The sequence below is a fragment of the Sphingomonas sp. Root710 genome, from assembly GCF_001429065.1.
Lineage (GTDB): Bacteria > Pseudomonadota > Alphaproteobacteria > Sphingomonadales > Sphingomonadaceae > Rhizorhabdus.
Genome location: NZ_LMIB01000020.1, coordinates 1 through 57,671, shown reverse-complemented (window position 1 = coordinate 57,671; position 57,671 = coordinate 1). Strand labels below are relative to the sequence as shown.

The 57,671-nt window shown below is 61.6% G+C and carries 47 protein-coding genes and 6 pseudogenes (1 of these 53 running past the window's edge); 34 read left to right on the top strand and 19 right to left on the bottom strand.

The genetic code is table 11. The features are described from left to right. The 9 genes and pseudogenes from ASE00_RS22440 to ASE00_RS23200 form a co-directional block, all read left to right on the top strand. Positions 1-200, top strand: partial view of a catechol 2,3-dioxygenase gene (locus ASE00_RS22440; protein WP_235538796.1) — the final stretch only. The gene continues 811 nt to the left of window position 1, outside the view; 200 of the gene's 1,011 nt are visible here — the last part of the coding sequence; the start codon falls outside the window, past its left edge; the stop codon is at positions 198-200. 139 nt (positions 201-339) lie between these two features. Continuing rightward, positions 340-807, top strand: a complete 468-nt coding sequence (locus ASE00_RS23205) for a nuclear transport factor 2 family protein (protein WP_162256514.1) — start codon at positions 340-342, stop codon at positions 805-807. Positions 808-827: 20 nt separating this feature from the next. Then, the gene (locus ASE00_RS22425) at positions 828-1,691 is read left to right on the top strand and encodes an NmrA family NAD(P)-binding protein (protein WP_056384054.1); all 864 of its coding nucleotides are present in this window, start codon (positions 828-830) and stop codon (positions 1,689-1,691) included. A gap of 629 nt (positions 1,692-2,320) precedes the next feature. Then, entirely contained in the window at positions 2,321-4,969 is a 2,649-nt protein-coding gene (locus tag ASE00_RS22415; protein ID WP_056384051.1) for a TonB-dependent receptor, read from the top strand. Between the two features lie 213 nt (positions 4,970-5,182). Further along, positions 5,183-5,953: an SDR family NAD(P)-dependent oxidoreductase gene (locus ASE00_RS22410; RefSeq protein ID WP_082594907.1), complete on the top strand. Its 771-nt coding sequence runs from the start codon at positions 5,183-5,185 to the stop codon at positions 5,951-5,953. Between the two features lie 97 nt (positions 5,954-6,050). Next, positions 6,051-6,755, top strand: a pseudogene (locus ASE00_RS22405) (SDR family NAD(P)-dependent oxidoreductase); the annotation flags it as partial. A gap of 449 nt (positions 6,756-7,204) precedes the next feature. After that, positions 7,205-7,387, top strand: a complete 183-nt coding sequence (locus ASE00_RS22400) for a hypothetical protein (RefSeq protein WP_056384045.1) — start codon at positions 7,205-7,207, stop codon at positions 7,385-7,387. Then, positions 7,374-9,440 (top strand): recombinase family protein, encoded by a 2,067-nt coding sequence (locus ASE00_RS22395; RefSeq protein ID WP_056384043.1) that lies wholly within the window; start codon positions 7,374-7,376, stop codon positions 9,438-9,440. The genes ASE00_RS22400 and ASE00_RS22395 overlap by 14 nt, the downstream gene beginning before the upstream one ends. Before the next feature lie 25 nt (positions 9,441-9,465). Further along, positions 9,466-9,696 (top strand): annotated as a pseudogene (locus tag ASE00_RS23200) (transposase domain-containing protein); the annotation flags it as partial. 105 nt (positions 9,697-9,801) lie between these two features. Here the strand turns inward: ASE00_RS23200 and ASE00_RS24185 are convergent. The 9 genes and pseudogenes from ASE00_RS24185 to ASE00_RS22355 form a co-directional block, all read right to left on the bottom strand. After that, positions 9,802-10,341: pseudogene (locus ASE00_RS24185) on the bottom strand (plasmid pRiA4b ORF-3 family protein). Between the two features lie 2 nt (positions 10,342-10,343). Continuing rightward, positions 10,344-10,574: pseudogene (locus ASE00_RS23195) on the bottom strand (transposase domain-containing protein); the annotation flags it as partial. 26 nt (positions 10,575-10,600) lie between these two features. Then, the gene (locus ASE00_RS22385; RefSeq protein WP_056384041.1) at positions 10,601-11,542 is read right to left on the bottom strand and encodes a Gfo/Idh/MocA family oxidoreductase; all 942 of its coding nucleotides are present in this window, start codon (positions 11,540-11,542) and stop codon (positions 10,601-10,603) included. 9 nt (positions 11,543-11,551) lie between these two features. Beyond that, the gene (locus ASE00_RS22380) at positions 11,552-12,391 is read right to left on the bottom strand and encodes a class III extradiol dioxygenase subunit beta (RefSeq protein WP_056384039.1); all 840 of its coding nucleotides are present in this window, start codon (positions 12,389-12,391) and stop codon (positions 11,552-11,554) included. Beyond that, positions 12,391-12,795: a protocatechuate 4,5-dioxygenase subunit alpha gene (ligA, locus tag ASE00_RS22375; RefSeq protein ID WP_056384036.1), complete on the bottom strand. Its 405-nt coding sequence runs from the start codon at positions 12,793-12,795 to the stop codon at positions 12,391-12,393. The genes ASE00_RS22380 and ligA overlap by 1 nt, the downstream gene beginning before the upstream one ends. Then, positions 12,792-13,820, bottom strand: a complete 1,029-nt coding sequence (locus ASE00_RS22370; RefSeq protein WP_056384034.1) for an aromatic ring-hydroxylating dioxygenase subunit alpha — start codon at positions 13,818-13,820, stop codon at positions 12,792-12,794. Before ASE00_RS22370 ends, ligA begins: the two co-directional genes overlap by 4 nt. Then, complete coding sequence (locus tag ASE00_RS22365) at positions 13,817-14,839, bottom strand: amidohydrolase family protein (RefSeq protein WP_056384032.1); 1,023 nt, start codon at positions 14,837-14,839, stop codon at positions 13,817-13,819. Before ASE00_RS22365 ends, ASE00_RS22370 begins: the two co-directional genes overlap by 4 nt. After that, the gene (locus ASE00_RS22360; RefSeq protein ID WP_056384030.1) at positions 14,836-15,711 is read right to left on the bottom strand and encodes an NAD(P)-dependent oxidoreductase; all 876 of its coding nucleotides are present in this window, start codon (positions 15,709-15,711) and stop codon (positions 14,836-14,838) included. The genes ASE00_RS22365 and ASE00_RS22360 overlap by 4 nt, the downstream gene beginning before the upstream one ends. A gap of 66 nt (positions 15,712-15,777) precedes the next feature. Beyond that, positions 15,778-16,945: pseudogene (locus tag ASE00_RS22355) on the bottom strand (LysR family transcriptional regulator). Between the two features lie 101 nt (positions 16,946-17,046). Here ASE00_RS22355 and ligK point away from each other — a divergent pair. From ligK to ASE00_RS22340, 3 genes are read left to right on the top strand one after another with little or no spacing between them, the layout of a single operon-like run. Then, the gene (gene ligK / locus ASE00_RS22350) at positions 17,047-17,721 is read left to right on the top strand and encodes a 4-carboxy-4-hydroxy-2-oxoadipate aldolase/oxaloacetate decarboxylase (RefSeq protein ID WP_056384029.1); all 675 of its coding nucleotides are present in this window, start codon (positions 17,047-17,049) and stop codon (positions 17,719-17,721) included. Then, a complete protein-coding gene (locus ASE00_RS22345; protein WP_056384027.1) occupies positions 17,714-18,781 on the top strand; it encodes a 4-oxalomesaconate tautomerase in 1,068 nt (355 codons plus the stop codon). Before ligK ends, ASE00_RS22345 begins: the two co-directional genes overlap by 8 nt. Then, on the top strand, positions 18,778-19,668 hold the full coding sequence (locus ASE00_RS22340) for an amidohydrolase family protein (protein ID WP_056384024.1): 891 nt from the start codon (positions 18,778-18,780) through the stop codon (positions 19,666-19,668). The genes ASE00_RS22345 and ASE00_RS22340 overlap by 4 nt, the downstream gene beginning before the upstream one ends. A gap of 207 nt (positions 19,669-19,875) precedes the next feature. Here ASE00_RS22340 and ASE00_RS22335 read toward each other — a convergent pair whose 3' ends face one another. The 6 genes from ASE00_RS22335 to ASE00_RS22310 form a co-directional block, all read right to left on the bottom strand. Further along, positions 19,876-20,646, bottom strand: coding sequence for an aldolase/citrate lyase family protein (locus ASE00_RS22335; RefSeq protein ID WP_056384022.1), 771 nt, complete (start codon positions 20,644-20,646; stop codon positions 19,876-19,878). Next, positions 20,643-21,425, bottom strand: coding sequence for a 2-oxo-hept-4-ene-1,7-dioate hydratase (gene hpaH, locus ASE00_RS22330; protein ID WP_056384021.1), 783 nt, complete (start codon positions 21,423-21,425; stop codon positions 20,643-20,645). The genes ASE00_RS22335 and hpaH (ASE00_RS22330) overlap by 4 nt, the downstream gene beginning before the upstream one ends. Positions 21,426-21,447: 22 nt before the next feature. Beyond that, a complete protein-coding gene (locus ASE00_RS22325; protein WP_056384019.1) occupies positions 21,448-22,338 on the bottom strand; it encodes a dioxygenase in 891 nt (296 codons plus the stop codon). 59 nt (positions 22,339-22,397) lie between these two features. Next, positions 22,398-23,891 (bottom strand): aldehyde dehydrogenase family protein, encoded by a 1,494-nt coding sequence (locus tag ASE00_RS22320; RefSeq protein ID WP_056384017.1) that lies wholly within the window; start codon positions 23,889-23,891, stop codon positions 22,398-22,400. A 189-nt stretch (positions 23,892-24,080) separates the two neighbouring features. Then, the gene (locus ASE00_RS22315) at positions 24,081-24,896 is read right to left on the bottom strand and encodes an NAD-dependent epimerase/dehydratase family protein (RefSeq protein WP_056384015.1); all 816 of its coding nucleotides are present in this window, start codon (positions 24,894-24,896) and stop codon (positions 24,081-24,083) included. Continuing rightward, the gene (locus ASE00_RS22310) at positions 24,893-25,279 is read right to left on the bottom strand and encodes a MarR family winged helix-turn-helix transcriptional regulator (protein WP_082594906.1); all 387 of its coding nucleotides are present in this window, start codon (positions 25,277-25,279) and stop codon (positions 24,893-24,895) included. The genes ASE00_RS22315 and ASE00_RS22310 overlap by 4 nt, the downstream gene beginning before the upstream one ends. A gap of 347 nt (positions 25,280-25,626) precedes the next feature. On the opposite strand from ASE00_RS22310, the gene ASE00_RS22305 reads away from it, so the two are divergent. From ASE00_RS22305 to ASE00_RS22265, 9 genes are all read left to right on the top strand, one after another. Then, positions 25,627-26,151, top strand: coding sequence for a hypothetical protein (locus ASE00_RS22305; RefSeq protein WP_235538795.1), 525 nt, complete (start codon positions 25,627-25,629; stop codon positions 26,149-26,151). Continuing rightward, on the top strand, positions 26,148-27,140 hold the full coding sequence (locus ASE00_RS22300) for an ornithine cyclodeaminase family protein (RefSeq protein WP_056384009.1): 993 nt from the start codon (positions 26,148-26,150) through the stop codon (positions 27,138-27,140). Before ASE00_RS22305 ends, ASE00_RS22300 begins: the two co-directional genes overlap by 4 nt. A gap of 15 nt (positions 27,141-27,155) precedes the next feature. After that, positions 27,156-28,250, top strand: a complete 1,095-nt coding sequence (locus ASE00_RS22295) for a cupin domain-containing protein (RefSeq protein WP_056384007.1) — start codon at positions 27,156-27,158, stop codon at positions 28,248-28,250. A gap of 4 nt (positions 28,251-28,254) precedes the next feature. Continuing rightward, positions 28,255-29,103 carry a 2-oxo-hept-4-ene-1,7-dioate hydratase gene (hpaH, locus tag ASE00_RS22290; protein WP_056384005.1) on the top strand — a complete coding sequence of 283 codons (849 nt, stop codon included), beginning with the start codon at positions 28,255-28,257 and terminating at the stop codon, positions 29,101-29,103. Between the two features lie 23 nt (positions 29,104-29,126). Further along, positions 29,127-29,921 (top strand): 4-hydroxy-2-oxoheptanedioate aldolase, encoded by a 795-nt coding sequence (hpaI, locus tag ASE00_RS22285; protein ID WP_082594905.1) that lies wholly within the window; start codon positions 29,127-29,129, stop codon positions 29,919-29,921. 1 nt (position 29,922) lies between these two features. Further along, positions 29,923-31,314 carry an aldehyde dehydrogenase family protein gene (locus tag ASE00_RS22280; RefSeq protein ID WP_156405545.1) on the top strand — a complete coding sequence of 464 codons (1,392 nt, stop codon included), beginning with the start codon at positions 29,923-29,925 and terminating at the stop codon, positions 31,312-31,314. A gap of 143 nt (positions 31,315-31,457) precedes the next feature. Next, positions 31,458-32,123, top strand: a complete 666-nt coding sequence (locus ASE00_RS22275; RefSeq protein ID WP_056384001.1) for an ester cyclase — start codon at positions 31,458-31,460, stop codon at positions 32,121-32,123. Beyond that, on the top strand, positions 32,123-32,818 hold the full coding sequence (locus tag ASE00_RS22270) for a cytochrome b (RefSeq protein WP_156405544.1): 696 nt from the start codon (positions 32,123-32,125) through the stop codon (positions 32,816-32,818). Before ASE00_RS22275 ends, ASE00_RS22270 begins: the two co-directional genes overlap by 1 nt. A 56-nt stretch (positions 32,819-32,874) precedes the next feature. Then, on the top strand, positions 32,875-33,819 hold the full coding sequence (locus ASE00_RS22265) for a LysR substrate-binding domain-containing protein (protein ID WP_056383997.1): 945 nt from the start codon (positions 32,875-32,877) through the stop codon (positions 33,817-33,819). A 12-nt stretch (positions 33,820-33,831) separates the two neighbouring features. Here ASE00_RS22265 and ASE00_RS22260 read toward each other — a convergent pair whose 3' ends face one another. Beyond that, positions 33,832-34,872 carry a LysR family transcriptional regulator gene (locus tag ASE00_RS22260; protein ID WP_056383995.1) on the bottom strand — a complete coding sequence of 347 codons (1,041 nt, stop codon included), beginning with the start codon at positions 34,870-34,872 and terminating at the stop codon, positions 33,832-33,834. A 142-nt stretch (positions 34,873-35,014) separates the two neighbouring features. Here ASE00_RS22260 and ASE00_RS22255 point away from each other — a divergent pair, with 142 nt between their 5' ends. The 13 genes from ASE00_RS22255 (at position 35,015) to ASE00_RS22200 (ending at position 55,280) form a co-directional block, all read left to right on the top strand. Further along, entirely contained in the window at positions 35,015-37,120 is a 2,106-nt protein-coding gene (locus tag ASE00_RS22255) for a hydantoinase/oxoprolinase family protein (RefSeq protein WP_056383994.1), read from the top strand. Next, complete coding sequence (locus tag ASE00_RS22250) at positions 37,120-39,291, top strand: hydantoinase B/oxoprolinase family protein (RefSeq protein ID WP_056383991.1); 2,172 nt, start codon at positions 37,120-37,122, stop codon at positions 39,289-39,291. Before ASE00_RS22255 ends, ASE00_RS22250 begins: the two co-directional genes overlap by 1 nt. 26 nt (positions 39,292-39,317) lie before the next feature. Then, entirely contained in the window at positions 39,318-40,064 is a 747-nt protein-coding gene (locus tag ASE00_RS22245) for an SDR family NAD(P)-dependent oxidoreductase (RefSeq protein WP_056383989.1), read from the top strand. A 68-nt stretch (positions 40,065-40,132) separates the two neighbouring features. Beyond that, positions 40,133-41,557, top strand: coding sequence for an aldehyde dehydrogenase family protein (locus ASE00_RS22240; protein ID WP_056384073.1), 1,425 nt, complete (start codon positions 40,133-40,135; stop codon positions 41,555-41,557). A gap of 140 nt (positions 41,558-41,697) precedes the next feature. After that, positions 41,698-43,878 carry a TonB-dependent receptor gene (locus tag ASE00_RS22235; RefSeq protein WP_162256513.1) on the top strand — a complete coding sequence of 727 codons (2,181 nt, stop codon included), beginning with the start codon at positions 41,698-41,700 and terminating at the stop codon, positions 43,876-43,878. Between the two features lie 95 nt (positions 43,879-43,973). Next, positions 43,974-45,311, top strand: coding sequence for an MFS transporter (locus tag ASE00_RS22230; RefSeq protein ID WP_056383985.1), 1,338 nt, complete (start codon positions 43,974-43,976; stop codon positions 45,309-45,311). Between the two features lie 289 nt (positions 45,312-45,600). After that, complete coding sequence (locus ASE00_RS22225; protein WP_082594901.1) at positions 45,601-48,048, top strand: TonB-dependent receptor; 2,448 nt, start codon at positions 45,601-45,603, stop codon at positions 48,046-48,048. A 48-nt stretch (positions 48,049-48,096) separates the two neighbouring features. Further along, positions 48,097-49,158 carry an aromatic ring-hydroxylating dioxygenase subunit alpha gene (locus tag ASE00_RS22220; RefSeq protein ID WP_056383981.1) on the top strand — a complete coding sequence of 354 codons (1,062 nt, stop codon included), beginning with the start codon at positions 48,097-48,099 and terminating at the stop codon, positions 49,156-49,158. A gap of 30 nt (positions 49,159-49,188) precedes the next feature. Next, positions 49,189-50,451, top strand: coding sequence for a M24 family metallopeptidase (locus tag ASE00_RS22215; protein WP_056383979.1), 1,263 nt, complete (start codon positions 49,189-49,191; stop codon positions 50,449-50,451). A gap of 65 nt (positions 50,452-50,516) precedes the next feature. Next, positions 50,517-51,578 (top strand): gentisate 1,2-dioxygenase, encoded by a 1,062-nt coding sequence (gene gtdA, locus ASE00_RS22210; protein ID WP_056383977.1) that lies wholly within the window; start codon positions 50,517-50,519, stop codon positions 51,576-51,578. Continuing rightward, positions 51,571-52,269 (top strand): fumarylacetoacetate hydrolase family protein, encoded by a 699-nt coding sequence (locus ASE00_RS22205; RefSeq protein WP_056383975.1) that lies wholly within the window; start codon positions 51,571-51,573, stop codon positions 52,267-52,269. Before gtdA ends, ASE00_RS22205 begins: the two co-directional genes overlap by 8 nt. 1,114 nt (positions 52,270-53,383) lie before the next feature. Then, complete coding sequence (locus ASE00_RS23190; protein WP_082594900.1) at positions 53,384-54,325, top strand: LysR family transcriptional regulator; 942 nt, start codon at positions 53,384-53,386, stop codon at positions 54,323-54,325. Between the two features lie 142 nt (positions 54,326-54,467). Then, positions 54,468-55,280: an IS5 family transposase gene (locus ASE00_RS22200; RefSeq protein ID WP_056383973.1), complete on the top strand. Its 813-nt coding sequence runs from the start codon at positions 54,468-54,470 to the stop codon at positions 55,278-55,280. A gap of 15 nt (positions 55,281-55,295) precedes the next feature. On the opposite strand, the gene ASE00_RS22195 is transcribed toward ASE00_RS22200, so the two are convergent. From ASE00_RS22195 to ASE00_RS22185, 3 genes and pseudogenes are all read right to left on the bottom strand, one after another. Next, entirely contained in the window at positions 55,296-55,535 is a 240-nt protein-coding gene (locus ASE00_RS22195; protein ID WP_235538794.1) for a helix-turn-helix transcriptional regulator, read from the bottom strand. Positions 55,536-55,823: 288 nt separating this feature from the next. Beyond that, positions 55,824-56,855 carry an IS110 family transposase gene (locus tag ASE00_RS22190; protein ID WP_056383971.1) on the bottom strand — a complete coding sequence of 344 codons (1,032 nt, stop codon included), beginning with the start codon at positions 56,853-56,855 and terminating at the stop codon, positions 55,824-55,826. Between the two features lie 411 nt (positions 56,856-57,266). Next, a pseudogene (locus ASE00_RS22185) lies at positions 57,267-57,578 on the bottom strand (integrase core domain-containing protein); the annotation flags it as partial. Between the last annotated feature and the right edge of the window lie 93 nt (positions 57,579-57,671).

The window sequence follows — 57,671 nt, the reverse complement described above, 5'->3', positions numbered from 1 at the left end:
CGCCCAACCGTCACGGGGTGACCCGCGGCGCAACCGTATATTTTTTCGATCCCTCTGGGAATCGCAACGAAGTGTTCGCCGAAGGCTATGTTCATTATCCTGACACGCCGACCCTGATCTGGGATACGGACGAGATCGACCATCTTGGCTTCACCCATGACAATCACATGCGACAAAGCTTCTTCGACGTTCTTACTTAAGTTGTTGAGACAAGACTCAGCACCTTTGATTTTACGTTGAAGCCTCGGCGCGCCATATGTCGCTGATAATGCTTAGTCGCATGCCAGGTGTGCGTTATGCCAAGTCATCGACATGTTCCAAATTGTAAGGTATCGAGATATGGAAGATTTCCAAGAATCTATTCGGCAATTGCTTGATCGCCAAGAAATCACCAGCATATTGTATCAATATTGTCGTGGCATGGATCTTCTTGACATGGACTTGCTCGCCGGCGCGTTTACGGAAGACGGCTTCCTCGACATCGGTCCGGAGGAGCGCCTGCAGACCCGAGGGGCGAGCGCCATTCATGAAGGTATGAAACGCATGAAGCGTTTCTCGCGTAGTTCTCATCATCTTTCTAATATTCAGATCGATTTCGAGGGTACCGATCGGGCAAATTCTGTCAGCTATATCTGGGCGTGGCATGAATTGCCCGATGGACACACCGGGACGATGACCGGTCAATATCACGACGAGCTTGTGCGTACGGCTTCGGGCTGGCGGATATCCAAGCGCCAACTTCGCATGAGTGGCAATGACGCAGGCTTCACCGTTCCGGTCCATCGCGCCGAGCGAAATCAACTTTAGCCCACACTCGGAGTAGAGACGTGAAAAAGGTTCTTATTCTTGGGGCCAGCGGTACTGTCGGAAGTCATCTGCTTAGACAAATCGCACGTCAAGAGCCGGACCAGAACCTGGCCTTCATTTGCGCTTGCCGCTCTTTTACGGCGAAACAAAAAGTGGAGGCGCAAGGTTTTGCTCCTATATCCTTTGATCTTGACGATGTGCAAAGCGTGCGCGCCGGATTGGAAGGCGTCAGAACGATATTCCTACTGAAGCCCTATGGTCTTAAGATGCTGAATTATGCCAAGACCGTCATCGACTCGGCGGCGTCTGCAGGTGTTAAGTCGATCGTCAATTTAAGCGCCTTCGGACCTGACAACAGCGAGATCGATTTGCTGACGTGGCACCGGTTGGTTGACAGCTATGGCGATCACTCGAGTCTTTCCATAACCCATTTGCGGCCAGGGTTCTTTATGGAAAGCTTGGCGTCCCGTATTAATCTCGAGGCCGGCGTAGTCTACGATCTTTCGGACGGCCTTCCTGTGCCTTGGGTCGCCGCTACGGACATCGCCCGGGCTGCGGCTATGGTTATCAGCGATCCTGAAGCTCATGCCGGTCGTGCTTATTCGTTGGTCGCTGAGTTCGCTTCCGCACATGGTATTGCTGCGATATTGGAGGAAATGACCGAGCAGAAGTTCGAGGTCACGGCTATGGACGAAGGCGCAATGATTGAGACTCTGATTGCCCGTGGGCGTGAAGCGGTGTTCGCGCGCGCGATTGTCGAGTATGGCAAAGCTGCGCCTAGGTTCCCAACGTTCAATGTGACGGGATCAGTCGAGGCGATCACGCGCGCGCCCGCCGTCACGTTGCGGCATTTTCTCGCCAACAACGTAGTCCGCCGGGACTGAATTCCGCGCTCGGTTATAGACGACGCAATCGGCGGAAAATGGTCGATCGAACGGCTGGGGATGTGGAAAATCGTTCATTAGAATCGAGTCTTTCATGAGGGAGCTAGCGCGATTGGGGCTGGAGTCGACGCAATTCTTTTTGGGGGGAGGCGTCGCGGCGAGACGATCTGCCATCATGCAGCCAGGTTGCTTTGACCAAGCGCGGTTCATTTTTTTGAAGCAGGGTTTCGAGATTGCGAAGACTTACGATCGGGCTAAGCCGGGCGACCCCGACCATGTGAGCCGCCCATACCGTCGAAGGCTATGCGGCACGATCGCTCGATTGTGATGTCGCCCAATCTGCGACGGTTATGGTCACTATGATGATTGCGCGCCGTACAATTTTGTCAAACTTACTCTGGCGAAGACAAATTTGTCCGTTAGCCCCGCTACATCCTAAACAGAAGGCGGCGGCTGGGCAGCCTACCCGGACTTGGCACGAGTCTTGCTAAGCAGAATGAGATTCGAGAAGTCACATTTAAATATTCAGAGACAACGATTTCGAGACCTCGTTACAAGACGAGTAGCCGGTCTAATACTCGAATAAAAAGATAATGATTTGTGGAATAACATAGGAGAGAGGGGTATTTATGAGACATAGTGAAGTCTTGCTCGCTACTGCAGCAAGCGCAGCGATAGTTTTCTCCTGCGGGCCGGCTTGGGCTCAAGCAGAGGCCGCCGAAGGGAACGAAATCGTCGTCACAGCCAACAAGCGTACCGAGAGCATCAACAAAGTCGGCCTATCAGTTACCGCAGTCTCAGGAGGTGTGCTCACCGAGCGCAGAGCGACGTCGCTTGAAGATATTGGTTCGATTGCGCCGGGCCTCGTCTACACCCCATCCACTAGCAATACGCCGATCTTCACTCTGCGCGGCGTCGGCTTCAACGAAAGCTCGCTCGGTGTTTATCCGGCGGTCAGCGTATATGTCGATCAGACTCCACTTCCGTTCCCTGTAATGGCTAGCCATGCGGCATTCGACCTGGAGCGGGTCGAGGTCCTGAAAGGCCCGCAGGGAACATTATTTGGTCAGAATTCAACGGGCGGCGCAATCAACTATATCGCGGCTAAGCCTACCGGTACGTGGCAGGCGGGCGGCGATATCAGCTACGGGCGGTTTAATCAAATCGACGGAAATGCATTCATAAGCGGCCCGATCTCGGACTATGCCGGGCTACGGTTGGCGGTGACAGGGCTTCACTCCGACGATTGGCAGAAAAGCTACACGCGCGACGACACGAATGGTAAGCAATCCTATATCGCAGGGCGACTGACACTGGAACTCAGGCCAAGCGATCCAATCAGTCTTCTGTTCACCTTCAACGGCTGGCGTGACACGTCGCAGCCGCAAGCCCAGCAGTTGATCGCGACGCATGAGCAGGATGGACAAGGTGGCAGCAAGGCGTTGGACGCCCAGGTCCTCAACGACCCGCTGCGTAACAGCTATTCACCGCCATTTGGTGGGGGCTCGTCGGCCGAGATGACCTATCCGTTCCCAACCATCTATAATTCGCGAGTTGCTGACTGGACCAACGTGGCTTTGGATCCGAATACGTCGCCCTCCGTGCAACCCGGGTCACCCTTTTCCCCACCGAACGGTGTAACGGGTTCGTCGGATCCGGCGCTGGCCAGCATGACGAGTTTTGATCCATTCAGCGATCGAAAATTCTGGCAGGCGGCCCTGCGGGCGGATATCAAGGTGGGAGGAGGTATCGTACTGACGTCGCTGTCGTCCTACGCACGGTATAAGCAAGATCAGAGAACCGATGGCGACGGCATGGCGATTGTAGGATTTGATCTTCAGTCAGACATCGGCCGGATCAATTCGTTCAATCAGGAGCTGAGGCTGGCGAATGATCCGGCTCGCAGATGGCGTTGGGTACTTGGGGCAAATTATGAAAGAAGTAATACGTTCGAAGATCAGCTGTTAAGATATTTCGCAAATCCGCAATTCGCAGCGGCCAAGGATTATATCAACGCAAGTGGAGATAGATTGTCCCAGCACATTGATAACGTGGCTATTTTCGTTAGTTCAGAGTTTAACTTAACAGATCGGCTGACCTTCAAGGCGTCTGGGCGTTACACAAAATCGAAAATCCATGCGATCAATGCGGCGTATACCCTAGCGAACGGGAATGTAGATAAATTATTCAACTTCCTGGGGGGGCCTCTTTTAGGCGGTAACAGTTTTGCCCCTATCGGACCGGCCGATAGCTACACTTTGAATGGGGATCCGGCCAATGTCGCGACCTTGCCGAAGGGTCTGACTATCAACAGTCCGGTTACCACTAGCGGTTTTCTCAATCTCGGCATTCCCGGCGTTCCGCTTGACGCCACTCTTAGGCAGGACAATGTGTCTTGGCGGTTCGGGATGGATTACAGGGCGAATGACGATATCCTGCTATATGCGAATGTGTCGCGTGGATACAAAGCAGGGAGCTTTCCGACCCTGGCAGCCGCATCTTACGTTTCTGGCCTGCCCGTCACCCAGGAGCAGGTGACCAGCTACGAAGCGGGCGTAAAGGCGACTTTGTTTGACCGTAAGGTCCAGGCAAATGCAGCGGCCTTTTATATGGACTATCGCAACAAGCAGGTTCGCGGCAAGTTATATGATATTGTCTTCGGGACGCTTGATACTTTGACCAATGTACCAAGGTCACGCATCTGGGGCATCGAAGGCGATATTACGATTCGTCCGATCAATGGTCTGACCGTCAGCACCGCGGTGACTTATCTCAATAGCAAGGTTCAGGATTTTGTAAGCTTTGACATTTTCGGAGGGGTGGACAATTCCAACTTCAATCCGGCAGGTGTTAACACCGAAAACCTCAAGGGCAACGTCTTGCCTTACACGCCAAAATGGTCCGGTTCGATTAATGTCGATTACCGTCGCGAACTCGGCAATGGCGGTGCCTCGTTTGTCGGGTTCACCGTGAATGCAAAATCTGGTCAGGATGCGGCCATCGGCGGAGGCACCGCCACCCTGCCTCTCATGCCTGGCAATCGTTTCCGTATCGCGCCCGGCATTGGCCTTCATCCCTATACCATTGACCCCTATGCTACGGTCGACGCGAGGTTGGGATATGAGTTCCCCAATAGCCAATGGAAAATGATGGTCTGGGGCAAGAATATCTTCAACAAATATTACTGGACGGCTGTCATTCCGTCGAATGACTCCTCGGCACGCCTCGCAGGTCGTCCGGCGACCTATGGGGTCATGATCAGCTTCAAGTTCCAATGATGCTTATCAAATAGGCGTCCAGGCGAAATGGGTGATGTTCCAGTATTCCGCGGATATTTTCAAAAGTAAGTTTTAACAAGATCATGTAGTGCTGCGTTAGATTTGACGACTCTATTGTATAAGCTGTCGCGCTCCTCGAGCGAGCACGGACAATTTGGCATTGGCGCAGTAGCGCCAAGCGGCCGTTCTGATTTCGAATGAAAGGAGAGCGACGTGGTTGATCTGGAAGGGCGCATCGCACTGGTGACGGGCAGTTCGCGGGGCATCGGTGCAGCGGCATCTCGAGCCCTTGCGGGTGCCGGTGCCTTGGTCATCGCAACCGCTGTCGTTCCGCCGGACGCGCTAGCCAACGAAATCTGCGGCTTCGCGCGGGCGCTGGACGTGACGCAAGAACGTGCATGGGCCGACGCAATGGCTTTCGCCCACGAGGAAGCTGGGGGACTGGATATCCTAGTCAACAACGCAGGGATCTTTGCTATAGGCGCGATTGGCAGCATAAGCCTTCAAGAATGGCGGCGTATCCAGGCTGTCAACGTCGAGGGAGTCTTCCTTGGGTGCAAGCACGCTGTGCCGCTCATGTCCCAACGCGCAACGCAATGGGTCGGGGGTTGCTCAATCATCAATATGTCATCGGTAGCGGCGCTGCGTGGCTCGCCGGAGTTCACCGCTTATGCAGCTTCTAAAGGTGCAGTGCGGATTATGACGAAATGCCTGGCATTGGAGATCGCCGAGCATAAGATCAGGGTCAATTCCATACATCCTGGCTTGATCGAAACTGAGATGGGCCGTCAACTTGTGCAAGACATTGCGCGACGGCACGGTAGCGAGGACATCTCTCCGGGTGCGAGAACCAACTCCGATGAGCCACTGGCCGGTGCGGGAAAGCCTGAAAATATCGCCGATGCGATACTGTTTCTGGCGTCCGACAGCGCCGCTTTCATGACGGGCGCAGAACTCGTCGTCGACGGCGGCGCAACTGGCTGATTTGATCACGTCGACTTGTAAAGGCGAGCGAGATCATGGCGCGAGCTTAGACGATAGTTACTCAGAACTGCGAGGCTATTCGACGCTGGGGTACACGATGACATTGGTGAATGATATATTTTCGTTGAAGGGTCGGACGGCGGTAGTGACAGGCGCGGCGAGTGGCTTAGGCCGTGAATTTGCCTATGCTTTGGCAAGCGCTGGCGCTGATGTCGCGCTGATCGACATCAACGCGGACGGCTTGAACGAAACGGCTCAGCGCATCAGGGGGGTGGGGCGGCTTGCCTTTCCATACACCGCAGACGTTTCAGATGAGGCGCAGGTCGCGGCCACGTTCCAAGACCTCCTCATGACGGTGGGCCGTCTCGATATTTTGATAAACAATGCAGGTGTTGCAGATTTATCTCAACGCAAGATACATGAGTATTCAGCCACTGATTGGCGAAGAATGATCGACATAAACTTAAATAGTGTATTTTACTGCTCGCGCGAGGCTCTTAAGTTGATGAATTCGCAAAAGTCTGGTAAGATTATAAATATCGCTTCCATATGGGGGTTGGTGGGCGGTGGCTTTATCACTGCCGCAGCGTATACCACAACGAAGGGGGCGGTCGTAAACTTAACTCGTGAGATGGCACTCGAGTACGCGCCGCACGGCATTCAGATTAATGCCATCTGCCCGGGGTTTCACAGAACTGCGCTAGGTGATTTTGACGATCCCGATTTAGCGAAGCTCATCATTAGTCACACTCCCGCCAGCCGGATCGCCTGCGCCGAAGAGTTGCGGGGAACCATAATTTACCTTGCCTCATCAGCATCGGATTTCATGTGCGGTTCGATAATCGTCGTCGACGGGGGGTTTTTGGCCCAGTAAAGATCGGCGGCGCGTTGTCGGCCACGATCTGAGCCGACGAAGAGCCAAGACTTGCGACCCAGGGCCATCTCGCAGACATTCTGCCCATGTCGGGCGCGACGTCGTTATCTGGTATCGGTGGCATCCGTATTTCGAGCGCACGGTTCGATGCGAGTATACGGAGGATCGGGCAACCGGCAGAGTCGCTCATATCGTCGTGCGCCACGGCGAGGTGATTGTCGTTCCGGCGTGGATGCTGGATCGCGGCGTTTGCGAGGCGTTCAGCCTGGGCAGCCCTCGTGTCACCGTGGGTGCGCTCACCGATCTCCATAATCTCTTGATCAAAGCCGGTCTTCGACATGCGCTGCTGAGCGGATCGAACGCTCAGGAGGACATCGATGAAGCTCTTGCACCCACCGACGCGGCTGCCGGTGCCACGCCAACTGATCATGCCACTCGACTCCAGAAGCCTGGACGGTCTGACGAGGGCCCAGCGCGACGTTGCGGTGGCAAGCCTCGCCAAGCTGCTGATGGCGGCCGCAGGCGTCTCGGACGAGGAGATGACCGATGACCGCCGGTAATCTTCTTCCCATGGCCCTGCTGCGGCGCAAAGCCGTCGTCTACGTCCGACAGTCGACACCCCAACAAGTGAACGCCAACCTTGAGAGCCAGCGCCGGCAGTACGAGCTTATCGATGTCGCTCGCCGTTGGGGATTCCGTGATGTCGAGGTCATCGACGAAGATCTTGGCCGCAGCGCCAGCGGTGCAGTCGAGCGTCCCGGGTTTGAGCGTCTCGTCGAAGATCTGTGCACCGGTCATGTCGGCGCCGTCCTGTGCCTGGAGGCCTCGCGCCTCTCCCGCAACGGACCAGACTGGCACCGGCTTCTGGAGCTGTGCGGCCAGGTTGACGCCCGCGTCATCGATATCGATGGCATCTATGATCCAGCCAAGCCGAACGACCGGCTCTTGCTCGGCATGAAGGGCAACATCAGCGAGTTCGAGCTTTCGGTCATTCGCGCGCGCATGTACGAAGCTGCGCGGCAGAAAGCCCAGCGCGGCGAGCTGCGCATCAGCGTCCCGATCGGCTACATCTGGCATCGCGATTACGGCCTCAGCTTCGATCCGGATATTCGGGTGCAGGAGGCCATTAGGCACATCTTTGCCCGCTTCCGCGAGATTGGCAGCGCCCGGCAGGTGCTGATCGCGCTCACTGCGGAAGGGATGCATTTCCCGCGTCCGTCCGACGGCAAGATGATGATCTCTTTTGACTGGGTGCCGATACGCTACCGCAACGTCATCAGCGTACTCAAGAACCCGTTTTACGCCGGCGTCTATGTATACGGGAAGACCGAGAAGCGCACCGAGATCATCGCTGGCCGGGTCCGCAAGAGCTATGGCCACCGCAAGTCTTATGACGACTGGGGCGTCATGCTCAGGGACCATCATGCCGGCTATGTCGGCTGGGACGAGTTCGAGCGGAACCAGAAGATCCTCGCGACCAACGCCTATGGCAAGGCCGGCGGCGTAAAATCCGGCCGCGGCGGCAAGGCGCTCCTTGCTGGCATGCTTACCTGCGGTCATTGTGGTCGCCGCCTTTGCGTCGTTTATGTCGGTCGGCGCAGAGGCTATCATGTCTACCGCTGCGACCGTTCGAACCTCATGCTGGCCCGGCCACGATGCATGACCACCAATGGCGATCGAACCGATGCAGCGATTTCGGAGGAACTGCTTCGCGCTGTGGCCCCCATGGCGATCGAAGCGGCTTTGGAGGCGGAGCGCATGCATCTCGAGGGCGAAGCGCAAAGGCGACAGATGGTCGAACTGGACCTCCAGCAGGCCCGCTACGAAGCCTCGCTGGCCGAACGGCGCTATGCTGCCTGTGATCCAGATAACAGATTGATTGCCGCGCAGCTCGAGAAGAGCTGGGAAGCGACGCTTCGCCGCGTCGAGGCCTGCGAGGCGCGGCTCAACGATCGACAAGCCGATCAGGGCGATGTGCCTGACTTCGCGGGCCTGGCCAATGATCTCAAGGCAGCGTGGGCCGATCCCGATGTCGACATGCGCTTCCGGCAACGGCTTTTGCGCGCGCTGGTCAAAGATATCGTCGCAACCACCGACAAAGATGCGCAGGAAGTTGAGCTCACCATCCATTGGCAGGGCGGGCAGCATTCGCAGGTCCGCATCCGCAAGCCTAAGTCTGGAGAGCACACCAAGAGCACGCCGGAAGAGGCAATGGCCATCATCCGCTCGATGGCCACACGCTGGTCCGACGCTGACGTCGCTGCCACCCTCAACCGCATGGGCATGCGCACTGGCCAAGGCAAGAGCTGGACCGGCCACCGCGTCAGCTCGCTGCGCCGTGTCCACAAAATCGAGGGCTATAAATCGGCCGGTACAACCCGCGGCGAATGGCTCACCATGTTGGAAGCCGCTACGAAGTTGGGCGTTACCAGCCACAAAATTCGCCGTGCTGTCGAAGCTGGTTTGCTTCCGACCGAGCAGATCATGCCCGGAGCACCTCATCAAATCCGCGCTGTTGACCTCGAAAAGCCCGAGATCCGCGCCGCGATCTCGCGAAAAGGTCCGTGTCACGCTCACGACCAAAACCAGGAATCCCTGTTTTCCGCCATTTGAAAAGGAGCAGCACAATGAATCAGGCATCGCCCTGGGCCGGAAAAACTGGCTGTTTGCAGGATCAAAGGCGGGCGGTGATCGGGCCGCCGCCATCTACTCCATCATCGAGACTGCCAAGCTCAATGGCCTCGAACCGCAGGCCTACATCGCCGATGTCATCGCCAAGATCGCTGGCAACTGGCCTGCCGCGCGCTGGGATGAACTCATGCCCTGGAACTGGCAGCTAGATCAGCAACCGATCGCCGAAGCTGCCTGATCTGCGGCCTCCAGCCCACGCTTACCGAAGGCCGCGCATGCTATGACTTTGTCTTAGGACTGGCTTTGCGGCGTGATTTGGGCTCCCAGGCCATGGCGAGATCCATCAAGCCATCAAGCGAATAGCGATCTTGGTGATATCGATGTTGTTGGGATCGAAATCCGCTGTTCCCCGTTCGAGCATGTGCTTCTGTTCGGGGTGGTCAGGATTAGCGAGTGCTGCGAGATATCCTTCATAGCCGGAAGGGCCACCGACATCCTCGGGCGGGCATCGGCCGTTGGCGGCCAGGAGCGATGGATAAGGGAATCCCGGTACGCCGGCTTCGATCCGCTCGACGGTTACGGTAGGATCCCAATAATCGCTAAAATCATAGATATAGTGGAATGTCTTGCCGCCTCAGTCCTCGAGCGCGGCCCGAAGGCTGATCTTGCGGGCATCGCTCACATCGGACGGATAATCGGCGTCGGGAATGCCGAACGCCGCCTCGCCTGCAAACCGGAACTGGTAGAGATGGCTGTCGGTCCCGCCCATGGCGACCTGTAATGCGGTGTGGAGGCGATGCAGCTTTATCGAGAGCGGCACCTCGATGCGGCGCATGATCTTCGGCTCGACATCCTTCAGGACGATTTTGAGACGAGCAATCAAGGTTACGCTGCAGCTTGAAGCGGGGGCTGGCGGTCACGCCACTCCCAGGGAAGCAGCTCATGGAGACTATGCTGCGGAATGCCAGCGATGCGGGCGAGGACGTCGGCGAGCCAGGCCTGTGGATCGACATCGTTGAGCTTGGCGGTGATGACGAGCGAATAGAGATCGGCGGCACGTTCTCCGCCGCGGTCGGATCCTGCGAACAGCCACGACTTGCGCCCGAGAGCGATACCCTAATTAAGTCGAGCACGAACAGTCGCTATCTCAACAGTTGCTGTTCGAGTTCGCCGAGCACGCGGTAGCAATCGAACACCTGCGCGACCGAGCTGTTGGGCTCGCGGCCTTCGCGGATCGCGGCGATGAACTCGCGGTCCTGCAGCTCGATGCCGTTCATCGACACGTCGACCTTGGACACGTCGATCGGCTCTTCCTTGCCATTCACCAGATCGTCGTAGCGCGCGATATAGGTGCCGTCGTCGCAGATATAGCGGAAGAAAGTGCCGAGCGGCCCGTCATTGTTGAAGCTCAGCGACAGGGTGCAGATCGCGCCGCTCTCGCTCTTCAGCTGGATCGACATGTCCATCGCGATGCCCAGCTCGGGATGGATCGGCCCTTCGATCGCATTGGCCTTGACGATCTTGCCCGCCTGATAGGCGAACAGGTCGACGGTGTGCGCGGCATGATGCCACAGCAGATGATCGGTCCAGCTGCGCGGCTGGCCCTTGGCGTTCATGTTCTTGCGGCGGAAGAAATAGGTCTGCACATCCATCTGCTGGATGTTGACCTCGCCCGCGACGATCTTGTTGTGGATGAACTGGTGGCTCGGATTGAAGCGGCGGGTGTGGCCGACCATGCCGACGAGCCCGGTCTCCTTCTGGACGCGCAGCACTTCCTCGGCATCGGCCAGGCTGTCAGCGAGCGGAATCTCGACCTGGACATGCTTGCCCGCCTTCATGCAGGCGATCGCCTGGGCCGCGTGCATCTGGGTCGGGGTGCACAGGATCACCGCGTCGACATCGTCGCGCGCCAGCGCCTCGTCGAGTTCGGTGGTCGCATGGATCGCACCATAATTGTCGGCGACTTCCTGCGCCTGTTCGAGCCCGCGACTGATGATCGAGGTGACCGTCACGCCTTCGATATTCTTCAGGCCGTCGAGATGCTTTTCGCCGAAGGCGCCGGCGCCTGCCAATGCTATACGCATGAGAAATTCCTATTCGGGTTGAAGGACGATGTGCCCGACCGCGGTGTTGCTCGCGGGCACGTGATAATGGCGGTGGAGGGTGCGGGTGGTCTTGCCGAGCGCGCCGCGCATGATCAGCCACATGACCAGCTCGATCCCCTCCGATCCCACCTCGCGCAGATATTCGATGTGCGGCATGTGGCGCAGTTCCTGGGTGTCGCCTTCGAGCAGGTCGAGGAAGCGATTGTCCCAGGGCTGGTTGATCAGTCCCGCGCGCGGACCCTGCAACTGGTGGCTCATCCCCCCGGTGCCCCAGACCTGGACATCGAGATTCTCGGGGAAGCTCGCGACCGCCTTGGCGATCGCCTCGCCCAGCGACCAACAGCGATTGCCCGAGGGCGGCGGATAGGTGACGACGTTGACCGCGAGCGGGATCACCCGGCACGGCCACTCCTGCGGCTTGCCGAAGACCATCGACAGCGGGACGGTCAGGCCGTGATCGACCTCCATCTCGTTGATCATCGTCATGTCGAATTCGTCGAGGATGCAGCTCTGCGCGATATGCCAGGCGAGGTCGGGATGCCCCTTCACCACCGGCACCTGCCGCGGCCCCCAGCCTTCGTCGGCGGGCGCATATTCCTCGCCGCACCCGATCGCGAAGGTCGGGATGATCTTCATGTCGAACGCCGAGGCATGGTCGTTATAGACGAGGATGACGACGTCGGGCTTCTGCTCGGCCTCCCACGCCTTGGTCCATTCATAGCCGGCGAAGGCGGGCGCCCAATAGGGTTCGGCGGTCTTGTCGAAATCCGACGCGAAGCCGAGCGCGGGGATGTGGCTCGTCGCCACGCCTGCGGTGATGCGGGCCATCAATATTTGTCCTTGATCGAGCGCTGGCCTTCGGGCGAGCGGCCTCCGGCAACCATCATCGCCAAATAATCCTCCAGGGTCATGCCGCTCATCGTGCTGACCGCCTGCAGGAAGCTCAGCCCGTCGGTCGAGAAGACCTTCGCCATGAAATAGATATTGCCGCCGAGATCGAGCAGCCGGTTGTAATCGCGGTCGAGCACCGCCTGTTTCTGCGCCTCGGTCATCGGCCACTGGTCGAGATAGGCGCGCTCGTCGGCCTTCCAGCGGTCGCGGTTCTCGGCCTTCATCAGGCTCATCGCGAACTGGTTGAGGTGATAGCCCTGCCGCGCGCGCTTCGCGGTGAAGACGCGGGTGCCCGGAATATCGTCGAACTGGGCGAGATAGTCGTGGATGTCGTTGCTCATGCCGGCTCCATTTGCCTTTCCCGCGCACGATCGATGATCCGGCGAACGCGCACTCCGCCCTCGTCGATCTGATAGGCGCGCAGCTTCAGGTCGGGATTGGCGGCGATCGAACGCTGCTGCGCTTCCAGCACGACGATATCCTCGTTGAACACCACATTCTGCTGCTTGCGGAACCCCGCGGTGAAGCCGGGATCGTCGGCCGCGAAATTGCGCGCCATGCCCCAGAAATAATGCGTCGTCGTCTCGCTTTCGGGCGTCATGAAGTCGATCACGAAGCCGCGCACGCCCTGATCATGATCCTCGATCGTAGCACCCGCACCCACCGGCGCGACCCCGACGTCGATCATCACCACCGACGGCAGCAGGAAATGGCAGATCTGCCAGCGGTCGACCGGCCCCGGCTTCTTCAGCGCCCCGCGCCAGAAGGGCGGGGCGTCGACCCCGGGCATCCAGCGGCTGACGCGAACATGATCGCCGTCCACCTCGGTCTCGATCTCCGCTTCCATCAGCTCGGGCTGGCCGATCGATCCGTTGTGGACATAGGTCTCGTGTGTCAGGTCCATCAGATTGTCGATCAGCAGGCGATAGTCGCAGGCGATCGGGCTGTAGCCGCCATCGAACACCCAGCCCTCGGCCGAACAGGGCCAGAGATCGGGGATCAGCGCGGGATCGGCCTTCGCCTTGTCGCCCACCCACAGCCAGATGAAGCGATGCTTCTCCGCCACCGCGAAAGTCTCGACGCACACCGCCTTTTTCACCGCCGCGGTCTTGAGCGGCATCTCCTCGGCGGCGCCGTCGGGGCCGACCCGAAGGCCATGATAGCGGCAACGCAAGGAGTCATCCTCCTTGATACCCATCGACAGCGGCAGCAGCCGGTGCGGGCAGGCGTCGCGCATCGCCACGACATTGCCGTCGAGCTTGCGGTACATCACCACCGGCACGCCGCAGATCGTCCGCGCGAACGGCGCGCGATCGACCTCGGAGTCCCAGGCCGCGACATACCAGCTGTTCTCGAGCCAGGTCACAGGCCCCGGGCCTTCAGCTCCGCATCGAGCCGCGGGAAGACGCGCCGGGCATTCCCCTCGAAGATCGCGCTGCGCTCGGCGTCGCTGATGTCGAGCGCGTCGATATAGCGCTTGGTGTCGTCGAAGTAGAAACCGGTCTCGGGATCGATCCCGCGCACCGCGCCGACCATCTCGGATCCGAACAGGATATTCTTGTTCTCGATGACGTCGGCCAGCAGGTTGATCCCCGGCTGGTGATAGACGCAGGTGTCGAAATAAACATTGTTCATCAGATGCCCGGTGAGCGCCGGCTTCTTGAGCATGTCGGCGAGCCCGCGATAACGGCCCCAATGATAGGGCACCGCGCCGCCGCCATGCGGGATAATGAAGCGCAGCGACGGGAAGTCGGCGAACAGGTCGCCCTCGATCAGCTGCATGAAGGCGATCGTGTCCGCCGCGATATAATAAGCGCCGGTCGCGTGCAGCCCCGGATTGCAGCTGCCCGAAACATGGATCATTGCCGGCACGTCGAGCTCGACCATCTTCTCGTAGAAAGGGTACCAGAAGCGGTCGGTCAGCGGCGGATGCTTGAAATGGCCGCCGCCGGGATCGGGGTTCAGGTTGCAGCCGATGAAGCCCATGTCGACGCAGCGTTCCAGCTCGGCGATCGATCCGGCCATGTCGGCGGCGGGCGACTGCGGCAGCATGCAGACGGGCGCGAAGATCTCGGGATAGAGATCGACGCAGCGCTTGATCAGGTCGTTGTTCGCGCGCGCCCAGGCGATCGAGACGCTCTCGTCACCAACATGCGGTTCCATCGCGGAGGCGCGGGGGCTGAAGATCGTTATGTCCGCGCCGCGCTCGCGGAGCAGGCGGATCTGGTTCTTCTCCAGGCTCTCGCGGATCTCGCCGTCGGAAATCGACGGATAGGCGGGGGCGGGCTGCCCTTCCTTGAACGCCGCCTTCTGCTGCTGGCGCCAGAGGTTATGCGGCTCGGGCGACGTTGTGTAATGCCCGTGGCAATCGATCACCAAGCTCATGCGGCCTGATTCCTGTTCCTGTGGATTTGTCCGATCTTGGCCGGCAGTCCGGCATCGGGCTGCATGAGGCCGAGGGCGCCGATCGCTCGCTGCCGCTCGACCGTGCTGCGCGTCATCGCGCTGCCGGTGCCGAGCGCGTCGAGCGTCTTGACGACCTCCTCCATCTCGGCGGCGCGGCGCAGCCCGTGCACCATCATCCGGTCGAGATTATAATCCGCTCGCTCGCCCCAGGGCCTCGCCTTCTCGCTGGCGTCGAGCGAGGCGAGGACTTCATCCGAGACCCCGGCGGCTTCGGCGGCGAGGAAGCATTCGGCGGTCAGCGTTTCGATCCCCTTCACCATCACCGAACGGATCATCTTGATCGCGGACGCCCGGCCGATCTCGCTGCCGACGACGCGTCCCTTGGCGAAGCCAAGCGCGGCGAGCGCCGCCAGCGCCTCGTCCGCCCGTGCGCCGCTGATCAGCAGCGGCACCGAAAGCCGCGCGGGCTCGACCGGCGCCATCACCGCCACGTCGACATAGGCCCCGCCCGCGGCTTCGATGATCTTCGCCGCCGCGCGCTTGGTATCGGGTGCGACGCTGTTCATGTCGCAATAGAGCGTGCCCGGCGCGATCGATGCCGCAGCCTCGCGCGCCGCAACCAGCGCCTCGTCGGCGGTAACCAGCGAAAGGATGATGCCCGCACCCCGGATCGCATCCACCATATTGTCGCAACCGTCGATGCCGGCGGCCGTATATTCGGCCCACTTGGCATTGCGGGTGGCGGGATCGTCGGTCAGCCGGTCATAGACGCGCGCGCCGCTCCAGCGCGCCGCCGAAGCGAAGGTGCGTCCGGCTTCGCCGAAGCCGATAAGTCCAAGCATCTTCTCCATTTGATCGGCATGGCGCTATCGGTGCGGCTCATCCAATCGATTTGCCGCTCTGTCTATTAGAATATACTAAGATTTGCGATACTCAGCTGTTTGCGTGCTCGTGCGTAGCATGTCGACAAACCGCGATTGCAACGCTGTCGGACGCCAATCCTCCCTTGTCGTTATGCCGATCGTCCGGCTGATATCGCCCGGAGCATCGCCAACCGCGGTCAGCAATCCCGCCGCCACCTCGACCGCGAGCTGATCGGTCGACAACAAGGTCAGGAAATCGCTGTCGATCAGCATCTGGCGCACCATCAGCGCCGACCCGCATTCGATCGCGACCCTTGGCGCGGGCACGCCGGCGGCTTCGAACATGACGCCCCACTGCGTACGCAGCGGCGTTCCCTGCGCGGGCACGATCCAGGGATAGCGCAGCAGATCCTCCGGACCGAAACTGCCGCCCATCGCCGCGAGCGGATGGCCCGTTCGCGCGAAAATCAGCGGGCGATCCTCGAACAGGGGCCGCTGCGCGATCCCGTCGGGCATCTGCGGCCGAAGCGCGCCCACGAGCAGATCGATCTCGCCATCGCGCAACGGGCCGACAAGTTCGGGGTGCGAGCCTTCGATCACCTTGAGATCGACCCTGGGGATGGCGCGCGTGGAACAGAGCGATCACCTCGGGCAGGAGACGCGCGCGCGACAAGGGCATCGCTCCGATCACGATCCGGCCGACCTCGCGCCCCTGCAGCGCGTGCAACTCGGCCAGACCCGACGCGAGTTCGGCCACCGCCAGCCGCAGATTGCGCGCCACGCTCGCGCCGCGTGCGGTGAGCGCGATGCCGCGGCCGCGCCGTTCGACGAGTTTCTGGCCCAGCCCGATCGAGAGATCGCCGACCGCGCGATGCAATGACGCTTCGCTGAGCCCGGTTTTGGCGCTGGCACCGGCATAGCTGCCGCTACTCGCGAGCGCGAGGAAGGCGCGGATCTGGGCGCTGGTCGCACGGCGGCTGCCGATCAACCGCAGCGCCGCCTCGCAGCGCGGCGCGAAGATCTGCGCGGCATCAGTCGGCACCATCGCCTCGGGCCGCCGATCGAACAGCGGCAGGCCGAGCTGCGCCTCCAGCTTGGCGATCCCCTGGGTAATCGCGGGCTGGGTGAGATTGACCGCGCGCGCCGCGCTGCTGATACGCCCGCTGGCGATGATCGCGGCCATGGCGCGCAGATGGCGGATGTTCAAAGCGAAGGTGTCCATCACCCATTCTTAGCAAAAGCTTATGGACTTGGCATGATTCGCATTTGTGGCGGCGGGCGGGCGCGTCCATCTGCAAAATCGCATAGGTGAGAGGAGCTGACATGTCGGGTATCGTGGTGCGCAATATCGAGCGCGCGGATCTGGCCGTGATCGACGGGCTTGCGCATTGCGGCGTTTCCACCGTCCATGAGGCGCAAGGGCGCACCGGCCTGCTCGCATCCTATATGCGGCCGATCTATCCGGGCGCGCGCATCGCGGGCAGCGCGGTGACGATCTCGGCCCCGCCGGGCGACAACTGGATGGTCCATGTCGCGATCGAACAGCTCCAGCCGGGCGACATCATCCTGCTCGCGCCGACCAGCCCCTGCACCGACGGTTATTTCGGCGACCTCCTCGCCACCTCGGCGATGGCGCGCGGCTGTCGCGGGCTGATCATCGACGCGGGCGTGCGCGATGTCCGCGACCTGACCCAGATGGGCTTCCCCGTCTGGTCGAAGGCGATCCATGCGCAGGGCACGGTCAAGGCGACGCTCGGCTCGGTCAACGTCCCCATCGTCTGCGCCAATGCGCTGGTCAATCCGGGCGACGTGGTGATCGCCGACGATGACGGCGTGTGCGTCGTGCCGCGCGCGAATGCGGCCGAGGTCCTCGCCGCCGCGCAGGCGCGCGAGGCCAATGAGGAAGCCAAGCGCAAGCGCCTCGGCGCGGGCGAACTGGGCCTCGACATCTATGACATGCGCGGCAAGCTCGAGAAGATGGGCCTCAAATATGTCTGACGGCGCACAAAGCGGCATAAGCTGCATGTGGATGCGCGGCGGCACATCGAAGGGCGGCTATTTCCTGAAGGGCGACTTGCCTGCCGACACCGCCGCGCGCGACGCCTTTCTGCTCGGCATGATGGGATCTCCCGACGAGCGCCAGATCGACGGCATGGGCGGCGCCGATCCGCTGACCAGCAAGGTCGCGGTCGTATCGCGCTCGACGCGGGACGGAGTCGATGTCGACTATCTGTTCCTGCAGGTCTTCGTCGATCAGGCGATCGTCACCGACGCGCAGAATTGCGGCAATATCCTCGCCGGGATCGGCCCTTTCGCGATCGAGCGCGGGCTCGTGGCGGCGACCGGCGACGAAACCCGCGTCTCGATCTTCATGGAGAATACCGGGCAGATCGCCGTCGCGACGGTGAGCACCCCCGGCGGGATCGTCTCTTATGCGGGCGATGCGAAGATCGACGGCGTCCCTGGCAGCGCTGCGCCGATCCCGCTCGAATTCCGCGACACCGCCGGGTCGTCCTGCGGCGCGCTGCTGCCGACGGGCAACGCTTTCGACGAGGTCAATGGCGTTCGCGTGACCCTGATCGACAATGGCATGCCCTGCGTCGTCATGAAGGCCGAGGATGTCGGCGTCTCCGGCTATGAAAGCCGCGACGATCTCGATGCCAATGACGACCTCAAGGCGAAGATCGAGGCGATCCGCCTTGCCGTCGGGGAGCGGATGAACCTGGGCGACGTCACGGCGAAGTCGGTTCCCAAGATGATGCTCGTCGCTCCGCCGAAGCATGGCGGCGCGGTGACGGTGCGCAGTTTCATCCCGCATCGCGCGCATGCCTCGATCGGTGTGCTCGGCGCGGTCAGCGTCGCGACCGCCTGCCTGATCGAGGGATCGCCCGCCGCCGAAGTGGCGATTGTCCCCGCCGGCAACCGCAAGACGCTCTCGGTCGAGCATCCGACCGGCGAGACGACCTGCGTGATGGAACTGGACGAGAGCGGCACGGTGACGAGCGCGGCGATGCTGCGCACCGCACGCAAGCTGATGGACGGAGAGGTTTTCGCATGAGCACCACCAGTGACGGCCGGATCCTCAGCTGGCATCCCAACCCCTCCAAACCACATTTCGTACCGCCGCCCGGCGCGGTCGACGCGCATTGCCATGTGTTCGGGCCCATGGCGGAATTCCCGTTCAGCGCGGGGGCCAAATATCTGCCGGGCGATGCCGGGCCCGAGATACTGTTCGCGCTGCGCGACAGACTGGGCTTCGATCGTAATGTCATCGTCCACGCGAGCTGCCATGGCACCGATAACGCCGCGAGGCTGAACGGCATCGCCAGATCGAACGGCAAGGCGCGCGGGGTCGCGGTGGTCGATCCGGCGATCAGCGATGCCGAGCTGGAGGCGCTCCATGCGGGCGGCATCCGCGGAGTTCGCTTCAACTTCCTCAAGCGGCTCGTCGACAATGCGCCGAAGGACAAGTTCATCGAGATCGCAAAGCGGATCGCGCCGCTCGGCTGGCATGTCGTGATCTATTTCGAGGCCGACATCCTCGAGGAGCTGCGCCCCTTCCTCGACGCCATCCCCACCCTGATAGTCGTCGATCATATGGGGCGGCCCGATGTGCGGCAGGGCCCCGACGGGATCGACATGAAGGCGTTCCGCGCGCTGCTCGACAGCCGCGACGATATCTGGACCAAGGTCACCTGCCCGGACCGGCTGGAAGAGCCCGCAGGGCCGCCGTGGAATGATTTCGTCGGCGCGGTTCGCCCGCTGGTCGAGGATTATCCGGATCGCGTGCTGTGGGGCACCGACTGGCCGCACCCAAATATGCAGAATGCGGTGCCCGATGACGGGGCCCTCGTCGACGTCATCCCGCGCATCGCAAGGACGGCGGAGCTTCAGCAGAAGCTGCTCGTGACCAATCCTTTGAGGCTATACTGGTCTAGAGAGTAGTGGGATCGGATGATGGGCATGGCCTGCTCGGGGCCAGATTTGGCCAACTTGTCGTTTGACAGGATACTGACACGGGCGACCGAGCTGTTGATCGGATGCCGCCGCGTTCAAAGCATGTTCAACCCATGATTTTTGGGCAGGCAGGAGCTATCTTTTCCTAGAATGGAGTTGGTCGGCGTGAAGAGGTTCGATCCGTTGCGGCGGCCTTTAGCCCTTGAAACTTCGCAAGAGACCATCTGCCGCTCGCGCGAGCAAGCCGGCATCCACCCCCACGGCAACGAAACGCGCGCCGAGATACTGGCAACGCTTCGCAAAGACAGGATTGCCTGTTAGTATTCCTGCCGGCTTTCCGCAGGCCACGATACGTGTGATCGCGCTCTCGACCGCTTCCACGACCTCAGGGTGATCGAGTTCGCCGATGTGCCCGAGACTGGCAGCCAGATCTCCCGGTCCAACGAAGACACCATCCACGCCATCGACGGCGGCAATCGCCTCCAAGTTATCCAGAGCGGTCCGCGTTTCAACTTGGACAAGAAGACAAATCTGTTCTTGGGCGTTCTTTGAATAATTTTTGATCCGTCCAAATTGTGTGGCCCTTGTCAGGGCAGATACGCCGCGAATACCGCTAGGCGGATAGCGCGAGGCCGCAACGGCGGCTTCGGCCTCCTCTGCAGACTGAACATAAGGAATGAGCAATGTCTGGGCGCCGATATCGAGATAGCGCTTGATCAGGATCGGATCATTGGCTGCAGGCCGCACGACTGCGGAGACGTCTGCAAAGCCGGAAAGCGCCTGCAACTGTGGCAGGACCGTCAGCACATCCGCTGGCGAGTGCTCAGTGTCGAGTAAGAGCCAGTCGAAGCCCGCGCCCGCGACCACATCTACCGCGAAAGCCGTCGACAAGGTCGACCATAGCCCAATTTGCGATGTTCCCGCCGTGAGAGCATGCTTGAAGCGGTTCTGCGGCAGGATGCTCATCGGAAGGAGACGCCAATGGCGCCGAGCGGGCCATAATCGGCCTGCAAAACATCGCCTGCGACAATGTCCACCGGCCGCGTGAACGACCCGCTCAGAACAATTTGACCTCTTTCCAGTCCGGAGCCCACTGCGTGCAGCTTGTCCACGAGCCAAGCGATACCGGCCGCCGGGTGTCCCATGACAGCAGCGGATACACCGCTTTCCTCAATTATGCCATTTTTTGAGAGCGTGGCGCCGATCCAGCGCACGTCGATGTCATATGGCCGAACTGGTCGGCCACCCACTACTATGGCGCCAAAGGCTGCATTGTCCGCGATCGTGTCGACGATCGCGCGCGGAACCTCGGTGCGATAGTCAATGATCTCCAGCGCAGGCACGATGGCTTCGGTCGCCCGCATCACGTCGTAGATGCGCTTGCCCGGCCCGGCGAGATCCTCCCCCATGATGAAGGCGAGCTCGACTTCGAGGCGCGGCTTGATGAAATCCGCGGCGCAGACTGCCGCCCCGTCATTGTAGAAAGCGTCGTCGAGGATGCGGCCATAATCCGGCTCGGTCATCTTCGACGCGAGCTGCATCGCGCGGCTGGTGAGGCCGATCTTGTGGCCCACCAGCCGCGCGCCTTTGGCAAATCGCGCTTCCGCCCAGATATCCTGCACACGGTATGCGTCCTCGATCTCCATTTCGGGGAAGAGGCGCGACAGCTGCGGCGTGGGTCGCTTGCTGGTCTCCGCTTCGATGATTGCGGCGGCGGCTTGCTGAAGTTGGGCGTCGGTCAGCATGGTTTTCGATGGCTCCGGGGGCTCACTTGATAGGCGGTTGGGGCAGGACGGGATCGCCCCGCTCCATTACGAAGTTGTAGGTCAGCGAATACCAGGGGCTGGGGATCGTCGGATTCGCGGGATGCGGCTCGTCGTGGCGCACATATTCCCCCATCGTCCGCTCGGTGACGCCGAACTGCACGTCGCTCGTGAGATAGGGATCGTCCGGATCGTAGATCTGGCTGATCAGCACCTTGTAGCCGGGCCTGGCGATCAGCGCGTGCAGATGGGCCGGGCGATAGGGATGGCGATCCTGCGCGGCGAGAAGCCGGCCGACCACGCCATCGGTCGGTATCGGATAGCCGCTCATCTTGATCGAGCTGAAGGCGAAGCGGCCATCGGCGTCTGTGGTGAACTTGCCGCGCAGGTTCATGTCCGCCTGCGAAGGATCTTGATTCTCGTAAAAGCCTTCGGGCGATGCGTGCCAGATATCGACTTCGGCAGCCGCTATGGGCTGGCCTGCCGCGTCGGTCACGCAGCCTGACACGAACAGCGGCTGCCCCGGCGTTGCGGAGCGGACGATCGAGCCGCCGTTCGGCGTATGCGGCGAGTGCATGCGCCAGAAGGGGCCGAGCAGGTTCTGCGACGTCTCCTCCCGGCCCATGTCGCCATTGTTCAACAGGCAGACGAGCGACGACACACCCAGCGAGCCCGCCATGAGAACGGCTTCGTTATGCGTGTCGCTGCTCTGCTTGCCGATCTGGTTGATCAACGAGGTCGCCATGCGGAATTCCGCCTCGGTGAGCTTCACGTCGCGGACGAAGCCATGGAGATGCTCGACCAGGGACATCATGATCTCGCGCAGGCGCGGGTCGGCGGTATTGCGCATCACCGCGAGCACCGCCGGCGTGACGTCGCTTTCATGCCTGATCATGGCGTCACGCCCGGATGACGCGCCTGCTTCGGGATGCGTTGCCATCTCCGCGCCCCTGCTCAATTGGTGTTGAGGTTGATGACCACCGACTTGGTGACGGTGTAATGGTCCAGCGTCGCGAGGCAGAGTTCCCGGCCGAATCCGCTTTGCTTGTAACCGCCGCTGGGAATGCCCGGCTTGAAGTTGAAGTAGCGGTTGACCCAGATGAGCCCCGTCTCCATCGCGCGCGTCATGCGGTGGGCGCGGGTCAGGTTTTGGGTCCACAGACCCCCGGCCAGGCCATATTCGACGCCGTTGACCAACTTCAGCATCTCGTCCTCGTCGCGCCAGCGGATGACCGAGGTGACGGGTCCGAAAATCTCCTCCTGTGCAATCCGCATGTCGTTGCGGACATCGGTAAAGATCGTCGGCTCGATGAAATAACCGTCGCTCAGCCCTTCAACCTGCGCGGCCTTTCCGCCGAAGAAAGCGCGCGCGCCTTCCTGCGGGCCCAGCTCCAGATAGCCGCTGACCTTGTCGAACTGCGCCTTTGACGCCATCGCGCCGAGCTGGGTTTCGGGATCGACCGGATCGCCCTGGCGCACTGCGGCCAGGCGGCGCGCAAAGGCTTCGAGGAACTGGTCCTCGACCTTCTCATGAACGAACACGCGGCTGCCGGCGACGCACACTTCGCCCTTGTTGAATATGGTGCTTGTGGCGGCCGACTGGGCGGCCGCCTCGATGTCGGCATCGTCACAGACGATATTGGCGGATTTGCCGCCGAGTTCCATCGTCTGCGGAATGATATTCGCCGCAGCATAGCCGATGATCTTCTGCGCGGTCGGGCGTGATCCCGTGAACGCCACCTTGCGCACTAGCGGGTGCGAGACGAGCGGTTGCCCGACCACCGATCCATGGCCCGCCACCACATTGACGACTCCCGGCGGCAACAGATCGGCGATGTCCTCGATGAACGCCATCACCGAAAGACAGGCGACTTCAGCTGGCTTCAGCACGATCGTGCAGCCTGCGGCAAGCGCGGGGGCCAGCTTCGCCGCCGCCATCAGCATCGGCACGTTCCAGGGAATGATCTGCGCGACGACGCCGATCGCCTCGCGATGCACGATGACGGTCGTGTCCTCGAAATCGAGCGTTTGCCCGTAGATATGGAAGGCGGTGCCCGCGAAATAGTCGAATTGCCCTGCCGCACCGGGGATGTCATGGCTGAAGGCGTCGCTGATCGGCTTGCCGTTGTTCAACGTCTCCATCATCGCATAGTCGAACTGCCGCTCGCGGATGCGCTGGGCGATCGCGCGCAGCAAAGCCTGCCGCTGCGGAGCGGACGAGCACGACCATTTCGGCAGCGCCTTGGCCGCCGCCTCGACCGCGCGATTGACGTCGCTTGCGCTTCCCGCCTGGATATGGGCGAGAACCTCGCGCGTGGCAGGGTTTTCCAGCGCGATGGTCGTTCCATCGCTGCCCCCGACCCATTCGCCATCGATGAAATGTCCATAGGTCTTAACCGCGCTCAGCCGGCTGGCGGCTTCACGGGTCTTTTCGAGCGTCAGTTCCATCGTTGCTCTCCTTTGCTGCGGGTCGCATCTGTGCGTGCCACTAAGCGCCGCTCCGCAGCCGCCTCGTGGCTGGCCGCCATCATCGGCGTCTGACGAAATGCGAATTGGTTTGGGGCAGGATTGACCGGTATCATGCCCGGACATCCCAATGCGGCGGCGGACTACCGGCCCGCCGACGCCATGAAGCGACTACAGCGTGCCTTCCCGCGCCGCCTGATGCACAGTCGCGACCTTTGGTAGGAAGCCGAGGGTGCGGGCGAGCGAGCCGTCGAGATGTCCGAACCACGGATTGTCGAGCGGTTCGCCCGAGGGCTCCATCGTGAATCCGACGATCGTCGCGACCTCAAGGATCGAGGTCGGCGCTTCGTCCACGATGTTGACGATGTGATTGTCCATCTTTCCGTCGAGCGCCAGGTTGACCGCCGTTTCGATATCGCGGTGATGGATCAGGCTCATCCGCGTCGCGGGGTGCCATTTGAACATGCCGGCCAGCTTGGGCAGCGCTTCCAGATGGCCGTCCTCTTCGCCATAGACAAAGCCCAGCCGGAGGATCGACCAGTTGAGCCCGCTCTCGCGCAGCGCATTCTCGGCTGCGAGCTTGCTGGCGGGATAGGCGAGCTGCGGCTCGGCCACATTGTCCTCGCGTCCCGGGTAGGGGGTATCGCGATTGTAGATCAGCCCCGTGCTCGCCATGATGAAGCGGCAGGACGGCGCATATTGCTTTGCGGCTTCGATCAGGTTGCGGGTCCCGTCGAGATTGGCGGTCCAGATGTCCTGTGGTTCCGGCGTGCGCAGCACTGCCGCGAGATGGACGATGGCGGTTACGCCCTCGACCGCGCTCTTCAGCGAGGCGGGATCCAGCAGATCGCCTTCGACGGGAACTGCGCCGGCGGGAAGCTCCTTGCCCGCGCGAACCAGGGCGCGGCAATCAATCTCTGCGGCGGCGAAACGCTTGAGCAGACGGGATCCGACAAGCCCGGTTCCTCCGGTGACCAAAATCGTCATTTTGAACTATCCTTGCGTGCATGATGAGTGATCCGTTCGGTAGCGGCGCGGAGCACGGTCTTGATGGTGAGGAGATCGCTCTCGTCGACCCCCTCGAAGGCAATCGTCTGGATGAGGCCGATCGGATCGGGCAGTGTCGTCCACAGAGCCCGGCCCGAAGCCGTCAGCTCGAGGATGCGCTGTCGTTGATCCGCCGGATCGACGAGCCGCCTGACGAGGCCCTTGCGGACAAGGGCGTTCACCACCTCGGTCAGCGTCGGCTTTTCGATCTGCAGCAATGATCCCAGTTCACGCTGACCGGTCGGCCCATGATTGGCCAACTGATACAGGACATACCATTGGGTCGATCCCAGATCATAAGGCCTAAGCGTCGCTTCGATCATTGTCCGGCTGGCGAGATAATAACGCTTTGCCCAAGCTCCGGCTGTGTCATGCTTATCGTCGTCCAGGCCGTTTTCCTTTCGTTCGCCACCGAACGAAAATTAGGCGCGGTGCCGTCGGCAATGGAAATACATAGTTTGATTGATGGTCATATCGTCCGGGTATTGCCGTCCCGGATTCCCATCAGCGGTCGCAGATCGGGCCATCCCGCCGATCCTCATTGATATACTTTCTTGATATTGCCGGTGGTCTGATAAGATATTTCCCCGCGAACGCTGTCTCCGCCACTCTATGCGCAAGGAGGCAGTGAACCGTGTCCAGACAGATATCCCGACTATCTTTCGAAGAGTTGAGCAACGAGGCGCAGGCGCTGCTGTCGGCACGGGTCGAGCGCCTCGGATATTTGGGCGAATTTTTCCGGTGCACGGGCCATCAGCCGGCCATCCTCGTCCCGTTCATGCAGATGACCGAGAATCTGAAGAAGGCGCTGCCCGACAAGATCACCGAACTCGGGGCCCTCACGATCGCGTCGCTGGCGACGAACAATTATGAACGGCATCAGCATGAGCGCTTGTCGGTCCGGCTCGGCTTCGAACCGGAATGGGTGGCCGCTGTCGAGGCGCTCGATCCCGATGCACATCCGCTGCTGTCCGAAACCGAGCAGGCGGTGCAGCGCTTTCTGATAGCAGCTGTTCGCCAACACGGCAGGAACGTCGCGGTCGAATTCGAATCGGTCGTCGATATCATCGGCGCGGACCAGGCGATCGCGCTGCTGTTCCTGATCGGCCGATATCTCACCCATGCGCTGATCGTGAACACATTGGAACTCGCGCCACCGGTGCCGTCGATCTTCGCGGGAGTGGATGGCCAATGAACGATATTCTCTGGATCACCGAGCAGGACGTGGTCTCGTTGCTCTCGCTTCCGGAAGCCATCGCGGCCTTGACGGAGGGGCTGCGCGAGGAGGCGACCGGTCAGGCGTCCAACATGGTCAAGACGCACATCGTCTGGGACGGCCATTCAACGATGCACGCCATCGGCGCGGTGTTCGGGCAGGTGGGGCTGGCCGGCACGAAGATCTGGGCCCACACCGCCGGAGGCGCGATGCCGCTTCTGGTGATGATCGATGCTAATGATGGTTCGGTCCGTGCCATCATAGAGGCGTTCGCGCTTGGTCAGATGCGCACGGGCGGGATCAGTGGCGTCGGCACGGCGCTTATGGCGGAACCGTCGGCGCGGCGCATGGCGATGATCGGCGCCGGAAAGCAGAGCCTGGCGCAGGTCGCCGCGGTCGCGGCAGTACGGCCGCTGGAGCGTGTCGCGATATGGAGCCCGACGCCCGAGAAGCGCGAAAAGCTCGCGGCGGCAGTCGAAAATGTCTTGGGGATCGAGGCGATCGCGGCGACGAACCTCGAAGAGGCCATCGACGCGGCGGAGATCGTGACGCTCGCGACGCGCGCGACATCGCCCTTTTTGATGTCGGCGATGCTGCCGCGCGGCGTCCATATCAATGCCGTTGGCGCGATCACGCCCGAGCGCGCCGAGTTCGATACCGCTCTGCTGGACCGCGCGGGCCTGATCGCGGCGGACAGCGTGCCGCAGGCGCGCAAATTGTCACGCGAATTGATCGAGGGCTTTGGGGATGATGCGGCGGCGTGGGGTCGGGTGCGTCCACTGAATGCGCTCGTTGCCGAGGACGGCGTACGCCCGGCGGACGCGGACCTCACGATCTTCAAGGCCATGGGAATGGGTATTTCGGACTTGTCTCTTGGTTCCGCCGTGCTGAGCCGCGCGCAATCCGCCGGGCTCGGCCGCCTGATATCCCGCCCCGTCCGCGTGGCGCCCCGCCTGACGCGTAACTGATTGAAGGACTGTCCGATGAGCGATTCCGTTTTTGTCGATGCCAGTGGTTCGCTGCCCGAGCGTGACGCCGCATGGGAGCCGATCGTTATTCCCCGGGCGCAGATCGATCGCGAGATCGAGCGTCTTGCAGCCTTGCCGCGTCCTGGCAACGGTCGCAGGCGCTCCTATTTCGTTCATCCGTCGAACAAACGGTCGCGGGGGCTGGCGCCGGGGATCGAAGTGGCGCTCGACGTGCTCCTGCCCGGCGAGGAAACCGCGACCTTCCGCCAGAATTCGACCCAGGTGAACTTCGTGATCCGCGGATCGGGAGAAACCGAAATCAGCGGCGAGCGCCGGCGGACATCCTTGTTCGATGTGTGGAACACGCCGTCGATGCGGATCTACCGCCACAAGAATCTAGGCGACGATCTCTATGTCCGGCTGACCTATTCGAACGGCGCGTTGCTCGACATGATGAACATCCATGTGATCGAGGAAAGCCCGGTGCCGCCTGTCCGTGCGATCGAAAGCGCCACCGGCCATGCCGAGGCCGACGAGCGCAAGGTCAATCCTTTCGGCACCTTCCCGCTCAACGACGAGGGCGCATGGATGATGCCATATGAAACGCTAATCAATCCGCCCTCGGTGCAGAGCCCCGCGCTCTACTGGCCCTGGGGTCAGGTCAAGCAGCACCTCGACAAGCTCGAGGCGCTCGGCAAGGACTATGTCGGCCGCCGGCTGTACCTCCTCTATAATCCGATGACGGGGCGCACCAACGGCACGACGCCCAATTTCTTCGCGACGATGACCCTGCGTCCGCCCAAGATCGTCGATCGGCCGCACCGCCATTCGTCGGCGGCGATAAACTATTATTTCTCGGGATCCGGCCGGTCGACCGTCGAAGGCAAGGTCTATGAATGGGCGGCGGGTGACCTGATGCTCTCCGCGCCGGGCTGGGCGGTGCATAATCACGCGTCTTTCGACGAACCGGTCTATGAGCTCACCATTCAGGATCAGCCGCTCAACATCGCGATGGAATCGTTGCTCTGGCAGGAGAGCCTGAAGGAGCCGCCGGCCCTCCTCGGCACAGAGCAGGGTTTCGCCACCAATCGCACGGCTGCGGTCGCCTGATCCGATGGCGCTCGCTGCCAGCATCGATGGTCTCGCGAAAGGCGTCACGCTGTCGGACGACGCGGTTGTTACCGCGGCTTTGGCGCTCGACGGCGCAGCGCGGACGCACGTCCAGATCCCCTTGCTGAGCGAGGATCATCCGGCGATGACCTTGGACGATGCCTATGCGATACAGTCAGCCTGGGTGAAGCTCCAGCAGGCGAATGGCGATCCGGTCGTCGGCTGGAAGATCGGCCTCACCTCCAAGGCGATGCAGGCTGCGCTGTCGATCGATATCCCGGATTCGGGCGTCCTCCTGCGCAGCATGGTCTTCGAGGACGGCGCGGAGATCCCGCCCGGCCGGTTCATCCAACCGCGGATCGAGGCCGAGATTGCCTTCGTGATGAAGACGCCGCTGGACAACGCCGATCCGTCGCCAGACGAGATATTGGCGGCGACCGAATATATCGCGCCGGCGCTCGAAATCCTCGATACGCGGGTAACGCGTAAAGATCCTCGGACAGGCCAGGCCCGCCGGGTCTTCGATACGATCGCCGACAATGCCGCTAATGGCGGCATTGTCCTCGGAGCTCCGGTGAGGGACATCGGTGCGCATGATCTACGATGGATCGGCGCCATTGTATCGCGGAACGACGAGGTCGAAGAAACGGGGCTGGGGGCAGGGGTTCTCAACGATCCGCTGCTCTCGGTGTCGTGGCTGGTCACACGGCTGGCGGCCTATGGCGCCCGCATCGAGCCGGGCCAGATCATCCTGTCAGGATCCTTCATCCGGCCGGTCGAGGCTCCGCCGGGCAGCCGCATCGTCGGCGATTTCGGCAACTTCGGCCGAGTGTCCTGTCACTTCACCGCTTGATCCATGCACAAGGAATTCCGACGTTGAACGCTTTCAAGCAGGCGATCGCCGCCGGTCGGCCGCAGATCGGCTTTTGGCAGGCACTGGCTTCGCGCTATTCGGCGGAGATCTGCGCGGGCGCGGGCTTCGACTGGTTGCTGATCGATGCCGAACACGCGCCGAACGACATCCCGTCGATCCTCGATCAGCTTCAGGCAGTTGCTGCCTATCCGGTCGAAGCAGTCGTGCGCCCGCCGATCGGCGATCCGGTGATTATCAAGCAGCTGCTCGATCTCGGTGCCCGCTCGCTGCTCGTCCCGATGGTGGAAAACGGGGCGCAGGCCGAACTGCTCGTGCGTTCGACGCGCTATCCCCCGCACGGCATCCGGGGGGTGGGATCGGCGATAGGTCGGGCCAGCCGATGGAACCGTCGAAGCGGCTATCTGCAGGATGCCGCCGACGAGATATGCCTGTTGCTGCAGGTGGAATCACTCGCCGGCCTCTCCACCATCGATGACATTGCCGCGACCGACGGGGTCGATGGTGTTTTCCTGGGGCCGTCGGATCTTGCTGCTGCGCTCGGGCATCTTGGCAACCCCGCGCATGCGGATGTTCAGCAGGCGATAGAGGATGGGATCGCCCGCATTCGGGCGGTAGGCAAGGCGGCGGGGATTCTCATCGCCGATCAGGCGCTGGCCCGCCATTATCTTGAGCTGGGCGCGACGTTCGTCGCGGTCGGCACCGACATCACCGTGCTGGCGCGCGGCGCCGAAGCGCTGGCGCGCGCCTTCAAGCCGAAGAGCGCGGACGAAAGCCCCGCCGCGCGTGGAGTCTACTGACGTGTCGAACGAGAATAGCGGCGCAGGCGCCTTGTCGATCAACCCGGCAACAGGTGCGGTCATCGGCCGCCATCCTTTCCATAGCGCCGAGGATTGCGATCGCATTCTGGCGCGAGCCGCGCAGAGCCAGGCGCGATGGGCGGCATCGCCATCGGCGCAGCGGGCCGCAGCGATCGGAAGGATCGGCGAGACGCTCCGGCAGAAGCGCGAATCGCTGGCGGCGCTGATCACGTCCGAGATGGGCAAACCGATCTCCGCGGCGCGGGCGGAGGTCGAGAAATGCGCGCAGCTATGCCTTTGGTATGCGGCCAATGAGGAGAAGCTTCTCGCCGACGAGCGGATTGACACGGCCGGAGACGGCGAGGCGGTCGTCGCCTTCCTTCCATTGGGCATCGTCCTGGGTGTCATGCCGTGGAATTTCCCTTTCTGGCAGGTGCTGCGGGCGGCAATACCGATCATGCTGGCAGGCAACGGCTTCCTCCTGAAACATGCCGACAATGTTCAGGGCTGCGCCGCGGCGCTCGAAAGGGTCATCGCCGAAGCGGGCGTGCCGGAGGACCTGTTGGCCGTAGTCAACGTCACGCGCGGCGATCTGCCCCGCATCATCGCCGACACACGCATTGCCGCCGCGACGGTGACAGCCGGAACCGCGGCCGGCGCCGCGATCGCCGCCGATGCGGGCCGGAACCTGAAGAAGACCGTACTCGAACTGGGCGGATCGGATCCGTTCATCGTCCTGGCCGATGCCGACGTCGACCACGCGGCCGCGACGGCGGTGCGCGCGCGCTTCCAGAATGCGGGGCAGGTCTGCATCGCGGCCAAGCGGATCATCGTCGAACGCGGCATCGCGGATCGCTTCTTGGCGAGCTTTGTCGCCGGGGTGAAGGCTTTGCGCGTCGGCGATCCCGCGGAAGAGGCGACCGAGATGGGCCCGATGGCGCGCGGGCGTCTCAGGGACGAGCTGCATGGGCAGATCGTCGCCAGCGTCGCCAGGGGCGCGATACTGGTGCTGGGCGGCGAGGTTCCCGACGGGCCCGGTTTCTATTATCCGCCGACGATTCTGTGCGGCGTCACGTCCGACATGCCGGTCTATTGCGAGGAGACCTTCGGCCCCGTCGCCGCGATCATCCTCGTCGACGATGCGGACGATGCGATCCGCATCGCCAATGACAGCGACTTCGGCCTGTCCGGCGCCCTGTGGACGCGCGATATGGCACGCGCATCGGCGCTCGTCCGCCGGATTGAGACGGGGGCGGTCTATGTCAACGGCATGGCGGCGTCCGATCCGCGCGTCCCGATCGGCGGGATCAAGCGGAGCGGCTACGGCCGCGAGCTGTCGCATTTCGGCCTACGCGAATTCTGCAACGCGCAGCTGACATGGCTGCGCGACTGACGGAGTTCGCCGCGCGACGCTCGCCAGCCATATATAACCCGCGGCCTATGGGATAAATTCCAAACGCTATTGGACCGACTTCCGGGGGCCGCTCTACCATTTCTCTGAAAATGACAGGGCCGGAGCCCATGGAGAGAGGTCGCATGAACAACATCCCGTTCAATATGTCCGGTGCGCTAGGCGCATTGGCCCGTCTCTGCTTTGCCTTGTCGGGGCGACTGATGCTTTCCGCCTTGGCGGTCGGTGTTCCGGCGGTGGTTCACGCGGGCGAGGCCACGTCTGCCAGCCGCCAGCCATCCGATCCGGGGCTGCCACGCGACAGGGTGCTCAAATATGAGGTGACGTCATCGCAGGCTCTTCGCAACATCCGTAACTTCGTTGCCTTTCAGCTCGAGGTCGCCGAGAAGCATGACGTCACTCGTCTCGACGATCTGGTCGCGCCTGCCATGATCGTGCATTCGTTCGGGCCGGGCTCGATCATGGCCTGGCTCCAAGGTGCCCCGCAGAAGGAGCGCGTGCTCGATCGCGCCTTTTTCCGCGATACCGATGCGTTCGCAAACCTCCAGGATCACAAGATCGTGATCGAGGAAGTTTATGGCATCGGCGATGTCGTCGTCGCGCGCTGGCGGATTGAGGGGCTCGGCAAGGGGCCGCTCTTCGGCGTTCAGACCGCAGGCAAGAAGGTGCTGACCCACGAAACCGGCTTCATGCGCTATGACGACATGGGTCGAATGGCCGAGGGTACGTTCACGATCGACGGAGCCGAGCTCTTCCTGTCGCTCGGCGTGCCTGCGCCGGTGGTGAAGTGATGGCCAACATCGAGTCTGCCGCCATCGGGCGATATACGCGTGTCGCTATTGCGCTCCACTGGCTGATCGCAGCATTCATCGTCTACAACCTCGTCTCGGGCTGGTACATCGCCGAGCTGCCGTCGATCTTCCGGGATTTCCATGTTTCCGCGGGGCTGACCGTGCTGATCCTAACGTTGGCGCGGATCGGATGGCGCCTCCTGCACCGGCCGCCGCCGCATGACGATGCCCTGAAGCCTTGGGAGAAGGGGCTTGCGAACCTTACGCACATCTGTCTGTACGCCGGAATGCTCGTTCTGCCGTTGACGGGCTGGATAACCATCTCGTTGAATCCGCTGCCGGGTTCGGAAGGGGCGGCCTATCTCGAAGCGATGAAGGCGAGGGTGGCTATCGCCAGTGGGCACGCGCCCGCGCCCCGACATCCGCCGCTCACCTTCTGGCGGATCACCAAGATTCCGCGGATCACGCCATTGCAGCGGCTCGGTGCTCGCCCAGAGGATGTTCCGAGCCAGTTGAAATGGCACGACAATGTCGCCAAATCTCACGAGATCAGCGCTATCATCTTACTGCTGCTGCTGGCGCTCCATCTCGCGGGCGCGTTGAAACATGAATGGTTCGATGGCCGCCCGCAGCTGAGGCGCATGGGACTTCCAGGCAGGCACAAGGCGCGTGGAGAGATCACCGACCCTGCATAATCGGCTTCCGATGATCGCAGCCATGCTTTAGGAATGCGGCCGTGAATTTGCGGCAAATGCAATATTTGGTTGCCGTTGCGGAGGAGCTTAGCTTCAGCCGCGCCGCCTTGCGGTGCAATGTTTCGCAGCCGCCGCTCAGTCGCGCGATTCAGGATCTGGAAAGGGAGATCGACGCCCGGTTGTTCGTTCGCGACAAACATAGCGTAGCGCTGACGCCCGCAGGTCGAAGCCTCGTCGACGATGTGAGCCTGATACTCCGCCAGCTGGGCGAAAGCGTGAACCGCGCCCGCCAGACTGCGCAGGGCTTACGGGGAAGCCTGTCGATCGGCTTCGGCGGATCGGCGGTCTTCGCGCTGCTTCCGGCGCTGGTGCGGGGGTTCCGCGAAAAGGTCTCGGACGTCGAGATCCGCTTCTGCCCCATGCCGGTGCCCTATCAGATCGAGGCGCTGCGCAACCGGGAGATCGATGTCGGTATCCTGCGTCTGCCGGTCCATGACGAGGTCGTTGAGACCAGGCTCGTCCATCGCGAGCCGCTGATCGTCGCGCTGCCGAGCCATCATCCTCAACTGGCCCAATCCGGCGCCCTTTCCGTTGGAGAGCTGGCCTCGTCCCGCTTCGTCACGTATCTGCCGTCGCGCGGCTTCAACTACCATGCCGATCTCCACGCGCTATGCCGCCTCGCGGGGTTCGATCCGGACATCGCGCACGAAGCGCCGACGACCGAGGCAGTGGTAGGCATCGTCGCCTGCGGCGAAGGCGTTGCGATCGTGCCGGCGTCCGCCGAGCGCCTGCGCATGCGCGGCGTGTCCTTCCGCCCCCTCGACGTGCGCGGCATTCCGGAACATCTCGGCTCGGTGTCCTTCGGCCTCGCATGGCATCGGCAATATGCCTCGTCGACCACAAACGAGTTCGTGGCTCAGGCGGCGCTCGCCTCGCTGGAAGAAAAGCAAGTCGGCGTCGATTTCCCGGCGGGCGGCAGCGATCAGACGCCTGCCGACTGACGCTGCCGTTCGTCAGGCGTCGTCCGCCTGCTCGTCGCGCTTCACATATTCCTTCGGTCGCGAGTTGACGATGTGATCCAGCAGGCGCCGCTGCAGCGCCGACAGCAGCTTGCGGCGACGATGGACCAGGAACACCGGCAGCGTGACGTGCTGAAGGTCGGGCGTCTCTATCCTGCGTAGCATCTTCAACGCCAAGTCGTCGCGAATGGTCGTTTCGGGTAGGAAGGTCACGCCGATGCCCGCCCGCGCGGCCCGCTTCAGCGCCTCGGGGTGGCCTAGCTCCAGCGCGATGTTGCGCATGACGACGCCGTTGGCCCGCAGCATCTGGTCCTCCAGATCGCGGGTCACGAGACCGCGGGGCGGCGTCACCCATGTCACATCGGAGAGTTGCGCGTTGCTGAGACTGTCGCTGATCGGCGCGCCTTCGGGCGAGGCGCACAACACCAGCGGTTCCTCCCACAATTTCTGCGCGGTCAGGTCGGCGATGTCCTGCGTGCGGTCCAGCACGACGATCGCGAAATCGCAGCTGCCGTTCCGCACCGCGTCGAGCGCGATCGGCGGGCTGGAGACCTGCACCGCGATATGCGCGCCGGGATTGGCGCGCGAGAATTCGACCACCATGTCGGTGACAAGGTAGGATCCCGCCGCCATCGTGGCGGCGATGACCGCGCTGCCCGCCGCGCCATCGCTCAGGCTTCCCAGTTCGCGTTCGATCTCGAAGCTGCGCGCGATCATCTCGCTGGCCCAGCGATACACCCTGTCACCGGCTTCGGTTAGCACGAGGATGCGCCCGCTCTTGCGCAGCAGCGTCACGCCCAGCTTGTCCTCCAGGCTGCGCAACTGGGCCGTCACCGCGGGCTGCGCCACGCCGAGCTTTTCGGCTGCGCGCGTCACGCCCGACTGGTCGATCACCGCGCAGAATATCTGGAGCTTCTGGAGTGTTACCTGCGATGACCGCAGCCGCCGCATGCTGCCGTTCGCCGCCTGTTCCGGGCTGCTATGTTGAGCGGCACGCGCCTCGATTTCCGCAGGATCATCATAGCGCTTATTCATAAGCAACCTCGTATGGGTTCGTTGATTCTATATATTTGTCTTATCACTACACCGGGCCCAATCTTCCCTCAAGCCGCGAGCGATGTGGTGCGATTTTCATCGCACATCGGAAGGTCTCGTGGCGCAGGAGAGGGCACCCGAAATGTATCTAGGCGTCGATATCGGCGGCACCTTCACCGATCTCGTCCTGCTGGACGAGGAGGGTCAGATCACTGTCACCAAGGCGCTGAGCACGCCCGGCATGCTCCAGGACGGCGTGTTCGACGCGATCGGCCGGGCGGCTGAAACGCGGGGCCTGTCCGCCGACGAGCTCATCGGTCGCGTCACCGCCTTCGGCCATGGCACCACCCAGGCGACCAACGCGCTGATCGAGCGCGATGGCGCGCGCACTGGCCTGATCACCACGCGTGGCTTCGGCGATACGCTCCTGCTCCAGCGCCTCATGGGGTTCACCGCCGGCGTTCCGGTCGATCGGCTGGGCTGGTATAGCCAGCGGCGATATCCGGCGCCGATCGTGCCCCGGCCGCTGATCAAGGAAGTCGTCGAGCGCGTCGATCAGGCGGGCAATATCCTGGTGCCGCTCGACGAGGATGATGTCCGCGCTGCGCTGGCCGATTTCATCGCCGAGGATGTCGAGACGATCGCGGTGTGTCTGCTATGGTCCTTCCGCCATCCGGCGCACGAGCGGCGCATCCGCGAGATCATCGCCGAGATGATGCCGAAGGCCTATGTCAGCCTGTCGTGCGATGTCGCGCCGGTCATCGGCGAATATGAGCGCATGGCGACGACGGCGATGAACTCCTATCTCGCGCCTAAGGTCGTTTCCTATCTCGATCAGATCGAGGGGTTGCTGCGCTCGCGTGGATTTGGCGGCTCCTTCTCCGTGCTCAACTCCGCGGGCGGGGTGATGCCGGTGGCCGAAGCCGCCGAGCGTCCGGTCGTTCTTGTCACGAGCGGGCCGACCGGCGGCGTCATGGGTTCACTCCAGCTCGCCAAGGAACTGGGCCTCGCCAATGTGATCACCACCGATATGGGCGGCACGAGCTTCGACGTCGGCCTGATCGTCGACGGCAAGCCGCTGCTCTCGACCAATCACGAGGCCGGCGGATATCATATCAGCACGCCGATGGTTGAAATCCGCGCGATCGGCGCAGGCGGCGGCTCGATCGCGCATGTCGAGGGCGGGCTGCTTCGCGTTGGGCCGGAAAGCGCCGGTGCGCGTCCCGGCCCCGTCTGCTACGGCCGTGGCGGCACGCGGCCGACGGTCACCGATGCGGACGTCGTGCTGGGGATCATCGATCCGAGCGGATTCCTCGGCGGCAAGATGAAGCTCGATCGCGATGCCGCGCGGAACGCCATCCAGCATCATATCGCCGATCCGCTTGGGATCAGCGTCGAGAGCGCGGCTGCAGGCATCCGCCGGATCGTCGATGCCCATATGGCGGATACGCTGCGGGAGGTCACGATAGGTCGAGGCCATGATCCGCGCGACTTCGCGCTGTTCGCTTATGGCGGCGCGGGCCCGGTTCATTGTGCAGGCTTCGGTGCCGAACTCGGCGTCTCGAAGATCGTTGTGCCGTTCACCAGCATGGCGCATTCGGCTTATGGCGCGCTCGTCTCCGATCTCAACCATTCGGCGGAGATTTCGCTGATCATGCAGGGCGGCGGCGGTGCGGCTCCGCTCCATCACGGGCTGGATGCTCGGGCCGTCGAAGCCGGTTTCGTCGATCTGGAAAAAAACAGCCGCGCGGCGCTTCATCGTGCCGGCGTCCCTGATGGCGACATCATCCTCCAGCGCTCGGTTAGCATGCGCTACCGGCGGCAGACCAACGATCTGGCGATCGAGCTGACGCCGGGCGTGGTCGACGACGAGGTGCTCGTGGCCCTCACGCAGCGCTTCGAAACCACCTACGAGACGATCTATGGCGAAGGCGCGGGCTTCTCCCAGGCTGGGCTGGAAATCACCAACCTGCGCGTCGAGGCCATCGGCCGCACGCACCGGCCTGCGATCCGCCTGAGCATGGCGACCGAGCCGCCCGTGCGGCGTAGCCGCGACGTGTTCGAGCCGATCCTGGGGCGCTGGATGGACGCGGCGGTCTATGCTTGGCGCGCGTTGCCGGTCGATTTCGAAATCCGTGGCCCCGCCATCGTCGAGCATCCGGAGACGGCGCTGTTCATCGCGGCTGGTCAGGTCGCGCGGCTCGATGCCGCGAGCAACATCATCATCACGCCCGAGGGAGAAGCCTGATGGCAACGGCTGTGCATCCGTCGGCGGCGCGCGACGCGAAATTCGATCCTGCGGAGATCGACACGATCACCTTCGAAGTCGTCCGCAACAAGCTTCAGGCGATCACCGAGGAACAGGCGACCACGCTGAAGTCGGCTTCGGGCTCGCCCGTCGTCACCGAGGCGACCGACTTCAACAACGGGCTGTACCTCGCCGATGGATCAATCGTCACGATGGGGCCGCAGGTGCTGTTCCATACGGGCACGATGTCCAGCGTAATCCGCTCGATCATACAGGATTTCGGCGATAATCCGGGGATCGCCGAAGGCGACATGTTCATCCTGAACGATCCCTATAAGGGCGCGATCCACCAGCCGGACGTCTCGATCGTGGCGCCGGTTTTCATCGGCGGCCGGCATGTCGCCTGGGCGGGCTCCTGCGCGCATCAGCTCGACATGGGCGGCATGAACTTCGGCAGCTGGGGCATCGGTGCCACCACGATCCACCAGGAGGCCATGCTCCTGCCAGGGCTGAAGCTGGTCGAGGGCGGCCGGCTTCGCAAGGACATCTGGCAGATGATCATGGGCATGACCCGCCTGCCCGACACGCTTGGTCTCGATCTCAAGGCGATGATCGCCGCGAACATGGTGGCTACCCGCAGGCTGACCGCGCTGATGGAGCGCTACGGCGTCGACGTCGTCGAAGCGGTCATGCGGCGCGAGATCGAGGCATCCGAGCGCCAGATGCGCGAAGCGCTGTCCAACCTTCCCGACGGCATCTTCCGGGCGCGGGATTATCTCGAGCATGATGGGCACGAGGACGTTCTCTATCAGATCAGCCTCGCCGTTCATAAGCGCGGGGACAGTCTCCACTTCGACTTCGCCGGCACGTCGCCGCAGGCCCCCGGCCTGATCAATTGCACCATGTCCGGCCTTCGCGGCGCGGTGTTGACCGGCCTGCTTCCGATCCTCGCGCCCAAGATCCGCTGGAATGAGGGTGTTATGCGCGTCGTGACGATCGATGCGCCGGAGGGATGTCTTTGCAACGCTACGCGTCCTGCGCCGACATCGGGGGGCACTATCTCGGCCGCCTGGATCGTCCAGAACGTCACGGTCGCCGCGCTGTCGCGCCTCGCCACCTGCGCGCCGGAGACGGTGGGCGAAGGCCAGGCCGTGACCAAGGGACATATGACCGTTCTCACGCTCGCTGGTCAGGGGCGTGACGGGGGCCCGTTCGGAACCTTCCTGCTCGACTCCACGGCGGGCGGCGGCGGCGCGTTTATCGATCATGACGGGCTGGACGGTTCGGGCGATTATGTCGTGCCGCGCCCCGCGATCGCCAATGTCGAATCGAACGAGGCGTCCAGCCCGCTGCTGTATCTGTTCCGCGAATTCGTCCCCGACAGCGGCGGCCCCGGCCGCCAGCGCGGCGGAATGGGCTCGGTGCTCGCGATCACGCCGCACGACACGCAGGGCCTCGCCGCGATGATGCTGGGTCACGGTATCGAAGTTCCGAACTCGGTCGGGCTCTATGGCGGCCTGCCGGGCTCCTGTGGGCGCAATTTCTTGGGCAGGGGCCTTGGAACGGTGGCCGAGCTCAGCCGCAATGCCGCGGGACTGAACGCCTTGTTATCGCTTCCGATCGAGGATCTCGGGCCGAAGCCGGGACATCTCCACATCGGGGCGGGCGATGTCATCGGTTATAGTTTCCAGGGCGGCGGTGGATTTGGCGATCCGCTCCGGCGGGATCCGGTGCGGGTCGCGGCCGATGTCTGGGCCGGCCGTGTCTCGGTTGCGGCGGCTCAGGATCGCTACGGCGTCGTCCTATCGGATGGGCAGGTGGATGACGCCGCAACCTCGACGCGCCGAACCGCCATCCGCACGGAGCGGCTGGCCGGTGTCACGCCGACGCCGCTGTCCGACGAGCTTCTGGCGGCCGATGTTGCGGAAGTGCGGATTGAGGATGGCCGGTTCCGCTCGCTGGGCGGCCATGATCTCGGCCCGGCCTCCGGAGACTGGAAGCAGCATGTCGTGAAACGGACGGTCGCCGCGGACGCCTATGGCCAGCTCGTCAGGCTGCATCCCGATCTGGAGATGCGCGAATTCATCTGCCCGACCAGCGGCACGCGGCTGGAAGTCGAGATCGTGCGCAAAGACCAGGCTTCGCTGGTCACGATGCAGCTCGACGGCTGATTTCAGCCGTATCTGAAAGGACAAGAATGACGCAATCGGTCATCGTGACGGGGGGCGGCCAAGGAATCGGCCGCCGGATCGTCCTGACACTGGCGGAACGGGGCACCAGCGTGTGCATCGTCGACACCAACAAGGAACGCGGGGCGGCGGTCGTCGACGAGGTTGCGGCCGCGGGCGGGCGGGCCATTGCGGTTCGCGGCGATGTTTCGAGCTTCGCCGATTGCCAGGCGGCGGTCGCCGATACGCTCGATGCGTTCGGATCGCTCAATGGGATCGTCAGCAACGCCGCGATTTTCTCGACCCTGCCGATGCGGCCCTTCTGGGAAATTCCCGAAGAGGAATGGGATATGGTCATGGCGGTCAACCTCAAGGGCATCTGGCAGATGGCCCGCGCCGCGCTGGCGCCGCTGCAGGCGGCCGAAAATGCCAGCATCGTCAACATGTCGTCGAGCACGGTCATGATGGGGCGTCAGAATTACGCCCATTATGTCGGCTCGAAGGCGGGCGTGATCGGCCTCAGCCGGGCGATGGCGCGCGAGCTCGGCGAATATAATGTGCGGGTGAACGCGCTCACCCCCGGCCCGATCTTCACTGAGGTTCCCCGCGCGTCGGTCACCCCCGAACAACGGGTGCAGCTGGTCAATGCCCAGTCGCTCAAACGGCCTGGCTCGACCGAGGACATCGCCGACGTCGTCGCCTTTCTGCTCGGTCCTGACAGCCGGTTCATGACCGGACAAACGGTCAACGTCGATGGCGGGATGATGCATATATGACCCAGGCTTCCTCAGCGTTCGTGGCATCGGCTTATGACAGCCATCGCTTCGTTACCTCACTCGATCGCATGTTGATCGGCGGCGAACTTGTCGCATCGCAAAGCGGTGAATATGATTATTCGATCAGTCCCGTCGATGAGCGTGTCATTGGTCGCACGCCGGCCGCGACCGAGCAGGATGTCGATCGCGCGGTGCGGGCAGCCGAGGCCGCATGGCCTGCCTGGGCGGCCCTTTCGCCGCTTGAGCGTGGCGAGGCCATGCGGGCCTTTGGCGATGCGATCGCCGCCCGAGCCCAGGAAATCCTCGAGGTAGAGGTCGCGGACACCGGCAACACGATTACGCCGATGCGCGGCGATGTAGGTGTCGCTATCGATAGCCTTCGCTACTATGCCGGCATAGCTCATGAGCTCAAAGGGCAGACAATTCCGGCGACGTCTGAGAATTTGCACCTGACCGTTCGAGAGCCTTATGGCGTGGTTGTCCGGATCGTGCCGTTCAACCATCCGATCATGTTCGCCGTGGCGCGAACTGCGGCAGCGTTAGCTGCTGGTAATGCCGTGATCGTTAAGCCCCCGGAGACTAGCCCGCTCTCGGCGATGATACTTGCAGAGATCGCGCGCGATACGTTGCCTCCCGGAATTTTCAATATCGTCACCGGCTCTGGCCGGGTCGCGGGGGATGCGCTCGTCCGACATCCGGTTGTGAAACGTATCGCCTTCATCGGATCGGTGCCGACAGGCCGTGCAATCCAACGGGCGGCGGCGGAGTCCGGTGTGAAACATGTCACGCTCGAGCTCGGCGGTAAGAACCCGATGATCGTCTTCCCGGACAATGATGCCGACGCCATCGCACAGGCCGCCATCGGCGGAATGAACTTCTCCTGGCAAGGCCAGTCGTGCGGATCCACCAGCCGGCTGCTCGTTCATGACGCGCTTTACGATGCCGTGGTCGAGCGTGTCGCGGCACGGATGGGATTGATCCGGGTCGGAGATCCACACGATCCTGCGACGGGCATGGGGCCGCTCAATTCGAAGGTCCAGCACGACAAGGTGCTGGGCTTCATCGCTGACGCGAAGTGCGAAGGCGCACGGCTGATCTTTGGGGGTGGACGGCCGCAGGGCGAGGATTTCAGCCGCGGCTTTTGGGTCGAGCCCACGGTGTTCGCCGATGTAACGCCATCCATGCGCTTGTGGCGCGAGGAGGTGTTTGGCCCGATCCTGTCGATCGCGCGCTGGAGCGATGTCGACGAGGTCGTCGATCTCGCCAACAGTACCGAATTTGGCCTGACGGCAGCGATCTGGACCAGTGATGTCAAAGCTGCGCTGTCGGTCGCGAAGCGCGTGCGTTCCGGACATGTCTGGATCAACGGCTGTAGCCGGCATTTCCTCGGCGTTCCCTTTGGCGGGATGAGCAGCAGCGGCGTCGGCCGCGAGGAGGGGATCGAAGAAATGCTCAGCTATACCGAACTCAAGACAATCAATGTGATGTTGTAGCTTACTTTTAAACCAAGAATTTTCACTCGAGAAACTTAATGAAGTGGGGAGGATGGGATATGAACTACAGGAGCTCTTCTTTGCAGCAGGGGGCGCGGCGCATCGCTTTAGCAGCGTCCGTCAGCGCGCTCGTTTTTTCGATGCCTGCTTTCGCGCAGGAGGCCGGCGCGCCGCAGCCGCAGGCGGCCGATGCGAACAACGGACTGGAGGACATTATCGTGACCGCAACGCGGCGCGCGGAGCGCTCACAGAGCATCCCTGTCGCGATCACGGCGATCGGTGGCGACCAGCTCAAGGCCGCGGCCGCGACAAATCTGCAGGCGCTGACCAAGGCCGTGGTGGGCGTGCAATTCGATGCCGACGGCGGTCAGAAGTCCGAGCTTGCCATCCGCGGCATCTTCACCAACCGTTTCGATATCGGTTCGAACCCGTCGTCGGGCGTTTACGTCGATGACGTGTATCAGCCGCGTTTCGCCGACGTGTTTTCGGGCCTCGTCGACGTCAGCCGCGTCGAAGTGCTGCGCGGGCCGCAGGGCACGTTGTTCGGCCGCAATACGATCGGTGGTGCCGTGTCGATCTTCACCACCGATCCGGGTGACAGCTTCGAAGGCTATGTCAGCGGCGGTTATGGCAACCGTAGCCTGGTCGACGTACGAGGCGCGATCACGACTCCGATCAGCGACACCGTCTCGAACCGGTTCGCGGCCGGCTATCGCGACCGCAAGGGCTTTATGCATGATCTGACGAGCGGCAAGTCTGACGGGTTCAGCCACCTGACCGTGCGCGATACCTTCGTTGCCAAGCTGACCGATAGCCTGACCTTCAAGCTGAACGGCTCCTATTATCGCGGCAATTACGACGCGACCCTGTATGATCCGATCGCGGGTCCGCTGGTGCTGCAGGGGCCGCAGACGAGCTATACGCTCGACAAGGATCCGTGGCATGGCACCTATTCCTATCCTGGCTTCAACAAGGTGCGGAACAAACAGGCTTCGGGACGGCTCGTATGGGATGCCGATCCCATGACGATCACCGGAATTGTCAGCTGGGTCGGCTACGGCCTCGATATCCAGCAGGATTACGACGGAACCGACAAGGATTTGTTCGGCTATGGTGCCAAAGCCAGATCCGACACTTATTCCGGCGAACTGCGCTTCTCGTCCAACAGCGACGGCTTCCTCTCCTTCGGCGATCGGCTGAAGTGGGTCGCGGGCCTCTACCTGTTCCAGGATAAGGGCTATGAGAATTCCGATCTCTATTACGGCACCGGGACCACGCTTGCCTTAGCCGAGTTCAACAATCCGGCGCGTGTGGCGGGCACGCCGCTGCAGGGCGCGCACAAGCTCGTCTATCTCAATTCGAACCTGACGAGTGTCGCACTTTACGGCCAGGGCACCTTCGCCATTACGGACAAGATCGGGCTGACCTTTGGCGGGCGCTACACCCGCGATGAGCGCAAGTTCACCCTGCGCGGGGACCAAGCCAGCGTTCCCACTTTCGCCCGGCTAGCGGTGCCCTACACCTTCGTAGCAAAGCCGGTCGACACGTCCTTCGACCCGAAGATAGGCCTTGAATTCAAGCCGAACGCAGGCACGCTGTTGTACGCGACCTTCTCACAGGGGTTCAAGGGCGGCGGCACCCAGTCGACGCCGGGTATCCTGTCGGAAGCGCAGGTCATTCTCCGTCCGGAGAAGGTCAAGGCCTATGAAGTCGGCATGAAGGCGGATTTCCTGGATCAGCACCTCCGCCTCAACTGGGCGGTTTTCTACAACAAATATCGCGATCTCCAGGTGCGCCGTTCGATCACCCTACCTAATGGCGTGTCTATCTCGCCGAGCGACAATGCGGCGACGGCGACGACCAAGGGGGTGGAACTGGAAGTTTCGGCGCGGCTCACGCAGCAGCTTCGTATCGATACGAGCTATGCCTATCTGCGAGGTCGCTTCGGTGAATATCGGCCCAGCGCGACCACCAACTATGGCGGCTTCGACCTGCCGCGCGCTCCGTCGCATCGCCTCAACGGATCGGTGAACTATGATATGCCGTTGGGCGGAGCGGATCTGAGCTTGCGAGCTTCGTACAACTATACCAGCAGCTTCTATTTCCGGGCGGACAATCTCGCCAGCCAGAAGCAGAAGGCCTATGGACTGGCTGATGCCTCGGCAACGTTGAAGCTGCACGGGGGCACGTCGGTCCAGCTGTGGGGCCGTAACCTATTCGACAAGAAATATGCCAGCTACCTCAACTCCATCGCGTCCGAGGTGGTGGCTACTTATGGTGATCGCCGGACCTATGGCTTCACCGTCACGCAGAACTTCTGATGACATGCGCGCGCCGGGGTCGCCGTCCCGGCGCGCGATCATGACGACATCGAATATTTAAGTCGTTTTTGCAGAGAGATTGAGGGGGATTGCGGATGGCCGTGTCGAACAAGGCTGCAATCGTCCCGGACGCGACGGCTTGTCAGGCCTCCGCCAGCTGGCGCGCGTGGACGACGCTGGCGATCTTGGCGTCATTCTACGTTCTGTCCTTCGTCGATCGATTCATCATGGCGCTGCTGCTCGATCCGCTCAAAACGGATCTGGTGCTTTCGGATCTGCAACTAGGGTTTGTATTCGGCACGGCCTTCAGTATCTTCTATGTCGCCGCCTCGATCCCGCTCGCGCGTTTCGCGGATACGCGCAACCGCAAGGCGCTGATCATGGCGGGCGTGCTGTTCTGGTCGAGCTGCACCGCGCTTACGGCGTTCGCCTCGAACTATTGGGTTCTCTCGGTCCTGCGCATCGGTTTGGCAATCGGCGAGGCCGCGCTTGTTCCGGCGGCGATGTCCTTCATCAGCGACCTGTTTCCGCCGCGCCACCGTCTCATCGCGCTGACGCTGTTCTCCGCCACGGCCATGGCCGGAAGCTCGCTGACCTTCCTCGCCGGCGCCGCGCTGATCCAGTTCATCCAGTCGCTTCTGCTCGCGGGCTTCGCTCCGGGCTGGCAGGTTTGGCGCGCGGTTTTCATCGCGGTCGCGATGCCGGGCCTTGCCCTGGTCGCGCTGTTCTCGCTCGTCGCGAGGGAACCCGCGAGGCAGGGACAGGATGTCGACGCCAAGCCCGGCCTCGGCGAAATCCTGTCGCATATGCAGTCGAATGGCTGGCTCTATTTCGGTTTGTTCATCGGCGACGGCTTCGTCCTGATGATCATGCACGGCACCGCGGCCTGGGCGCCGACCTATATCCAGCGCGCCTTTGGCGCCTCGGTGGCGGAGGCGGGCTATGCCTTCGGCATCGCGCAGGCGGTGGCAGGCGGGGGCGGCACGATTGTCCTGTCGATCCTGCTGCGTAAACTTGCCGACGCGAAGCAATTGTCGCTTGCCGCCGCCCTGCCCATCGCGGCGTCCATCGGCGGCGCGTTGATCATGATCGTGGCGCCTTTCGCCATGTCCAAACTGTCCTTCGTCACCTTCTACGCTTTCGCCGGGTTCCTCCTTATCGGGACGTCAAATGCGGTAACGATAGCTCTCCAATATTTCGCCCCGCCCCGCATGCGCGCGACCTTGACCGCCATTCTCCTGATGATCACCTCGATCATCGGGATGGGGCTGGGCCCCGTCCTCGTCGCCAGCCTCGGCCGCTTCGGGCGCGCTGCCCCGCTCGCGCTCACCTGGGGCATCTCGCTCAACAGCATTGCGGGGATGGTGGGCTGTATCCTCTTCTTCGGTTTGTCGCTGCGGATCTTCCGCGAGGCGCTCCAGCGCAACGCCTAATCCGCGCTCACGGCACACGGCGGCGCGCACGACGATTCCATCATGTATCTGCTTCGCGCGCGGGCGCGCCGTGCGCACTCGGCATGGCGTGATCCTGCCCGTTACCATCTCGCGCCAGATCGAAAAACATAAGATTCTTCTTATGAATAAGCTATATTTGGCTATTTGTCTTATTTAACTGCCCCTGCCATCCCTGACGAACGAAATAGAACAAGAGCGCCGTCCGAGGCGCCGAGGTCGTGGGCACATCCCCGACCGAAGGGTTCAAGAGAGAGGGAGGGGGAGGCGCATGTCTAGGCTCAGAAACATTCTTGTCACCGGCGTGGCTACCGCCTGCTGGATCGTGTCTGCGGACGCGCAGGTAGCGGCCACGGGCGACGTCGCCATCACCGGCAATGCTGGCGCGGCAAGCGACGCCGATCCCGGAGATGAAATCATCGTTACTGCCCAGCGCCGCGCGCAGTCGGTGCAGGATATCGGCATCGCGATCTCAGCCTATAGCGCGCAGGCGCTGGCGTCCAAGGGCGTCGCCACCAGCGCCGATCTCGGCAGGATCACACCGGGCGTCTTCGTCTCGGGAAGCGCCGGCGGCCAGAGCAGCCAGTTCAGCATTCGCGGCGTGACCCAGAGCGATTTCAACGACGCCATCGAGGCGCCCGTCGCAGTCTACACCGACGAGACCTATATTCCGTCGCAGCAGGGGCAGACCCTTGCCGCCTATGATCTGGAGCGGGTCGAGGTACTCAAGGGGCCGCAGGGCACCTTGTTCGGCCGCAACGCGACCGGCGGCCTCGTACAGTTCGTGGTGCGCAAGCCGACGGATCAATGGTCGGCCAACGCGAGCGCCGATTATGGCCGCTTCAACCTTGTGAAGCTCGAAGCTGGGCTCGGCGGCCCGGTCGCGGAAGGTGTGTCCTTCCGCCTCTCTGGTTATCTGCGGCGGCACGACAATATTTTCCACAACGTCGCGCCGACGGGCGGGCTCGCGGCGGGTTCGCCCACCAGCCTTTCAGGCAATCTCAACCCGTGCTGCCACGATGTCTGGAACGATGACTCGCTGGCGTTTCGCGGACAGCTCCAGTTCGAGCCGACCGAGCGGCTGAAGATCCGTTTGAGCGGCGCTTATGCGCGGCAAAAGACCAACGGAGCGCCGGTCATCGAGCGGCCGACGATCGCGACCCTCGACGCGCAGGGCCGCGTGGTTCAGACCGACTTCGCATCGTCGGCCGAGACGCGGATCGCGATCAATCCCAATGGCGGCAATGTCGGCAGCAGCCGCCCTGACCTGTTCACGTTTGCGCCCGCCTCGGGCGGGCGTGCGCCGGGGGCGGATTTCTTCGGCTATGACGGCCGACAGGTGACGGGGCTGCGCACCTCGCTCGATTTCACCGGCGACGATATCAACAGCTTCTCGGATTACGATGCGGCGCTGCATGTCGATTACGATCTCGGCGGCGGCGTGTCGCTCGCCTCGATTTCCGATTACAAGCTGAACAAGAAGCAGCTCTTCGTCGATCTCGAAGCCTCGCCCGTCAATGTCGGCGCGTTCCAGACCCGCGCCCATGATGCGAGCTTCGCGCAGGAACTCCGGCTCAGTGGCTCGGCTTCGGGCTTCCGCTGGACGGCGGGCGGCTATTTCCTCGATATCGACGCCAAGTCCACGCGCGGTCTCGGCGGCCCGGCGGGATCGTTCCTGTCGGGGCTCTTTGGCCTGCAGTCGGTCGGCGTCGACGTGTCGAACCTGCTGCGGCTGCGCACGCGTTCGCTCTCCATCTTCGGCCAGGCGGAATATGATCTCGCGCCGCGCTGGACGCTGATCGTGGGCGCGCGCGGCATTCGCGAGCGCCAGGATTACGACTTCGCGTCGGTCGCGGCGGCAAATGTCGATCCCTTCCACGTCGATGGAAGCCCGGTGGTGTTTCCTCTGCAGCCGTCCTTCACAGATCGCCGCGTGCAGAAGTTGTGGACCGGCAAAGTTCAGCTCGAATTTCGGCCGGTCGGCGGGCTGCTGCTGTATCTCGGCGCCAATCGCGGTGTGAAGGCCGGAAGCTACAATGCGCTGTTCCTGCCGCCGCCGCTTCCCAACAACCAGATTCCGTACAAGCCGGAGCGGCTGCTGACGGGGGAGGGCGGCTTCAAGGCCTCGCTGCTCGATCGCCGGCTGACGATCAACGGCTCGGTCTATTATTACGACTATCACGATTATCAGGCGTTCACTTTCCAGACGGTCGGCGGCTACGTGCAGAATAAAGATGCACGTAATTACGGCGTGGATCTTGAAGTCACCGCCCGGCCAACCGAAGCGCTGACCGCTACGCTGGCTGCATCGTTGATGCATGCCAAGGTCAAGGATGTGGAGATCGCGCCGGGGCTGTTCCGCGATGTGCGGCCCACCTATGCGCCCAACCGCCAGATCAGCGCGAGCCTCGAATATCGCCTGCCGGTAGAGGTGGCGAACGGGCAGCTAAGCGCGCTGGTCGATGGCAATTATACGTCGAATTTCTTCAATAATATCCGTAACTTCAATTCGACCAGGATCGCGGGTTACACCCTTGTAAACGCCGCGCTTAACTGGAAGGACGCGAGCGGACGCTGGAGGCTGTCAGGCCGCGTCTCGAATATCTTCGACAAGCGCTATTATGGGATCGGTTTCGATCAAACCGAGGTAACCGGCGGCACGCAGATGCAGCTCGGTAATCCGCGTTGGTGGACCTTGTCGGTCAGCTACAGCCTCTGAATACCTACCTAGCCCGGTGGTGCGACTGCGGGGCGAGCGGAGAATGAAATGAAGGCCTATCTCAAAAACAGCTGGTACATGGCGGCTTGGTCGAGTGAGCTGGATGGAGGCGCTCTGGTTTCACGCCGGCTGCTTGATATTCCGACGGTGATTTTCCGCGGCGCTGATGGTCAGGCCACGGCGCTGCGCGATCGGTGTCCGCATCGGTTCGCGCCGCTGTCTCGCGGGAAGCTGGACAACGGTGTCATCGAATGCGGCTATCATGGTTTGCGCTTCGATGAGACGGGTCAATGCGTCGGTGGCTTCTTCCCGGGAACTGGTTCGTCATCCATACGCGCGCAATCCTTCCCCACTGTCGAGCAGGATAGCATCATCTGGTACTGGCCGGGTGAACCTGAGAAGGCAGAGATCGCGCTTATTCCCCGCTTCGAATATCTGTCCGATCCGGCTTACAAAACCATCGACGGCGTATCACTCGTTAGCGCCTATTACGAACTCATCACCGACAACCTTATGGATCTCTCGCACATCGAGTTTCTCCATCCAGCTTTCTGCGGCGTCCTTCAGGCAGCCAAGCACAGCGCCGTTCGAGATGGTGATACAATCAATTCGAACTGGTGGGCACCCAATGTCCCTCCGACCGGTGCGATCCAGCTGTGGTGGCCCGACAATAATGGGCGCATCGACCACTGGCTGGATATGCGATGGGACGCTCCCGCTTCGATGCTACTCCATGTCGGCGCGACGCACCCTGGCGCGGCGCGTGAAGACGGCATGTTTCAGCCTTCGGTCCATATACTCACGCCCGAGACCGAGGACAGCACACACTATTTCTGGAATGCCGGAATGCCCAGGGACAATCGTCTCGACATGCAGGAGATTGGGCGCCTGTTTGCGCTGTCCTTCGACGAAGAAGATGCACCGATGCTCGAAGCGGTGCACCAGGCGATGGGGGATGCCGATCTGTTCGATCTGGATCCGCTCCTCCTGCGGATCGATAGCGGTGCCGTCCTCGCGCGCAGGCGTTTGCGCGCGTTGATCGAGGACGAGGCACGGGACTCGGCGGTTTACAAGGCGCCGCACCGAACCGCCGAGGAATCTCACTCGTAGTTTAAAGTCTTCATCACAAGGGAGAATTCGATGGATGTCGCGACCCAGGCAAACCGTTACCTGTTGCCGGAAAGTCCGATCCTGAGTCTGGTAGAGCGAGACCGGCGCTGGGCCGCATTGCGCAAGATGATGGAACGGCTAGACCTCGAAGCGCTGGTCGTCTTCGGGTTACGCGGCCGCGAGCGTTACGAGGGATATCTTTCCAACGAATCCATCGAGGGGATCGTGATCCTTCCGCTTCGCGCCGAACCTACGTACGTCACCTGGACCTATCACCGGGTAACGAGGCGTTTCCCGGCAAATATGCAGGACACGGACTTCTGGATCGACGATGTCCGTGCTGGGCCGACCGGCCCGCTGATCGCATCGGTCCTGAAGGAAAGGAACCTTTCATCGAGCCGCATCGGAGTGGTCGGGCTCGACAGCAAGTCGCCCGGCGAGATGGAGGGTATTGTTCCCTATCGAACTTGGATGGCTGTCACGAGCACGCTGCCCGATGCCCGGTTCGTCGACGTGACCGTTGAATTCAGCAAGGTCATGGTCGTCAAAAGCGCGGAGGAACAACGACTGGTTCGACATGCGGCGCAGATCGGTGAAAAAGCGTGCGAGGCGATGCTGGAAGTGACCCGAGCTGGCGTCCGTGAGCGCGACATCTACGCCGCGATCATGGAGGTGGTGCACAAAAACGCGGCCTTCGGCCCGCCGCCCAGCCTCATCATCAGCATTGGCGCCGACGATATCGGATGGGCGCCGCCCTACTGGACCTACGCCGGTGGGGAGTCCCGCATCGTCCGTGAAGGCGATCTCGTGCAGGCCGAGATATTTCCCGCCTATGGCGGCATGGAAACGCAGATGCAGATGTCAATCGCGATCGAGCCCGTCCCCGCCGTCCTGCACGAACTGGCGGCGATCACACGGCAAAGCTACGAGATCGGCTTGGCCGCCGCGCGGCCGGGGATCAGCTTCGCCGAAGTCGACAAAGCGATGGCGGGCCCGGCTCGCGACTGCGGCTGCTGGACTTTGACGCCTTTAATCCACAGCGTGAATCCCCTCGTCCTCGTCGGCCAGATCGGGATCAACATCGAAAATGTCCCGCCCGCAATGAACCATGGCGGAGCCCGGGCCATTCCGCCGTTCAACGACATGATCCTCGAACCCGGTATGGTCTTCGCGCTCGAACCCGACGCATGCCGCGACAATCATCGGGTGAACATTGGTGGCACCATCATCATCAATAAAGATGGCTGTGAAGAGATTAACGAACTGCCGACGCAGATGAATATGGCAGGCTGATACCAATGTGAGCGTATCGGAGCCTAATCGGAACTTGATAGATGACAAGGATGGGGAGTGTGTTGATGGATGATGGCATGGTAGAAACCGTCAATCGCGCTGCCGAGGCCGGGCGCTCGCCGTTTTACGACAGGGCGCGACAGCAAAATCTTGCGCCATTGTGGCGGGTGCTCGGCGGACTCGTGACCGAGTTCCCCCGGTCTACGGCGGTGCCGGCAATCTGGCGGTACGGCGACGTCCGACCCTATCTCATCGAAGCATGCGGACTGATCTCGACAGAGGAGGCAGAGCGTCGTGTGCTGGTGTTCGAGAATCCCGGATTGCCAGGCCAGTCTCGTATCACCCCCAGCCTGTTCGCCGGCTATCAAATCATCCTGCCGGGTGAAGTCGCGCCGGCGCACCGCCATGTCGCTTCGGCGCTGCGGTTTATCATTGAGGGCAAAGATGCCTATACCGCGGTGGCTGGCGAGCGGACGATGATGGCGCCGGGCGATTTCGTCATCACGCCGTCCTGGACCTGGCATGATCATGGCAACGAATCCGATGGTCCAATGGTGTGGATCGATGGCCTCGACATGCACATCGTCAATCTGTTAAGCGCTAGCTTCCGCGATAGCTATCCGGGCGCGGCCCATCCGCTGACCCGGCCGGAGGGCAGCGCTTATGCCGAGGCGGGGAGCAATCTTCTCCCCGTCGATTTCCAGTGCGGTTCGCAGACCTCGCCGATATTCAATTATCCCTATCGCGCCAGCCGCGAAGCCATTCATCGCTACAGCCTGACGCGCGATCCCGATCGGCATCACGGCTACAAGATGATCTATATCAACCCAGTAACGGGCGGCTCCGCTATGCCGACGCTCACCACCGCGCTGCAACTCCTGCCTGCGGGCTTCGCGACGGCGCCCTATCGCTCGACGGCGGGTACCATTTTCTCGGTGATCGAGGGCATGGGCACCGTTACCATCGGGGACAACAGCTTAGAATTTGGTCCCAAGGATCTCTTCGTCGCCCCAAGCTGGTTCCCGCTTTCGTTCAGCGCAGCTAGCGAGGTCGTCCTGTTTTCCTATTCCGATCGCGTCGTGCAGGAAAAGCTCGACATCTTCCGGGAATCATACGTCAATGACTGACAAATATCTTTTCGAGCCCACAGTCACAACGGTGCCGATCGAGGGGCGTACGGAATCTTTTCCGGTGCGCCGTATCTATTGCGTCGGCCGCAACTATGCCGAGCATATCCGCGAAATGGGGGGCGATGCACGGCAGCCGCCATTCTTCTTTCAGAAGCCCACCGACGCGATCGTGCATGATGGCGCCACCGTTGCCTATCCGCCTTACACGCAGGATTTCCAGCACGAGATCGAACTCGTTTTGGCGATCGGCAAAGGCGGTCGCGACATTGCCAAGGAAGAAGCCTCGGCGCACGTTTTCGGCGTGGCTATTGGAATCGATCTGACGCGGCGCGATGTGCAGGTCGAAGCCCGCAAGGCGGGCCGGCCGTGGGAAATCGGCAAATCCTTCGATCGGTCAGCACCGATTGGTGCGATCCGTCCGATCGCGGATCGCGGCATTCCCTCAACCGGCTTTATTGAGCTGCTGGTGAATGATGAGGTGCGGCAGCGGGGCGATCTGTCCGAGATGATCTGGAAGCCCGCGGAGATCGTCAGCAAGCTGTCTGAACAGTATCGTATCGAGCCCGGTGATCTCATCTATACAGGAACGCCGTCCGGCGTTGGGCCAATGTCCGTTGGAGATCGTGTGAAAGGGCGGATTGAATCGCTCGGTGCGATTGCCGTTCTGATTGCTCCACCGGGAGAATGAAGTAACCGTGCTCAGCGATGCCCTACATTATGATATGGTCGTATGGCGGATATATTCGCGAGACAGCACTTGGGCTCGGGATGAACACTCGAGAACGGCGTTTTCGATCTCTCCATGCTCCCTGACGTCGTTGCGCATGGTCCTTAGACAGCGCCCGCTAGCGATAGGCAGCGGTGGGGGACGGTACAGGTCCGTCGCACGGTAGCAGGACTTCATTGTCGCACCGAGCAACAAGCGCCTCGTGAAATTGCTCGTGGATGAACTCCCCATAGTCGGCGATCTTGGCCGTCACGGGAGAATTCCTTGTCGCCTTTTTGAGTTGGCGAAGCGCGGCTAAAATGTCGCCTTCCCAATTGTATAATCAAGTGCCATAGTAAAGGTCAGCACAAACAGCTCGACTCCGGCTCTCGCCTCACGCAGCTCAACGAGACGCTTCTTGCTCACAGGTGTGACACAAAAGCCGTTTTAATCGCTTGCATAAATCAGCCCTTAGCTCACAAAGCGCGAGTGATATCGGCCCACAGAGGCCCGACGAGCGGGCTCAAATTCTGAATCCGACCGTTTGCTTGCTAGACTAGCTGGGGAATTATATCCCCACTTCGTGCGGTTTATCGGCGGGGAAAAATATGACATAGCCGCTGGTGACGGGATTGCGAATGAGTGGGTCGGAATGCTTCGCGGGATCTCTGACTGTCCGCAATCTCGGAATGCGTTTCCCCATCTATTTCAAAAGAGAAGATCGAGAACTCCATCTGTGGATTTTACGAATGCTGGTGCGCTGGAAGCCGTTTCTGCGGGCGTAATCCGCTTGGAATCAGGCCTTCGAACGGCCACCCTCCATCGAGAGGCGTTAGTTTCGAAACCGCCTGATCCAGACGTCGCATAATAGATGCGTTATATATATTCTAGATTTTTATATTTGCGTTGAACGGCTTTTTTGGGAACCCTGAGCCTTGATATTACAAATAGGGGCCTGCGCAGGAGGCAGCAGATGAGAGAAGATATTGCGCCCGTTATAACTTCGATGCTTTTTCTGCCGTTGCCGATTTAGCAAAACTCGGAATTCTTTATGCCTTTATCATCGCAGTGTGTGCCTATTTAGTGACGGTCTGAGATGCCACAGCTTCCGAGGCGGCGGCCTGAGATCCGACAACTCGAGATATTTCTCAAAGTTGTCGAAACCCGGAATTTCGCGGCCGCCGCACGTCAACTTGGCACGAGCCAGCCGGCGATCAGCCAAACCATTGGACGCCTGGAAGAAATCGTGGGCGCCGATGTATTTGAACGCAAACGCGGATCTCCGGTGGAATTGACGCCGATCGGTCGCGCGATATTGCCGTCGGCTCGATCATTGATACACACGATCGATCAGCAATTGGCAACCGCAATTGCAACAGCCCAAAGTCGAAGGGGTTCATTAACTGTTGGCTTCTACACCGGACTTGGTACAGGACCACTTTGCGACGGCATCGCAGCCTTCGCAGCAGAACGCCCTGACGTGAGGCTGCGGCTTATAGAAGCCTTACCACACGAACTGCACCGCCAATTAAATGAGCGGACGATTGACGTTATGTTCGTCGCTTTGTTGCCGGACCTTTCATCGGCGACGATAGTGCAGGAACGTTTATGGGACGAGCGAATGCTGGTGGCACTTCCAGATCGACATCCAATGGCTTCCGAAAATTCGCTAGGCTGGGACGATATCGCCAAACTTCGGATCTTGATGCGAGCGAATGGTAGCGACCAGACAGGCCATCACGCCGTTCTAGCCCGCATCGGTGCACGACCGCTTGACTGCGAATTTCACGATGTTTCGCGTGGTGCGCTTGTCGAAATGGTGCGCATGGGTCTCGGCGCCACAATATGCGTTCAGTCCGCCGCGAATGTTCGTCCGGGTATCACGTACGTGCCTATTAGCGGCGCGAAGGCGCTTGTAACCATCGAGGCTGTGTGGAAGCGGAGCGATCGTAACCCGATCCGACACAGCCTATTAAAGTCTGTCCGAGATAGCGCGCGAGCCACCCACGTTGATCTGCGACCATTTCTCGCCAAATGATCCCTCTCCGTCGGACGAATTGTTAGCGCGTGGCCACGACGCTCAACCCCCTAAGAGGCTGTGTCAGAACGCCACCGTAACGGTGGACGGCCGAGCTTCGATGTGATTCCGAGGGGTTGCGACACCAACCTTGGAAGCCATCATGTGGAACCCGACCGCCCGCGCGCATCATAGCCGCGCGCAGCTTCGCTATGGAAGCGATCTTACCGACGCGGAATGGCATTTGATCGAACCGTATTTGCCTGCACCATGCCAATGCGGACGGCGAAGGCGTTGGCCGATGCGAGAGATTATCGAAGCCATTTTCTATTTGCTGCGGGCAGGATGTCCCTGGCGACTTTTGCCTGACAGCTTTCCGCCATGGCGCACGGTTTACCGGTGGTTCTGCACCCTGCGCGACGATGGGATATTCGAAAGCCTCAACCACCATCTCGTCCAGATCGACCGCGTCCGAACAGGGCGAGAACCAATGCCATCGGCGGCGGCTATTGACAGCCAGAGCGTAAAGACAACCGAAGCGGGTGGACCGCGCGGCTATGACGCAGGGAAAAAGATCTTGGGCCGCAAGCGCCACGCCATGGTCGATACGGACGGCCGCGCGCTTGAACTACTGGTTCATGGCGCTGATGTGCAGGACCGAGACGGCGCAGTGCCTTTGCTCAGGCAGTCACGCCAGCGGCACCCCTTGGTCGAGCACGCCTATGCCGACAGCGCCTACAACAGCGATCGCGTCCGGGACGCCACCTCCATCACGATAGAAATCGTCCGAAAATTCGCCGATCAGACCGGCTTCGTCGTCCATCCCAGACGATGGGTGGTCGAACGGACCTTCGCATGGCTTAACCGAAATCGTCGATTGGCCAAGGACTTCGAGCGAACCATCAAATCCGCAACTGCCCTACTCTATGCCGCCGCTGCCATCGTCCTCATCAGGCGTATCGCTCGTTACGCATAAGATTCAAGACAGGCTCTAAGATTCGCTCCTTGTTGAGTTCGGGAAGTCCATCCTTGGAAAACAACTCTGCTGGCCGCAGGTCGAGCGCTTCGCAAACTCCCATATCGTCAGCAACGTGACATTCTGCTCGCCACGCTCCATCAGACCGACATAGGCGCGGTCGACACCCATTTTCGCGCCGACGGCCTCTTGGCTAAGGTTGGCAGCAAGGCGAAAGCGACGAAGTTTGCGGCCAAAGAGCTTGCGCATGTCCATCGCAAGGTTAGAAGCGATGCGGTTACTTTAGTGCTTCTGTAATGGGCCTTCATTCGTCAAGTCCCTCTGAATGATTATCTCGTCGCCGGGATCATGCTTCTGTCCGTGGTCAACACGAAGGTCGCCACACCATGCCATCAGATCCTCAAGCCGACAGGTCAATCTAGGAAGCGTGCTTCGCCGAGGCGATCACAGCACTACACACGACCTTGCCAAGCCTGCGTCCCAGCGACGGGACCTCATCAAACGCAGTCCTTCTAATTGCCTACGTCAATCACATAGCTCTCCTCACGCCGCGACGGCATTCGCGCTCCAGCGAAAGTCCGTCGTATCCATCCACATGCGGTGCAGGACGACGCCCAGCTTGCGCGCCAGCGCCACCTTCGCGCGCTTCATGCCACGGCGCTGCGCCACATCGAGGGCCCAGCGCTTGAGGCTGGAAAAGCGCGTTGCCCGCGTCAACATGATATGCGCTGCTTCAAACAAGGCGGTCCGCACCATCGCATCGCCGACCTTGCTGACACCGCCATCCCGGTCCGTTTCGCCGGATTGATATTTCTTCGGCGTGAGCCCGAAATAGGCGCCCACCGTGCTCGATTTCCCGAACCGCGACGGATCATCCACGGCAGATCGATAGGTCAACGCGACCAGCGCGCCCACGCCAGGCGTCGTCATCAATCTCTGGCAGACCTTGTCGGCGCGGGCGATTTTAAGCATCGCCCGGTGGAGACGCGTGAACTCGTCCCACAGTGTTGTGCGCGCTGCCAGCATCCCGCCGATCACCATCGACAATGCGGCCTGTCCTTCGATCAGTTCATGAATGCGCGCCTCGAAACGTCTGCGGCTGACCTCGCCAACCTTCAATCCGTAGCCACGCAGGATACCCCGGATGCTCAGTTCCACGTCGAGGAGCTTGCCCTGCAAAAGCTTGCGTCCGACCAGAAGCGCTCGGATGTCCTGGGCCGGTGGCGATTTTGCATGAACCGGACGATACCAACCCATGCGGAGCAACTGCGCGATCCCCCGCGCATCCTTCCGGTCCGTTTTCACCGTCATCGCCGAAAGCGCCGCTTTCACATGCCGTGTCTCCAGCAACACGACTTCCCGTCCCGATGCAACCAGCGCCGCGTGCAGCCACTGGGAAAGTGGACCCGCCTCCAGGCCGATGCGAACCAGCTCCAGATCCAGCTCGTCGAAATAGCCAATCAGGCACTCGGGCTCGCTCGCCACCTTGACCTCGCGCACCACTTTGCCCTTCGCATCCACCACGCAAACGCTGCTCTCTTTCAGAGAGACATCGATTCCGGCATAATAGTCCATGGCTGTTCCTCTCATGATGCTCGAGGCCGATCGCTCGGACCTCGTTCCAACACCATCATTCTGAGGGACAGCCACCCACCTGGCTACCTTGGAGACGCCGGCCCATTACGGCATCTACGTATTATAAAACCCGCAAGACTGGAATCTGAATGGCCCAGCGATCCGATCAGAATGCAGAAATCGGTAACTGGGCTCCTGCACGATGCGCAGTTGACCGACGCGTTGAAGTGGACTGCCCGCGATGACTGGTCCGGGTCCGGCGTTAGCTTCCGGCTTGGTGAAGCGCTTGGGTTCTGTGGTCCGGGTCCGGCGTTAGCTTCCGGCTTGGCCTACCCCGATCGGGGTAGGCCAAGTTTCTGACCTGGCAAGGTATTCCNTGAAGCGCTTGGGTTCTGTGGTCCGGGTCCGGCGTTAGCTTCCGGCTTGGCCTACCCCGATCGGGGTAGGCCAAGTTTCTGACCTGGCAAGGTATTCCACAGGGGTCAGATTGCCAAGACCCATGTGAGGACGGCTAACGTTGTAGTCCCGCCTCCAGGCCTCGATCAGCCGCTTGGCCTCTGGCAGCGAAGCGAACCAGTGGACATTGAGACATTCGTCCCGGACCGACCCGTTGAACGTCTCGATATAGGCATTGTCCGTAGGCTTGCCGGGTCGGCTGAAGTCGATCCGCACACCATGATGGTAGGCCCACAGATCGACCAGGCGACCGGTAAATTCGGCGCCATAGCACATTGGGAAGCGGCCTGATCAAGGGCCGGATTGCCTTGATGGAGACAAGGGCGCGTAGCGCCCGCCGGCTTCATCAAGGCAGTCATG

Excerpts from the sequence above, each read along its gene's own strand:
- ASE00_RS23205 (WP_162256514.1), top strand. The coding sequence starts at position 340 with ATGGAAGATTTCCAAGAATCTATTCGGCAATTGCTTGATCGCCAAGAA.
- ASE00_RS22415 (WP_056384051.1), top strand. The coding sequence starts at position 2,321 with ATGAGACATAGTGAAGTCTTGCTCGCTACTGCAGCAAGCGCAGCGATA.
- ASE00_RS22400 (WP_056384045.1), top strand. The coding sequence starts at position 7,205 with ATGAAGCTCTTGCACCCACCGACGCGGCTGCCGGTGCCACGCCAACTG.
- ASE00_RS22395 (WP_056384043.1), top strand. The coding sequence starts at position 7,374 with ATGACCGCCGGTAATCTTCTTCCCATGGCCCTGCTGCGGCGCAAAGCC.
- ASE00_RS22385 (WP_056384041.1), bottom strand. The coding sequence starts at position 11,542 with ATGCGTATAGCATTGGCAGGCGCCGGCGCCTTCGGCGAAAAGCATCTC.
- ASE00_RS22380 (WP_056384039.1), bottom strand. The coding sequence starts at position 12,391 with ATGGCCCGCATCACCGCAGGCGTGGCGACGAGCCACATCCCCGCGCTC.
- ligA (WP_056384036.1), bottom strand. The coding sequence starts at position 12,795 with ATGAGCAACGACATCCACGACTATCTCGCCCAGTTCGACGATATTCCG.
- ASE00_RS22365 (WP_056384032.1), bottom strand. The coding sequence starts at position 14,839 with ATGAGCTTGGTGATCGATTGCCACGGGCATTACACAACGTCGCCCGAG.
- ASE00_RS22360 (WP_056384030.1), bottom strand. The coding sequence starts at position 15,711 with ATGGAGAAGATGCTTGGACTTATCGGCTTCGGCGAAGCCGGACGCACC.
- ligK (WP_056384029.1), top strand. The coding sequence starts at position 17,047 with ATGTCGGGTATCGTGGTGCGCAATATCGAGCGCGCGGATCTGGCCGTG.
- ASE00_RS22345 (WP_056384027.1), top strand. The coding sequence starts at position 17,714 with ATGTCTGACGGCGCACAAAGCGGCATAAGCTGCATGTGGATGCGCGGC.
- ASE00_RS22340 (WP_056384024.1), top strand. The coding sequence starts at position 18,778 with ATGAGCACCACCAGTGACGGCCGGATCCTCAGCTGGCATCCCAACCCC.
- ASE00_RS22335 (WP_056384022.1), bottom strand. The coding sequence starts at position 20,646 with ATGAGCATCCTGCCGCAGAACCGCTTCAAGCATGCTCTCACGGCGGGA.
- hpaH (WP_056384021.1), bottom strand. The coding sequence starts at position 21,425 with ATGCTGACCGACGCCCAACTTCAGCAAGCCGCCGCCGCAATCATCGAA.
- ASE00_RS22325 (WP_056384019.1), bottom strand. The coding sequence starts at position 22,338 with ATGATCAGGCATGAAAGCGACGTCACGCCGGCGGTGCTCGCGGTGATG.
- ASE00_RS22320 (WP_056384017.1), bottom strand. The coding sequence starts at position 23,891 with ATGGAACTGACGCTCGAAAAGACCCGTGAAGCCGCCAGCCGGCTGAGC.
- ASE00_RS22315 (WP_056384015.1), bottom strand. The coding sequence starts at position 24,896 with ATGACGATTTTGGTCACCGGAGGAACCGGGCTTGTCGGATCCCGTCTG.
- ASE00_RS22310 (WP_082594906.1), bottom strand. The coding sequence starts at position 25,279 with ATGATCGAAGCGACGCTTAGGCCTTATGATCTGGGATCGACCCAATGG.
- ASE00_RS22300 (WP_056384009.1), top strand. The coding sequence starts at position 26,148 with ATGAACGATATTCTCTGGATCACCGAGCAGGACGTGGTCTCGTTGCTC.
- ASE00_RS22295 (WP_056384007.1), top strand. The coding sequence starts at position 27,156 with ATGAGCGATTCCGTTTTTGTCGATGCCAGTGGTTCGCTGCCCGAGCGT.
- hpaH (WP_056384005.1), top strand. The coding sequence starts at position 28,255 with ATGGCGCTCGCTGCCAGCATCGATGGTCTCGCGAAAGGCGTCACGCTG.
- ASE00_RS22275 (WP_056384001.1), top strand. The coding sequence starts at position 31,458 with ATGAACAACATCCCGTTCAATATGTCCGGTGCGCTAGGCGCATTGGCC.
- ASE00_RS22270 (WP_156405544.1), top strand. The coding sequence starts at position 32,123 with ATGGCCAACATCGAGTCTGCCGCCATCGGGCGATATACGCGTGTCGCT.
- ASE00_RS22265 (WP_056383997.1), top strand. The coding sequence starts at position 32,875 with ATGCAATATTTGGTTGCCGTTGCGGAGGAGCTTAGCTTCAGCCGCGCC.
- ASE00_RS22260 (WP_056383995.1), bottom strand. The coding sequence starts at position 34,872 with ATGAATAAGCGCTATGATGATCCTGCGGAAATCGAGGCGCGTGCCGCT.
- ASE00_RS22255 (WP_056383994.1), top strand. The coding sequence starts at position 35,015 with ATGTATCTAGGCGTCGATATCGGCGGCACCTTCACCGATCTCGTCCTG.
- ASE00_RS22250 (WP_056383991.1), top strand. The coding sequence starts at position 37,120 with ATGGCAACGGCTGTGCATCCGTCGGCGGCGCGCGACGCGAAATTCGAT.
- ASE00_RS22245 (WP_056383989.1), top strand. The coding sequence starts at position 39,318 with ATGACGCAATCGGTCATCGTGACGGGGGGCGGCCAAGGAATCGGCCGC.
- ASE00_RS22240 (WP_056384073.1), top strand. The coding sequence starts at position 40,133 with ATGTTGATCGGCGGCGAACTTGTCGCATCGCAAAGCGGTGAATATGAT.
- ASE00_RS22235 (WP_162256513.1), top strand. The coding sequence starts at position 41,698 with ATGCCTGCTTTCGCGCAGGAGGCCGGCGCGCCGCAGCCGCAGGCGGCC.
- ASE00_RS22230 (WP_056383985.1), top strand. The coding sequence starts at position 43,974 with ATGGCCGTGTCGAACAAGGCTGCAATCGTCCCGGACGCGACGGCTTGT.
- ASE00_RS22225 (WP_082594901.1), top strand. The coding sequence starts at position 45,601 with ATGTCTAGGCTCAGAAACATTCTTGTCACCGGCGTGGCTACCGCCTGC.
- ASE00_RS22220 (WP_056383981.1), top strand. The coding sequence starts at position 48,097 with ATGAAGGCCTATCTCAAAAACAGCTGGTACATGGCGGCTTGGTCGAGT.
- ASE00_RS22215 (WP_056383979.1), top strand. The coding sequence starts at position 49,189 with ATGGATGTCGCGACCCAGGCAAACCGTTACCTGTTGCCGGAAAGTCCG.
- gtdA (WP_056383977.1), top strand. The coding sequence starts at position 50,517 with ATGGATGATGGCATGGTAGAAACCGTCAATCGCGCTGCCGAGGCCGGG.
- ASE00_RS22205 (WP_056383975.1), top strand. The coding sequence starts at position 51,571 with ATGACTGACAAATATCTTTTCGAGCCCACAGTCACAACGGTGCCGATC.
- ASE00_RS23190 (WP_082594900.1), top strand. The coding sequence starts at position 53,384 with ATGCCACAGCTTCCGAGGCGGCGGCCTGAGATCCGACAACTCGAGATA.
- ASE00_RS22200 (WP_056383973.1), top strand. The coding sequence starts at position 54,468 with ATGTGGAACCCGACCGCCCGCGCGCATCATAGCCGCGCGCAGCTTCGC.
- ASE00_RS22195 (WP_235538794.1), bottom strand. The coding sequence starts at position 55,535 with ATGGACATGCGCAAGCTCTTTGGCCGCAAACTTCGTCGCTTTCGCCTT.
- ASE00_RS22190 (WP_056383971.1), bottom strand. The coding sequence starts at position 56,855 with ATGGACTATTATGCCGGAATCGATGTCTCTCTGAAAGAGAGCAGCGTT.